The following is a 56,951-nucleotide window of genomic DNA, read 5'->3' as shown; positions in this document are numbered from 1 at the left end:
CAGCAGCCACAGCAGCCCGATGGCGGCGGCCTGGGACGGCTCGACCGAGCCGAGCAGGAGCGTCGCCGGCAACGTGCGGGAGTCGTCGGTGGGGCCGAGCGCCGCGCCCAGGACGGCGTCCTGTGCCGCGACCACCCACACGAGCGCCGCGACGACGAGCAGGTCGGGCGCGAGCACGGGCATCACGAAGGCGCGCAGCTCCTGGCGCCGGGTGGCGCCGTCGCTGCGGATCGAGTCGCGCAGCGACCACGGCGCGTCGCGCAGCACGGGGATGCTCAGCCAGACCGCCAGCGGCAGCGCCACGAGCAGCAGGACGGGCGCCACGCTCCAGCGCGAGCCGAGCACACCCAGGTCAGCGGCCGTCACGGACCACGGTCCGGCGAGGGCGACCAGCGGCGCAAGCAGCACGGCCACGAAGGAGACCACCACGACGCGACCTCCCCTCACCCGACGTCGGGTGAGGGCGTAGGCGGCCGGGACGGCGAGCAGCATGGCCACCGCGGTGGCGGCGGTGGCGGCGGCGACGCTGGTGAGCGCGGCGTCACGCAGGACCCCGGCCCCCAGCACGTCGCCGAACACCGACCACCGGGGGTCGGCCGGCAGGAGCGAGTCGGCCGTCGTGTCAGCGGGGGTGAGCGCGACGGCGAACGCCCACCACAGCGGCGCAAGCGTGGCCACGACGAACAGCTCGAAGCCGAGGACCGCCCACAGCGAGAGTCGCCGTCCGGTGTCGGCCACGAGCACGCCGACGGCGCCGGTGATCATCAGCACCACGGCGGTGGCGAGCCACAGCCAGCGGTCCGCCCCGGTGATGAGCAGGATCCCGACGTTGGCGATGACGAAGCCGGACACGAAGGCGGTGCCGGCGGCCCAGAGGCGCGAGCGGACGGTGGGTCTCATGCGTTCCTCCCGGGCCGGAGGACGGCGACCAGGGCACCGGCCAGGAGAGCGGCCAGCAGCAGGAGCAGGACGGCGACGGCCGACGCGAGGCCGACCTCGAACGCCCCGAACGTGGTGTCCCACAGCAGCACGGGCACGGTGCGCAGCCCGTCCCGCGGGTCGGCCAGCAGCGGCCCCTCGAGGGCGCGCAGGGCGTCGAGGGAGCGGTAGAGCACGGCGACGGCCACGGCAGGACCGGCCGCGGGCCAGGTGACCCGACGCAGCCGCTGCCACCACGTCGCTCCGTCGGCGATCGCGGAGTCGAGCAGCACACGGTCGACGCGCGAGAGGCCGACCAGCAGGATGAGCGCCGTGATGCCGGTCCCCCGCCACACCTCCGAGCCCACCACGGCCAGCGTCGACGCCGCGGTGGCGCCGCCGTCGTAGCCGAACCAGGCCGGTCCGACGCCGGTGGTCAGCGCGTCGCGCCAGATCGTCGCCGAGAGCACGGGCAGCAGCGCGAACGGGACGAGCAGGAGGACGGCCACGACCGCAGCCGGGACGGCGAGCCGTCGGACGGCGGCGGCGACGATCGAGCCGAGCAGCAGCTGCAGCAGGACGGCGGACGCCACGAGCAGCAGGGTGACCGAGACGGCGACCCACCACTGGCGGTCGCCGATGAGTCCGGTCAGGTTGTCGAGCCCCACGAACGTGTCGTCCTGGACCGTCAGCGAGGAGCGCCGCAACGACGACCAGACCGCGAGTCCCAGCGGCCAGAGCGTCAGGCCCAGCAGCACCACGAGCGACGGCGCGAGCATCGGCCAGCCCGAGCGTCGACGGCCGGGCGGCACGGCTCCCTGACGTCGACGACGGCGACGGCGGCTGGGCGGCGCTCCGATCGGCTCGAGGTCGTGGCCGTCGGGCTCGTCCGCGTCGTCCTGCACCACGTCACCGACCGCATCGTCGGCGGCGGTGCCGGTGTCGACGGGGTCGGTGTCGACGGTGTCGACGGTGTCGACGGGGTCGGTGTCGACGGGGTCGGTGTCGATTGGCTGCTCGGCGTCGGGCACGTCGGGGCCGGGACGGTCGGCGCTCACGGCAGACCCCCCGCGACGGCGGACCGCACGGCCTTCTGCGAGAGGTCCGGGGTGGAGGACCCGACCGCCGACAACGGGGTCCAGGTCTTCTCGAGCGCCGCCCTGACCCGCATCCAGTACGGCGTCTGGGGCAGCGCCAGCGCCGTCTCGAGGGCGGGGCGGGTGACGTCGGCCAGCGGGTAGCCGGCCACCACGTCCTGCGCGTCGTAGGTGGTGGCGCGCGCCGCGCTGTGCCCGGAGCCGGTCATGAGGGCCGCGAGCGAGTCGGCCGACGTCAGGCACGAGACGGCCTCGTACGAGAGCGACGTGCTCGGCGCGTAGAGCGGCACGGCGAGCGCCGCCCCCGTGGCGGGGGCCGCGGGCGTGTCGGCCACCTGCGGGTACGGCGCCCACTGCAGGTCGCCCGCCACGGTGGCGACGTCGGGGTCGGAGACGAACGAGCTGGGCGCCACGACGAACCCGCCGCGTCGGGCCAGGCCCGCACCGGCCTCGGCGGTCGGGTCTCCGCCGAGGCGGGCCTCCGCGAGGTACTCGACGATGCCGGCGGCCTCCTCGCCCGCGGCGGAGTCGAGTCCGACGTCGGGCGAGCGGCCCTCACCCTCCAGCAGCGTGCCGCCGGCGCCGACGACGAGGGCGTTGACCCACGCGGCGAGACCTTCGCCGTCGGGGTCGTCCACGAGCACCTGACGGCCGCTCAGCTCCGCGCCTGCGAGCAGGTCGTCCCACGTGATCGGCTTGGTCGTGTCGAGCCCGGCCCGCTCGGCGGCGTTGCCCCGCCACCACAGCAGCCACGGGTCGAAAGTCCACGGTGCGGCCACCAGCAGGCCGTCGACCGTGGTGGCCTCGAGCGCGGCGGGCACCACGTCCTGGGCGAAGGGCTGCTTGAGGTCCTCGGGCACCGGGGCGAGCACCTGCGCGGCGGCCAGCTCGGCGCTCCACGCCATGTCCATGCTGAACAGGTCGATCGAGTCGTCACGGGCCAGCAGCCGCCGCACCAGCTCGGCGTGCCGGTCCTCGACGTCGTCGGGAAGTCGCTCGACCTCGATGCGGTACCGCCCGCCCGAGGCGTCGGCGCACGACTCCGCGAGGGACTCGACGTCGGCGCGCTCGGGCCCGACGTACCAGCTCAGCGTCGTCGGGCCGGGCTCCTCCCCGGGGCCGGCGCAGGCGGCGACGAGCAGCATCACGGCAGCGACGAACGCCGCGGACACTCCCCTCCTCGTCACGGGGTCACTCTGCCACAGCAGGGGGCGTGCCGGACGGTGTTCCCGCGCGGCACGCCCCTCGCGACCGGGCCGTCGGACGACCCGGTCGGCGTCGCTCAGACGCCCACGTCCTCCAGCATCTCGGTGACGAGCGCCGCGACCGGCGACCGCTCCGAACGAGTGAGCGTGATGTGCGCGAACAGGGGGTGCCCCTTGAGCTTCTCGACGACGGCCACCACGCCGTCGTGCCGGCCGACCCGCAGGTTGTCGCGCTGGGCGACGTCGTGGGTGAGCACCACCTTGGAGTTGGCGCCGATGCGCGACAGCACCGTGAGCAGCACGTTGCGCTCGAGCGACTGCGCCTCGTCGACGATGACGAACGCGTCGTGCAGCGAGCGTCCGCGGATGTGGGTCAGGGGCAGCACCTCGAGCATGCCGCGATCGACGATCTCGTCGACGACGTGCGGCGACGCCACCGCGCCCAGGGTGTCGAAGACCGCCTGCGCCCAGGGGCCCATCTTCTCGTCCGAGCTGCCGGGCAGGTAGCCGAGCTCCTGGCCGCCGACGGCGTAGAGCGGACGGAAGACGACGACCTTCTTGTGCTGGCGACGCTCCATCGTGGCCTCGAGGCCCGCGCAGATCGCGAGGGCGGACTTGCCGGTGCCGGCGCGGCCGCCGAGCGAGACGATGCCGATGTCGGGGTCGAGGAGGAGGTCGAGCGCGATCCGCTGCTCGGCCGAGCGGCCGTGCAGGCCGAAGGCGTCGCGGTCGCCCCGGATCAGCTGCACGCGCTTGTCCGCCGTCACCCGGCCGAGTCCGCTGCCCTTCTCCGAGAGCAGGACCAGGCCGGTGTGGCAGGGCAGGTCGCGGACGGTCGCGTCGTCGAGGAGCGCCACGTCGAGGCTGCCGTCCTCGTAGAGCGTGTCGAGGTCGACGGCGTCGACCTCGACCTCGCGCATGCCGGTCCACCCGGACTCCAGCGCCAGCTCGGCGCGATACTCCTCGGCGGCCAGACCGACGGCCGACGCCTTGACCCGCATGGGCAGGTCCTTGGACACGAGGGTGACGTCACGCCCTTCGTCGGCCAGGTTCTTCGCCACGGCGAGGATGCGGGTGTCGTTGTCGCCGAGCCGGAAGCCGGCGGGCAGCGCCTCGGGGTTGGTGTGGTTGAGCTCCACCCGGATGCTGCCGCCCTCGTCGCCGATGGGCAGGGGGACGTCGAGCATGCCGTGCTTGACGCGCAGGTCGTCGAGGAAGCGCAGGGCCGTCCGGGCGAAGTAGCCGAGCTCGGGGTGGTGCCGCTTGCCCTCGAGCTCGGTGATCACCACGACGGGGATGACGACCTCGTGCTCGTGGAAGCGGGTGACCGCACCGGGGTCGGCCAGCAGGACGCTGGTGTCGAGGACGTAGGTGCGGACGTCGGCGTCGACCTCGGCCGACTCGTTCGCGGCGGACACGCTCTTCTGGACAGTCATGTCTGACTCCCTGCGAAGAACCCGCGCGCCCCTGCGCCGGCCCTTCCCTACTCGGTGGGGGTGGGGCGGCTGGGCTCCGGGGCGAGCATCAACACCCTCGCAACGTACGTCCGCCCCCACCCCCGGGCGTGGCGACACGCGGGTGTGCGTGTAACGCCCAGATGAACTCTGCACGGCCCTCGCGCCGCGGCGCTGCGCTGCGTCGGCTGGGCCTCGACCTGCGGCTGCGTTGCTCCGGCTGGGCCTCGACCTTCGGCTGCGCTGCTCCGGGTGGGCCTCGACCTTCGGCTGCGCTGCTCCGGGTGGGTCGTGCCTTGCGGCTGCGTCGCTGTGGCTACGAGTCGACCTGCTCTCCGAAAGGGCCTCGACCGGCGGTGGGGTCCGGGGTCGGGTTGGGCTCTCGGAGCGTGGCTCGGGGGACGCAGGATTCTGCGTTCGTGCGTGAAGGGTCGAAGGATGCTGCGTTCGCTACGGGATCCCGTCACCAACGCAACATCGTTGGGGTTTCTGCACGCGAAGGCAGAATGCTGCGTCCGCCGGGGCGACTCGTGCGGCGGGTGGGCAGGGATTCTTCCTTTGCGCGGACCGTTCCACGAGAAGGGAGAATCCCTGCCCGTCGGGAGCTCTTTGCGTCGCCATGATTCGTCCTTCGCGAGGCACGGTCCACGAGAAGGACGAATCGTGCGTGGATCCCGCGCAGATGGAGAATCGTGGCCGCGCCCCGCAGACCCACTCGAGCCCAGACCCCCTGTTGCGGTCGAGGCCCTTCCGGAGACCACCCCGACTCGCAGCCACAGCGACGCAGCAGCGAGCGCGAACCCGCCGCGCCCCGCAGACCCGAGCGAGCCGAGACCCGCCATTCCGGTCGAGGCCCTTTCGGAGACCGACCCAACGTGCAGCCACAGCGACGCAGCAGCAGGCGAGATCCCAGCCGCGCCCCGCAGACCCAGCCGGGCCGAGACCCACCGTCCGCCCCCGCAAGCGGGAGGTGCCCCCAGCAGCGCTCGGTCGGGTTCAGGCCCCGAAGCGACGCTCGCGCGCGGCGTAGGAGCGCATGGCACGCAGCAGGTCGACGCGGCGGAACGCGGGCCACAGCACGTCGGAGAAGTAGAACTCGCTGTGCACGCTCTGCCACAGCAGGAACCCCGAGAGGCGCTGCTCCCCCGAGGTGCGGATGACGAGGTCGGGGTCGGGCTGGCCCTTCGTGTACAGGTGGTCGGCGATGTGGTCGACCTCGAGCGTCGAGGCGACCTCCTCGAGGGAGCGACCCTTCGCGGCCTCGGCCAGCAGCAGGGCGCGCATCGCGTCGGTCAGCTCCTGGCGTCCGCCGTACCCCACGCACACGTTGACCTGCATGATCCCGGCCGTGTCGGGCGACGCGGCGGCCGCGCGCTCCAGGCGCGCCGACGAGTCGTCGGGCAGCAGCTGCAGGTTCCCGATGAGCCGGACGTGCCAGCGGCCGTCGTCGGCCAGACGACCCACGAGCGCCTCGACGGCGTCGAGGATGCTGGTCAGCTCGGCCTCGGGGCGCTGCAGGTTGTCGGTGGAGAGCACCCAGAAGGTGACGGTCCCGACGCCGAGCTCGTGGCACCAGTCGAGGAACTCGTCGACCTTCGCCGCACCCGCCCGATACCCCTGCTCGAGGTCCATCCGGGCGTCCTTGGCCCAGCGCCGGTTCCCGTCGACGATGGCGCCGACGTGCCTCGGCATCCGGGACGGATCCAGGTGCTTGAGCAGTCGGCGCTCGTAGACGCCGTAGGCGACGTGGCTGAGCCCCATGATCCTCATCCCACCACACCCGGCCGGTCAGGTCGGGAGGGCTACTCTGTCCCCCATGTCCCGGACCGATCACCACTCGTCGACCGACGAGGTCACCGACCGCATCCGCGACAACCTGGACGAGCTCAAGCCGAAGCTCCGGGGCTGGCTGCACGCCGCCACGGCGCCCCTCAGCTTCTTCTCGTTCCTCGTCATGCTGGTCATCGCCGACGACGTCGTCGTGCGCGCCGGCGTGGCGGTCTTCATGGTCTCGGCGCTGCTGCTCTTCGGCACCAGCGCGCTCTACCACACCCGCACGTGGTCGGACGAGGCTCGCGTGGTCTGGAAGCGGCTCGACCACGCCAACATCTTCCTGCTGATCGCCGGCTCGTACACCCCGTTCAGCCTGCTGCTGCTCGACGCCAAGGAAGCGACGATCATGCTGACGCTCGTGTGGGGCGGCGCCCTGGCCGGGGTGGCGTTCCGCGTGTTCTGGGTGGGTGCCCCGCGGTGGATCTACGTGCCGCTGTACATCCTGCTCGGCTGGGCGGCGGTCCTGTACTGGGGCGAGTTCGAGGAGAACGCCTCCACCGCGGTGCTCGCGCTCATGGTCGTCGGTGGCGGGCTCTACACGATCGGCGCGCTCGTCTACGGCTTCAAGTGGCCCGACCCGTTCCCCCGCTGGTACGGCTTCCACGAGGTGTTCCACACGCTGACGATCGCGGCGTTCATCGTCCACTACATCGGCGTCAGCCTGCTCGCCTACCAGCAGCGGTGAGCCCGGCAGGTCTCCCGGAACGCGGGCGGGCGACGCCGCCGGCGGGGGTCCCGGGCCACGGGCGGGAGAAGGCACTGTCGGTTCCCGACGGGGCCTCGCCGGACGACGTCTTCGACGCGTTCGGCACCTGGGTCGAGGGACGCGGCATCACGCTGTACCCGGCGCAGGAGGAGGCGGTGCTCGAGCTGCTCTCGGGCTCGAACGTGGTGCTCGCGACGCCCACCGGCTCGGGCAAGAGCCTGGTGGCCACCGCCGCCATCGCCGGCGCCCTGGCGCGCGACGAGTGCGCCGTGTACACCGCCCCCATCAAGGCGCTGGTGAGCGAGAAGTTCTTCGACCTGTGCGACGTCTTCGGCGCCGAGAACGTGGGCATGCTCACCGGCGACGCGTCGGTGAACCCCGACGCCCCGGTGGTCGTGGCCACGGCCGAGGTCCTGGCCAACCTCGCCCTGCGCGAGGGCAGCGCGGCCGACGTCGGCCTGGTCGTGATGGACGAGTTCCACTTCTACGCCGACCCCGACCGCGGCTGGGCGTGGCAGGTGCCGCTCGTGGAGCTCCCACGGGCGCAGGTGCTGCTCATGTCGGCCACGCTGGGCGACACCACGACGCTGCGCGAGGACCTGGTCCGGCGCACGGGCCGCGAGACGGCCCTCGTGGCGTCGACCGAGCGACCGGTGCCGCTGGTCACGGAGTACGTCACGTCGCCGGTGCAGGAGGTCGTGACCGAGCTGGTGGAGACCGGCCAGTCCCCCGTCTACATCGTGCACTTCACCCAGGCGTCGGCGCTGGAACGGGCGCAGGCGCTCAGCAGCGTCGCGCTCGCGTCGCGGGCCGAGCGCGACCTGATCGCCGAGGCCATCGGCGGCTTCCGGTTCACGTCGGCGTTCGGCAAGACGCTGTCGCGACTGGTCCGTATGGGCATCGGCATGCACCACGCGGGCATGCTGCCGCGCTACCGCCGTCTGGTGGAGCGGCTGGCCCAGCAGGGTCTGCTCAAGGTCGTGTGCGGCACCGACACGCTGGGCGTCGGCATCAACGTCCCCATCCGGACCGTGCTGTTCAGCGGGCTCACCAAGTACGACGGACGTCGCCAGCGCCAGCTGCAGGTGCGCGAGTTCGCGCAGATCGCCGGGCGCGCAGGTCGGGCCGGCTACGACACCGTCGGGCACGTGGTGGTCCTGGCGCCGGAGCACGACATCGAGAACGCGAAGGCGATCGCCAAGGCCGGCGACGACCCCAAGAAGCTCCGCAAGGTGCAGCGCAAGAAGGCGCCCGAGGGTCACGTCTCGTGGAACGAGGCCGTGTTCGACAAGCTCGTGAACGGCACGCCGGAGCCGCTCGTGCCGCGCATGCAGGTCACCCACGCGATGGTCCTCGACGTCGCGCAGCGTCCCGGCGACGCGATCGCCGCGCTCGACCGGCTGATCGAGGAGAGCGTGGTCCGTCCCGAGGACGTCGAGCGGCTGCAGACCCGGGTGCGCGACATCGTCGAGGCCCTCGTGGCGGGCGGGGTGGTCGAGCGGCTCGACCCGCCCGACGCGGAGGGTCGCACCCTGGTCCTGACCATCGACCTGCAGCGCGACTTCGCGCTCAACCAGCCGCTGTCGCCGTTCGCGATCGCCACGCTCGACCTGCTCGACGTGGAGTCACCGGAGTACCACCTCGACGTCGTGTCGGCCGTCGAGGCGACGTTGGAGGACCCGCGGCCGATCATCTCCGCCCAGGTGTTCCGCGCGCGGGGCGAGGCGGTGGCGCAGATGAAGGCCGACGGCATCGAGTACGACGAGCGGATGGAGCTGCTCGACGAGGTCGAGCACCCGAAGCCGTTGCGTGACCTTCTGGAGGCGGCCTACGAGACGTACACCCAGGGGCACCCGTGGGTGCGCGACCACGAGCTGCGCCCGAAGTCGGTGGTGCGCGAGATGGCCGAGCGGGCCATGACGTTCTCCGAGCTGGTCTCGGACTACGGGCTCGCGCGCTCGGAGGGCATGGTGCTGCGGTACCTGTCCGACGCGTACAAGGCGCTGGAGCGCACGGTGCCGGCGTCGGCGCGCACGGAGGAGCTGACCGACCTGACGGCGTGGCTGGGCGAGCTGGTCCGCCAGACCGACTCGAGCCTGCTCGACGAGTGGGAGTCGCTGGTGAACCCGGCCGATCCGGCGAGCCTGGACCGAGCACAGGCCGTGGCCGACGGCGAGGAGACGATCCGTCCGGTCACCACCAACGAGCGCGCCTTCCGGGTGCTGGTGCGCAACGCGATGTTCCGTCGGGTGGAGCTGGCGGCGCTGGGCCGGTGGGACGCGCTGGGCGAGATGGACGGCGAGGACGGCTGGGACGCCGAGGCGTGGCGCGAGGCCATGGCGGCCTACCGTGAGGAGTACGACCACCTCGGCACCGGCCCGTCGGCCCGCGGCCCGGCCTTCATCGACCTGCAGGTCCAGGGGAGGGCGTGGCACGTGCGCCAGACCTTCGAGGACCCGGAGAGCCACCGCGACTGGGGCATCTCCGCCACCGTCGACCTCGACGCCAGCGACGCCGCCGGCGAGGCCGTCCTGACCGTCACCTCCGTCGGCCCCGCCTGACCCCAGCCCCTCCCCCCATCGGTGGATCCTCAACATCTGGCCCCCCATCGGTGGATCGCCAACCTCAGCGACGCGGCTGCGGTTGAGAATCCACCGATGGGGGGTCGGTTCAGAGCAGGGCGTGGTCGGTGACCGGCAACGCGCAGACGTGGTCGCGGCAGACGTAGGCGGTGGCCCGACCGTCGACGGCCACCCGGTCGGCGAGCAGCGGCACGGCAGGATCGGCCGACGCGGACGCGACGACGACGGCCGGCGCCGTGCGCAGCAGGGCGGCACGATGCATCTTCCTGCGTGAGTCCGCGTCGGGGCCGACCACGGCGATCTCGTCGGGCCCGGCCACCAGGGCCTCGGCGGCGGCGAGGGTCCACCCGGCGAAGCGCGGCAGCTTCTCCCCCAGCTGCGCCGCCGAGCGCACCGCTCGCTCGGCGGCCTCGCGGTAGCGCGGGTCGCCGGTCACGGCCGCGGCGGCCACGAACGCGTGCGCGGCGGCCGACGTGCCCGACGGGTAGGCGTTGTCCGACGCGTCCTGCGGACGGACCACCAGGTCGGACGCGTCGTCCGCGGTGTCGAAGAAGTCGTCGCCGTCGGGTGCCGCGAAGTGGTCGAGCACGCGCTCGAGCACAGCCTGGGCACGCTCGAGCCACACCGCGTCGCCGGTCACGCCGAGCACCGCGACGAACGCCTCGGCCACCGTGGCGTGGTCCTCCAGCACACCGTCGTGGACCCCTGCCACGCCGTCGCGCGACGCTCGCAGCACGCGGCCACCGTCGCGCAGGTGCACCTCGGCAAGCAGCGTGGCAGCGCGCACGGCGGCGTCGGTGAAGCGCGGCTCCTCCAGCAGCACCCCCGCCTCGGCGAGGGCGATGACCGCCAGGGCGTTCCAGGCGGCCACGACCTTGTCGTCCCGTGCGGGTCGGGTGCGCTCGGAACGAGCCGCCAGGAGCGTCGCGCGCACCGACGCCCACCGCTCGGGGTCGTCGGGGTCCTCGCGCAGCTGCAACGTCGAGAACCCACGCTCGAACGTGCCCGGGCCGGTGACGCCCAGCAGCTGCGCCGCCCACGCCCCGTCGGAGACGCCGAGCAGCCGCATCAGCTGGTTGGGGTTCCACGCGTAGAAGGCGCCCTCGTGGACCTCGCCGCGCGGGTCGGCGCTGTCGGCGTCGAGGGCCGACGCGAACCCGCCCTCCGGCGTGGCCAGCTCGGCCAGCAGGAACTCCGCGGTCTCCGTGGCGACGCGCCGCGCGAAGGCCTGCCGCCCGACGTCTCCGGTCGCCAGCTCGGCCCGCCACCAGTGCAGGTAGACCCGCAGCAGCTGGGCGTTGTCGTAGAGCATCTTCTCGAAGTGCGGCACCTGCCAGTAGCGGTCGACGCCGTAGCGGGCGAAGCCACCGGACAGCTGGTCGTACATCCCGCCGCGCGCCATCGCGTCACAGGTGGTGCGGACCATCTCGAGGGAGCGTTCGGTGTCCGTGCGCGCCCAGTGCCGCAGGCACGCCTCGAGGACCATCGACGGCGGGAACTTGGGGCTTCCGGCGTAGCCGCCGGCCTCGTCGTCGTGCTGGCCCGACAGCACCGTCTGCGCCGCGTCCAGCGCCTCGGCGTCGAGCGCGGAGCCGCCCGCGTCCACCACGTCGCGCAGGTGCTCGAGGACGTCGGCACCGACCTTCGTCACCTCGTCGCGGCGGTTCTGCCAGGCGTCGGCGAGCGCCTGCAGGATCTGCGTGAACGCCGGCTGGCCCTGCCGCGGCTCGGGCGGGAAGTAGGTGCCGGCGAAGAACGGCTCGCCCGTCGGCGCCAGCACCACGGTCATCGGCCATCCGCCCTGGCCGGTCATCGCCTGCGTGGCGCGCATGTAGACGGCGTCGACGTCGGGCCGCTCCTCGCGGTCGACCTTGACGTTGACGAAGTGGTCGTTCATGAACTGCGCGGTGGCCGGGTCCTCGAACGACTCGTGCGCCATCACGTGGCACCAGTGGCACGCGGCGTACCCGACGCTCAGCAGGATCGGCCGGTCGAGCGACTGCGCGAGCGCGAGCGCCTCGTCACCCCACTCCCACCAGTCGACGGGGTTGTCGGCGTGCTGGAGCAGGTACGGGCTGGTCGCTGCGCTGAGTCGGTTCGGCACCCCTCCACCATGCCAGCCCGGCCGCGGGACGCTCGTCGGTCCGCCGTCCCGGCCGCTCATCGGCCACACTGGCGCCATGAACCTGGTGGCCATCGCGTTCTCGACGGGCTGGGCGAGCGGTGTGAACGCCTACCTCGTCGTCCTGACGCTCGGGCTGGCCGACCGGCTCGGCGGGTTCGAGCAGATCCCCGACCAGCTGGCCCGGCGCGACGTGCTCGTGGCGGCCGGTCTGCTCTTCGCGATCGAGCTCGTCGTCGACAAGATCCCGTATCTCGACTCCACCTGGGACGTCGTGTCCACCGTGCTGCGCCCCACCGTGGGCGCGGCCCTCGGCGTCCTCATGGCGGGCGACTCAGGCGCCAGCGAGGCCGTCTACGGCACGATCAGCGGCGGCAGCGCGCTGGCCAGCCACCTGGTGAAGGCCGGCACACGTCTCGCGGTCAACGCCTCGCCGGAGCCGTTCACCAACATCGGGGTCAGCGTCGGCGAGGACGTCACCGTCCTGGGCGTCGTGGCGCTGCTGCTCGCCAACCCGTGGCTCGCGTTCGCGCTCACCGCGGTGCTGCTGGTCGCCGGCATCGCGATGCTCGTGCTTCTGGCGCGCCTCGTCCGACGAGGCCGGGCCCGATGGCGACGTTCACGTGCCACTCCGGACGCAAGCGCGTGCTGACCCCCTGAAGTGCGGCTCAGTCGCGGTCGTCGTGCGCGCCGCGGGGGGTGGTCGACGTCGTGACGTCGTCGGCCTGGTCGCCTTCCCAGGGCTGGGCGGCCTTCTTGGTGTGCTTCGCGAAGGACTTGGCCAGGAAGAACACGGCCACCGCGAGGGCGGCGACGATGCCGAGCGCGAGCCAGCCGGGACGCACGATGTTCGGGTCGAGGCCACGCGGCCTCTCGGCCGTGACCAGGATCGTCAGGAGCTCACCCATGGCCCCAGCCTACGCCTGCGGTTCCGGGGTCCGCCGGTCGGCCGGGTCAGCGCAGACCGGCGAAGAGGTCGTCCTCGGGCAGCGACGTCTCGACCTTGGAGTCGACCAGCTGGTAGTCCTCGGTGGGCCACGCCTCGGCCTGGACCTCGTTGGGGATGGAGAAGAACCAGCCGTCGGGGTCGATCTGGGTGGCGTGGGCGAGCAACGCGGCGTCGCGGACGTCGAAGTACTCGGCGCACTCCACCCGGGTGGTGAGCCGGGCCTCGTCCTCGGGCTTGCGCTCCCACTTCTCCATGCGCTCGGCGTAGGGGTTCTCGAGGCCGTGCCGCTCGACGGCCGCGGAGATCGCCTCGAGCTTCTTGAAGTTCCAGCCGAGGTGGTAGTAGAGCTTGCTGACCTGCCAGGCCTCGCCCAGCTCGGGGTGCCAGTCGGGGTCGGCCGCCTTCTCGTAGGCGAAGACGCTGACCTGGTGGCACATGATGTGGTCGGGGTGCGGGTAGCCGCCGTTCTCGTCGTACGTGGTGAGGACCTGCGGCTTGAACGAGCGGATGAGGCGCACGAGCGGGATCGCGCCCTCCTCCACCGGGACCAGACCGAAGCACCCCTCGGGCAGCGGCGGCTTGGGGTCGCCCTCGGGCCAGCCGGAGTCGACGAAGCCGAGCCAGTCCTGGGTGACGCCGAGGATCTCGCGGGCGCGATCCATCTCCTCGCGACGGATCTCGGTGATCAGGTCGGGGTTGTCCTCGATGCCCGGGTGCTGGAACTGCGGGTTGAGGATGCTCCCGCGCTCACCTCCGGTGCACGTGACGACGTGCACGTCGACCCCTTCGGCAACGTACTTGGCGGTGGAGGCGGCACCCTTGCTCGACTCGTCGTCGGGGTGCGCGTGCACGTGCATGAGGCGCAGCTTCTCGGTCACCGCCCCAGTGTTCCACCGGCACGCACACCCGCACGGACGGGGTTCACCAGGCAGGACGGCACCGTCAGGACCGACCTGGGAGAATCGTGGTGTGAGCACCCTCGACGAGCGCTACGGCCGCCGCACCACGCGACGCTGGGTGTGGCCGACGGTCACCGCCGTCGGGGTGGCCCTGGGCATCGTGTGGGCCGCGTGGGTGGCGCTCGACACCGAGCCGGTCACGGCGGAGGTCCACGGCTACGCGGTGGAGTCGCCCGCGCGGACCGTCGCGACGATCGAGGTCCGACGTCCGGATCCGGTCCCCGTCCGCTGCACCGTCTACGCCCAGGCCCTCGACCACTCCGTCGTGGGCGAGCGGACCGTCGACGTGCCCGCAGGCACCCGCGAGCGGACGCGCGTCGAGGTGCCGATCAGCACCGAGCGCGAGGCCGTCACCGCCGTGCTGAGGACGTGCCAACTCACCGACTGACTGCTAGGCTGCACGTTCGACCCCAGGCTCGATGCCTGGGGTTCCGCTTGTTTTCCAGGAGGTTCGAACATGTCTCAGTCCAGCACCGAGACCATCTGGGTCACCCAGGAGGCGTACGACCGTCTGAAGGTGGAGCTGGCGAATCTCAAGGACGTCGTCATGCCCGACATCACCGAGAAGATCGCCGCCGCCCGCGACGAGGGTGACCTCAAGGAGAACGGTGGCTACCACGCCGCACGCGAGGAGCAGGGCAAGGCCAACGCCCGCATCCAGCAGCTCGAGGACATGCTGCGTCGCGCCGAGGTCGGCGAGAAGCCTGCCGACGACGGCATCGTCGAGGCCGGCATGGTCGTCGGCGTCACGTTCGCCGGCGACGACGACGTGGAGCGCTTCCTGCTCGGCTCGCGCGAGCTGCTGAGCCTCGACTCGGCCGTCGACCTCGACGTCTACTCCCCCACGTCGCCGCTCGGCGCGGCGATCCTGGGCAAGAAGGTTGGCGACGACGCCTCCTACGAGGCGCCCAACGGCAAGACGCTCACGGTCTCGATCGTGGAGGCCAAGCCCTTCTGATCGACCGTTCCTGACGCGGCCCTCGAGTCCGCGTCACGAGGCATGACGAGGCCCCGGGACCCGATGGTCCCGGGGCCTCGTCGCGTCTGTCGCTCAGACGAGCAGGTGGCCGAGCTCGCCCAGGCGCCGACGTGAGGCCTCGGCGTGGTCGGGTCCGCGGGTGGCCGCCTGGACCGCGACCTCGACCTCGCGCACGCCGAGCGACTCCGCGGAGCGGTCGTGGGCCACGTCGAGCACGTTGACCTGCAGGTCGGCGAGGTCGGTGAGCAGCCGCATCAGCTCACCCGGGCGGTCGGAGAACCGCACGCGCAGCTGCATGAAGCGGCCCGCGGCGGACAGGCCGTGGCGGATGACGTCGAGCAGGAGCAGCGCGTCGATGTTGCCGCCGGACAGCACGGGGACCACGGGGCCCTGGAACCGTCCGGGGTCGTCGAGCAGGGCCGCCACGCCCGCGGCACCCGACGGCTCGACGAGCATCTTGGCGCGCTCGAGCAGGCCGATGAGGGCCGCGCTCATGGCGTCCTCGCTGACGGTCACCACGTCGTCGAGCTGCTCGGCGATCACCTCGAAAGGGATGAGTCCCGGCTGGGCCACGGCGATGCCGTCGGCCATGGTCGGGCCCATGACGCCCGTGACCGGGTGGCCCTCGGCGAGCGAGGTCGGGTAGGCGGCGGCGTCGGCGGCCTGCACGCCGACCACGGAGACGTCGGGTCGGCGTTCGCGCAGCAGGGCGATGCCCGCGGCCAGCCCACCGCCGCCGAGAGGCACGAGCACGGTGCGCACGTCGGGCAGCTGCTCGATGATCTCGAGGCCGACGGTGCCCTGTCCGGCGAGGACGTCCTCGTGGTCGAAGGGGTGGATGAGCACGGCGCCGGTGCGCTCGGCGAACTCCTGGGCGTGCACGAGCGCCTCGGTGACGCCGGTGCCGGCGAACTCGATGTCGGCGCCGTAGCCGCGGGTGGCGGCGATCTTGGGCAGGGCGGCGCCGTCGGGCATGAAGATGGTCGCCTTCGCGCCGAGCAGCTGCGCGGCGAGGGCGACGCCCTGGGCGTGGTTGCCGGCGCTGGCGGCCACCACGCCACGCGCTCGCTCGGCGTCGCTCAGCCGCGCGATGCGCACGTAGGCGCCGCGGATCTTGAACGACCCGGTGCGCTGGAGGTTCTCGCACTTGAGGTGCACGTCAGTGCCGACCCGTTGGCTCAGCCACCGCGAGTGCGCCATGGGAGTGCGCTCGACCACCGGCGCGATCAGCTCACGCGCCGCCTCGACGTCTCGCAGGTCCACCACCCTGCTCACCCTAGACGGGCTCCCCCACGCTCCGCGCCCGCCGGTCGTGGCCGTGAGAGGTAGGTGGCGCGCGGAATGCCGTCGGGCGGTAGGACGCCCGCGGATTCGACCTGCGTATCCGCGTCTCACCTACCGCCGACGCGTGACGAAGCGCGGTGCACCTACCTCCGGTGCAGCGCGCCGACGGTCTCAGGCCGGCTCGGGCGTGGCGTCGGAGTCGGCGTCGGGAGGTATGTCCTCGGGTAGTCCGTCCTCCTGCAGCGGCGCACCGGCCTCGGCGGCGAGGTGACGCACGATCCCGTTGAGGCAGGCCACGAGCGGCACGGCCACGAGGGCGCCGACGATGCCGGAGACCGTGATGCCGGCGGCGATGGCGATGATGATCGCGAGCGGGTGCACGGCCACGAACCGGCCCATGAGGAACGGCTGCAGCACGTGCGACTCCAGCTGCTGGACGGCAACGACGGCCGCGAGCATGAACAGGGCCACGATCGGTCCCTGCGCCACGAGGGCCACGAGCACCGCCACGAGACCCGACAGCAGTGCGCCGATGATCGGGACGAACGCGCCGAGGAACACCAGCACGCCGATCGCGAGCGCCAGCGGAACACCGAGCAGCCAGGCGGCGACGGCGATGCCGATCGCGTCGGTGAGCGCCACGAGCACGGTGGCCCGGACGAAGCTGGTGAGGCTGTGCCAGGCAGTCTCGCCCGACGTGTGCACCTTCTCGCGCGCCGCTTGGGGGAACAGCGCCACGAAGAATGCCCAGATCCGGTTGCCCTCGTAGAGGAAGAAGAACGAGGCGAACAGCGCGATGAAGAAGCCGGTGACGAAGTGCGTCAGCGTGGTGCCGACGGCGGCCAGCTGGTCGACGGCGGCGGTCTCGCCGAACGTCCGGATCGCGTCCTGCACCTGGTCGCCGTAGCGGGTGAGCTGGCTGTCGCTCAGGCCGAGCGGGCCGTTCTGCGCCCAGTCCTGGATCTGGGCGATGCCTTCGATGACCTGCGCCTTGAGGTCGTAGAACTGGGTCGACAGCTGCTGGCCCACGATGGTGAGCAGGCCGAAGAAGAGCGCGACCATGGTGACGACGACCAGGGCCGTGGCCAGCAGCCGCGGCAGTCCCCTGCGTTCGAGGAGGTCCACGGCGCCGACGGTGAGCGCGGTACCGAGCAGCGCCACGGCGATCGGCACGGTGACCTCGGAGAAGTACCCGAGCAGCCAGAACAACCCGTAGCCGGCGGCACCGATGACGAGGAGTCGCCACGCCCACGCCGTCGCGATCTCGACGCCGACCGGGATCTCTGGACGCGTGCTCACCTGCGGGGTCCCCTCACGCGGACGACACTATCGGGAACAGCGCACCGCGCACGGTCGTTGACACGCGTGGACCCAAGGAGTGTGACCCGATGATCTTCGGAACCCGCAAGACCGAGCTCCCCGACGCGCAGAGCGCCCTGCCCGGCCGCGCCGATCGACCCTTCGCCGTGGGCACCACGCACCGCGTGCTCGGCACCCCCATCGAGACCCCGCTCGACGCGGGCGTCGTCCCCGACGGTTTCGAGGCGACCGTGGTTGGCCTCGGCTGCTTCTGGGGCGAGGAGAAGACCTTCTGGGAGGTGCCCGGCGTCTGGTCGACGTCGGTGGGCTACGCCGGTGGCATCACCCCGAACCCGACCTACGAGGAGGTGTGCACCGGCCGCACCGGCCACGCCGAGGTCGTACGCATCGTCTTCGACCCGTCGAAGGTCACGTACGCCGACCTGCTCAAGGTGTTCTGGGAGAACCACGACCCGACGCAGGGCATGCGCCAGGGCAACGACCGCGGCACCCAGTACCGCTCGGTCCTGCTCACCACGACCGACGAGCAGCAGCGCCAGGCCGAGGAGTCGCGCGACCGCTACCAGGAGCAGATGACCAAGGCCGGCTACGGCCGCATCACCACGGCCATCTCTCCCCTGGGCGAGTACTACTACGCCGAGGAGCCGCACCAGCAGTACCTGGCGAAGAACCCCTTCGGCTACTGCCCGCTGCACGCGACGGGCGTCAGCTACGCCTGAGCCTCCCGCGAGCCGCAACCCATCGCGTATCGAAGGGATACCGACGTTCGTGCACCGGCTCGATCGTCGGTATCCCTTCAATACGCCGTCCTATCCGCTGCGCGTCGACCCGGACGCGGTGTAGAACGGCGGTGTGGCACGCGAGGACTCCGAGCTCCCGGGCGACGGAACGTCTTACGCCTCGTCCTACGAGCCCGTCCCGTTCGACCTCGAGGCCGAGACGCGTGACGCGACGAGTGCGACGTGCCACGTCTGCGAAGCACCGGCGACGGTGTTGGTCGAGGTGCTCCGGCGCACGGACAGGATCGGGGGCGCTGCGGTCCTGTGCGACGAGGATCATCGCCTGGCCTCGGGCGGAGAGCTCGAGGTGCTGGCCCTGCGCATGGCGCAGGACGGGATGGGTGACGTCGACGACCATCGCAGAGTCGCCCGGATCCTCGTCACCGACCTGGGTCGATCCGCCCCGATCCCCCGCGGCGACTGGAGCTGACCACGCGGCCCGACCGGGCATGGCGTTCTGACGCATTCGCGTCGATCCATGCGCGAGAAACCGACGCCAACGCGTCAGAACGCGGACGGGGGCGGCGCGGTTCGCGAGGATGGGGAATGCAGACGCCACCCAAGGCGTTCGAAGCAGTGGTGCCGATGGACCCGTCCGCGCGCCGCGACCACACGCCCGAGAGCCGCGGAGGACACCGTGACCACCACCAAGCCGACCCAGCGCTGGGCGTTCGGCATGCTGCTCGCCCTCGTGGCCGTCGCGCTCGGCGTCTCGGGTGCGCCCGCACCGCTCTACGCCCTGTACGCGCAGGAGTGGGGCTTCGAGCCCATCACCACCACCGTCGTCTTCGCCGTCTACGCCGTCGCCGCGCTCGGTTCCGTGCTGGTGACGGGGTCGATCTCCGACCGCTACGGACGTCGGCCCGTGCTCATCGCCGCGGTCCTGCTCATCCTGGTGGGCCTCGGGCTCTTCATCGCTGCCGACTCCGTGGCCTGGCTGCTCGCGGCGCGGGTGGCGCACGGGCTCGGCGTCGGTGCCGTCGTGGTGGTCGCGTCGGCTGCACTGCTCGACCTGCGACCCGACGACGGTGAGCGCACCGGTCGCTTGACGGGCGTGGTGTTCAACGGCGGCATCGCCGTCACCCTCGTGGGCGTGGCCTTGATCGTCGACATGGGCCCTGCGCCGACCGTGCTGCCCTACGCCGTGCTCGTCGCCATCATGGTCGCGCTGCTGGTGGCCGTGCTGTGCATGCGCGAGCCGCACACCGACGACCGCGCCATCACCCTCAACATCGCCCGACCGCGCGTGCCGGCCTCGATCGCCGGGCACTTCCGGTTCTCCGCCCTCGGCGTCATGGCCGCGTGGTCGGTGCTCGGCGTGCTGCTGTCGCTGTACCCGCGGATCGCGTCGGAGGCCATCGGGGCGACGTCGGTGCTGTTCGGCGGTGCGGTGGTCGGTGCGTCGGCGGCAGCGTCGGCGCTCAGCCAGGCGGTCGGTGGCCGCTGGCCCGCCCGACCGACCGCCATCGTCGGCGACCTGGGCACCGCGGTGTCGCTCGTGCTGTGCGTGCCCGCGGTGGCCTGGGGTCACGCCTGGGCGATCGCGGCGGCCTCGACGCTGGTGGGCCTGTTCTTCGGCCTCGCGTTCGGCGGGTCCCTGCGCCACCTGAGCCAGCACGTGCCCGCCGCCCACCGCGGCGAGGTGATGTCGGCGTTCTACGTGCTCGCCTACGGTGCCATGGCGGTGCCGACCGTGCTGGCCGGCTGGGCCGCCACCGTGTGGAGCCCCCAGACCATCTTCGCCCCGTTCATGGTGGCGGTGGCCGTGGCCTGCACCCTCGCGGCGCTCCTGGGCATGCGCGCCCAGGCGGAGACCGTCGACGAGCCCGTCGCCGCCGCGTCGTGACCGGGCCGCTCGACGACCTGCCGGAGGTGCCCGACCTCGCAGGCGCCGACATGCGGCTGCTCCTCGTCGGGATCAACCCCAGCCCCATGACGGCGCGCACCGGGTTGCACTTCGCGCACCCCGGCAACCGCTTCTACCCCGCGCTGCGCCTCGCCGGGATCCTGCCGGCCGACGCGATCACGCCCGAGCTCGCCGCGCCGGTGCTCGTGCAGCGCGGGGTGGGCATCACCAACCTGGTGCCCCGACCCACCGTCCGCGCCGACGAGCTGACCGACGACGAGGTGCGCGCCGGGCGCGACCGTGTGGCGGCCGTGGTGCGTGCCCACCGTCCGCGCGTGGTGGCGGTCGCAGGGATCACCAGCTTCCGCACGGCCTTCGGCGACCGCCGTGCCCGGGTCGGCCGCCAGCCGGCCGATCTGGAAGGGGCGCAGCTGTGGGTCGTGCCCAACCCCAGCGGACTCAACGCGCACGCCACCGTCGAGACCCTCGCCCGCGACTACCGCGAGGTGGCCCTGACGGCCGGCGTGACCGTGGACGACCCAGCGTGATCCCTTGTTCGCCGACGGCGAACTGACATACACTCACTCATGGGAATTGAGTCGACTAGACTCAGGTTTAACTGGATGTCCCGGTCGCGGTGGCCGGGCCGAACGATCCCCCCAGGAGGACACCATGAGCAACGTTTCCGTCTTCACCCGTCGCGATCCCTTCGCCGAGTTCGACTCGCTCGTCCGGAACGCGTTCTCACCCAGCGGCAGCACCTCGCGCCTCGACTTCACCCCCGCCGTCGAGACCGTCCGCGACGGCGACGACGTGGTCGTGCGTCTCGAGCTGCCCGGCATCGACGTCTCGAACGACGTGACGGTCGAGGTGACCAACGGCCGCCTCGTCGTCAAGGGCGAGCGGCGCGACGAGCGCGCGGAGAGCAAGGCCGGCGAGTCCGGCGAGCAGCCCACGCGTCGCATCAGCGAGATCCGCTACGGCTCCTTCGAGCGCAGCTTCGGGCTGCCGGGCCACGTGACCGCCGACGCCGTCAGCGCCTCCTACGACGCCGGCATCCTCGCGGTCCGCGTCGCGGGCGTGTACGCGGGCACCGAGCCCACGCGCATCGAGATCAGCCAGGGCTGACCCCGACGACCACAGGGCCCCGTCACCCAGCGGTGACGGGGCCCTGTCGCGTCTCGGTCAGAGGCCGAACCGGCGCCCGGCGGCGGCGAACACGCCCTGGTAGCGCGAGCCCAGGAGGCGCACGGCCGCGTCGAGCACACGGGCGTCGTTGCCGATGAGCACGCGCGCGCGGCCCTTCTCGACGCCACCCAGGATCACCTGCGCCGCCTTCTCGGGCGACGTGCGGGCGAGCTTGTCGAACGAGCGGGCCAGCTCGTCGTGGTCGCGCCCCTCGGCCTGGTCGGCGTTGCGGGCGATGTTCGTGGCAATGCCGCCGGGGTGCACGCACGTGACCTTGACCGGGTGCTCGGCCAGGACCATCTCCTGACGCAGCGACTCGGTGAAGCCGCGGACCGCGAACTTGGCCGCGTTGTAGGCGCTCTGCGACGGCATCGAGAAGATGCCGAAGATGCTCGAGACGTTGACGACGTGGCCGTCGCCCGACGCGATGAGGTGCGGCAGGAACGCCTTGGTGCCGTGCACGACGCCCCAGAAGTCGACGTCCATGACCTTCTCGACGTCCTTGTACGACATCTCCTCGACGTTGCCGGTGAAGGCGATGCCGGCGTTGTTGAACACCAGGTTCACGCGGCCCAGGTCGGTGGCCACCAGCTGCGCGTACTCCTCGACCCGCTCGCGCTCCGCGACGTCGATGACGTCGCCGCGCACCCGGGCGCCCGCGGCCTCCACGAGGCGCTGGGTCTCGGCCAGACCCGCGGTGTCGACGTCGCTGATGGCCAGGACGGCGCCCCGGCGGGCGAGCTCGACGGCGAGCGCGCGACCGATGCCCGAGCCGGCGCCGGTGACGACGGCGACCTTGTCGGTGAAGTGGGTCATGGGGATCCTCTCGACGACTCAGATACCGACGGTATCTGAGTCGAGCGTAGGGCACGACGCTCGCCGGGACAAGACAATGCCTGCATTCCCCGCCGTCCCGGGACTTTCGCCCGTACGCTCGAGAGCATGAAGACCCTCGTGCTGCCCTCCGGTGTGCGTGACGCGCGCCCCGAGGACGTGAGCGCGATCGCCACGATGGTGCGCGAGCTGGCCGAGTACGAGCAGGCCGCCGAGCAGGCCACGATGACCGACGTGCAGCTGTACGAGGCGCTGTTCGGCACGGACCCGCCGGCCTCAGCACTGGTGGTGGAGAACGGCCACGGATCAGTGGTCGGCTTCGCGCTCTGGTACCGCACGTTCTCCACGTGGGACGGCGTGCCCGGCATCCACCTCGAGGACCTCTACGTGCGCCCGTCGCGCCGCGGCGCGGGCTTCGGCCGCCGCCTGCTCATCGGACTGGCACGCATCGCGACCGAGCGCGGGTACAGCCGCATCGAGTGGGACGTGCTGCGCTGGAACTCCCCCGCGATCCGGTTCTACGAGTCGCTCGACGCGACCCCGCAGGACGAGTGGCTTGCGTACCGGCTCACCGACAAGGCGATCGAGCTGCTCGCCGAACCCTGATCGACACCGCTCGGAGCGTGCCCTGCCTTCAGGTGCCCCGCTCTTGGTTGCCCGCCCTCAGGACAGCATGGCGGTGCGCAGACGGTCGAGGGTGCCTGCGTCGCCGCCGACCGAGGAGTACCAGCCCTCGACGCCACCGGGGTGGGCGTCCCACCGGTCGATGACGTGCTCGATCGCGTCGCGCGGGACCATGAGGAACGCGGCCGGCACCGGCGGGTGGTCGGAGCCGGGATGGCGCAGCCGGGCGTCGATCTCGGCGGTGGCCCGCTCGGTGAGCATGTAGTCGGCCACGACGTCGGGGCGCTGCACCCCGAGCAGGCTGAGCACGAGCGCCACGGAGATGCCGGTGCGGTCCTTGCCCGCCGCGCAGTGCACGAGGGTGGCCCCTCCCGTGGCGGCTGCCTGGGCGACCTCGTCGACCAGCTGCGCCAGCATCTCGCCGGCGGTGTCGAGCACCTCGCCGTACAGGTGCTTGAGGGTCGGGGTGTCCTCGTGCCAGCCGGGCCGCAGCGCCTGCAGCAGCGAGAGCGTGACGACTCTCGGACCCAGCGGGGTGAGCGGGTGCGGGCCGCCGTGCTCGACGGCGGACCGAAGGTCGAGCACCAGGGAGGGCGGCCACGGGGTGCCGTCGGGCACGACGTCGGTGGGCTCGGGCACGCCGCTGCGCAGCAGCAGACCAGGTCGGACGGCGGCACCGTCGAGGCCGGCGACACCGCCGACGTCACGGAAGTTGGGGATGACGACGCTCACGCCGTTCATCGTAGGTGTGAGGACCCACACTCCCTCTGGGCCGGCTCTGGGGCGGCCCTCTCAGGCGGGTGGATCTAGCATGGCGTCGTGAGAATCCCCCGCAAGATCGCGTCCCAGGCCGCGATCGGAGGGGCAGCCGCCGTCACCGGCTACTACGGCGTCATCTTCAGCGAGCTGATGGTCGCGAAGCGGGCGATCGGCATCACCGAGGCGCGTCCCCCGCGCGCCGACGGCCTGTACGGCGAAGAGCTGCCCCGTGAACCCGTGCGCTGCCTGGTGCTCGGTGACTCCGCAGCCGTCGGCTACGGCATGGCCCGTGCCGACGCGACTCCTCCTGCCATGCTCGGCATCGGACTGGCGCACGTGCTCGACGCCCAGGTCGAGATCCGCTCCGAGGCCGTCGTGGGAGCACAGACCCACGACCTGCGCGACCAGATCGAGGCGGCCGGCGACTTCGACCCCGACCTCGTCGTCATCGTCATCGGCACCAACGACGTGACCCACCGCGTGCCCGCCTACCAGTCCACCCGGCTGCTCGGCTCGGCCGTGAAGAAGCTCGTCGACGGCGGCGCCCAGGTGGTGGTGGGCACGTGCCCCGACCTCGGGACCGTCCGCCCCCTCCCCCAGCCGCTGCGCTGGATCGCCCGACGCAAGAGCCGTTCGCTCGCCCGCAAGCAGACCGTGGCCACGGTCCGCGCCGGCGGCCGCGCCGTCTCGCTGGGCAGCCTGCTCGGCGTGCTGTTCACCGAGAAGTACGACGTGATGTTCGGCGAGGACCGCTTCCACCCGTCCGAGACCGGCTACGCCAACATGGTCTCGGTGCTCGTCCCGTCGCTGGCGGCCGCGTGGCGCGAGCGCGACCGCGACTTCGCCGTGGCCCACTTCGGCGGCTCCCCCGGCACGATGTCCCTCACCGACGCCGCCGAGAAGGCCGCGCTGCGCGAGGGCACCGAGGTCACCCGCGACGGCCGCTGGGCCCGCATCCTGCGCCGCCGCTGACCCACGATTTTCCCTTCGCGCGTCCGAGGCCGAACGCTTCTTCCTTCTCGTGGACCGGTCCACGAGAAGGAAGAATCTCTGCCCCTCAGGGCCGGAGTTGAGGTCCAGGAACGACGACGGCCGGCCACCCCGTGAGGGGTGACCGGCCGTCGCGTGGATGCTGAGATCAGTCGAGTCCGCGCACGATCCGAGGGACCTGCGCCACCTCAGTCGCCCTTCTTCACCGTGAACGCGTAGCAGTCGCTGCTCGGAGCGACCGAGGTGCTCCTGGAGTAGCAGATCTTCACGTCCGCCTTGGTGATGTCGTTGTACGCCGACGTGTACCCCACGGCCAAGTCATCGGCACCGCTGTACGTCTTGTAGCCCTTGCCGTCACTCTGGCAGTACGTGTAGTACCCGTAGTTCGTCGAGGAGCTTGCGGGGAAGCGCTTGGACGTCGCGTAGCTCGCACCGGTCGTCTTGTAGGTGATCACGCGCAGCCGAGCGCATGAGTTCTTGGCGCCGTCCAGGTTCAGCCGCACCGAGAACGTGGCTCGCGCATCGCCGACCTCACCGCTCGGGTGGTCCAGGTCCTCGTCGTACCACTTGAAGGACCCCGACGTCGTGTACACGTTCTGCGACGGCGTGCTGCGATTGAGGCTGTCGGTGTCCTTGAGCTTCCACGACTGGGCGTATGCCGCCGCGCCCGTCGCCAGCACAAGGGCCGCCGCGACGACCAGCGCACACGTGGTTGAGAACTTTCTGCTCATCCGATCCCCCGATCGATGTGGCACCACCATGCGCGGCGCCGTCCAGCCACAAGGTAGAGCGCCTCCCGGAGCGGTGTCTACAGACGACGACGGCCGGCCACCCCGTGAAGGGTGCCCGGCCGCCGTGTGGAGCTGGTGTCAGTCCTGGCTGAGGATCGCGAAGATCCGCAGGAGCTGGAAGTACAGCAGCGTCAGCGTGACCGTGAGGCCGAAGGCCGCGCGCCACGACTCGCTCTCGGGAAGCCCCGCCTCGACGCCACGCTCGACCATGTCGAAGTCGAGGACCAGCGCGTAGACCGCGAAGGCCGCGATGGCGACGGAGACGATCAGACCGAGCGTGTCGAAGCCGGCGAGTCCGCCACCCTCGACGACGCCCGTGAGGCTCAGGACGAGGTTGACGACCAGGACGCCCAGGATCGAGACGGCCATGATGGCGCCGATCTTGCGCATGCGGTCGGTGACCTGGATGTCGAAGAACTTGTAGGCGGCCAGGGTGGCGCCGGCAGCCACGAAGGTGGCGACGACGGCCTGCACGACGACGATCGACGTGCCGGCGATGGCGTAGGAGATCAGCTTCGAGGCCGCTCCGAGGAACACGCCCTCGAGCACCGCGTACGCGAGGACGAGCGGCGGGCTGACGACCTTCTTGAACGAGTTGACCAGCGACAGCGCGAGGCCGCCGAGCATGCCGACCATCATCAGGGCGCTGAGGAGGCCCAGGTTCGACGACGCCTCGGCCGAGCCGGACGCGACGTCACCGGTGACGAACCAGGTGGCGGCGGCCGCGACGACGACGAGGGCCAGCGAGATGGCGGTCTTCTCGATGACGGTCTCGAGGGTCATGAGGCCCGTGCCACGTCCGGTGGACGTGTGCGTGGGGCCAGGCTGCGAGGTCGAGCCGTCGAGGTCGAGCTTCCACTGCGACGGATCGGTGGCGCGGGCCGTGCTGGTGCCACGGCCGTTGAACCCCTCGGATCGGTTGAAGACGGGGTTGTTGCTCTGCATGGTTCCCTCCGGGAATCAGTACTCAGCACTACTGAGGAAGTCGATGTGACCTCACCCTACATAACGTCCGGGACGCGCGATTGTTTCCCGACACGGACTGGTTTCCCAGGGAAACCAGTCCGCGTCGGGTGGATCAGTCCGGCGCGTCGGTCGAGGCGGTCGACGGCGCGGCGGACGGGCTCGCCGACGCCTCTGGAGCGGGGGCCAGCGCGGGCACCTTGAGGAACGGGGCCTCGGGCACCTTCGCCTCCCCGACGACGGCCGACGAGGCCGAGCCGATCTCGTCGACCAAGTGCTGCACGACGGACAGCGGGTAGACGTTCATGACGTCCTGGCCGGTCTCCAGCGTTGCCGGCGCCCACGCCGTCCCGTCGGCCGCGATGCCGTCGACACAGTCGTTCGCGCACTCGTCGCGCTCGGCGTTGAGCGCAGGGGCCAGCGCCCGACCGTCCTGGTCGAACAGCTGCACGCCGCTGAGCGGGCGTCCCTGCGCGTCGTAGGGGTAGATGTTGGTGACGCTGGATCCGTCGAGTGAGATCCCGGCTGGGTCGCCGGACCCGATGTAGGCCATCTCGTAGGTGCTGGTCTCCCAGGACTGGGCGGTGGCCACCACCGGCAGGAGCGCGACGGCGGCGACGACGTTGCCGAGCACCAGCAGGGGGCCGATGCGCGGGGCGCCCCAGAGGCCACGACCCCACTGGACGCTCACCGTCACGAAGGCGGCGAGGAGGATCCACGTGCCCAGCGTCGTGGGCGCGAAGCCGGACTCCCAGCCGAAGAACGCCGAGACCAGCCAAGTGGCCAGCCAGGCCCGGGTGACCCACCAGACCGGCTGGAGCACGGACAGGAAGTCGAGGACGCCCCGACCGACCGGGCTCCGACGCAGGGCCAGGGTCACGTCGCGCCACGTCTCGCTCGCCCCCTGGCGCAGCGAGTCGAGGCCGCCGGCCAGGCCGGAGCGCTGGTCCTCCTTGAGAGGCAGGCCGGCCGCGGCGCGCAGCTCGGCGGCGTAGGCCACGGGGTCGGGGAGCTCGCGGGCGAGGTCCTCGGCGTAGGCCTCGGCCAGGTCGGCCTCCAGGCCCTCGGTGAGCTCCTCCGGCTCGTCGGCGGGCAGGTCGGCCAGCTGGGCGCGCACGCGGGCGGCGAAGGCGCTGATCTCGGTCGGGATGGTGGTGCTCATGCGGCGTCCCCCGTCAGGAGTCGGTTCATGGTGTCGGCGAAGTCGGCCCAGACCTTGCGCTGGGCCGCGAGCATCGAGCGCCCCTCGGGCGTGACGCCGTAGTACTTGCGGTGCGGCCCCTCCTCGGAGGGCACCACGTACGACGTGAGCGCCCCGGCCGCGTAGAGGCGCCGGAGCGTCCCGTACACGGAGGCGTCGCCGACGTCCTCGAGCCCTCCGGCGCGCAGGCGGCGCACGACGTCGTAGCCGTAGCCGTCCTCGGACTCGACGACGGCCAGCACGGCCACGTCGAGTACGCCCTTCAGCAGTTGCGTTGCATCCATGCGGTGGACAGTACCACGCACTGCGCAGTACCTCGCAGAGCACGACACCGAGCCCGCGTGTCGCGCTCCCGCTAGCCGTCGACGTCGGCCAGGTGGTGCGCCACGTCGTGCCAGAAGTACTGGGCGAAGGTCTCGACGGTGAAGACCGAGCCGTCGCTGCGCAGGCCGACGCGGCCCCACGCGTCGGACGGGACGGCGTCGAAGGCGTCGGCCAGCTGCTCCCCCGCCGCGGTCAGCTCGCGGGCGACGACGGCCGGGCCCTGCTCGGCGTAGCGCTGCTCCACAGCCGTCGCGTCCTGGTCCCAGTTGGCGAAGCGGGCCTCGCCCTCGTCGGCGGTGAGCATGAGCCTGAGCCGCTCGGCGAAGAGCACGAGGACGTCGCGCACGTGGCACGCGTACTCGAGGTCGGACCAGACGTCGGGGCGGTGACGGACCGCCGCGTCGGGACGGGCGAGCACCTGCCGCCAACGGGACAGACAGGCGCGCACCAGGTCGGCCACCCCGCGCGGGTCGACGTCGTCGGCGCGGAACCCGCACTCGGCGCACGGCTCCTGCAGGACCCACGTCCAGTCCTTGTCGTCGGGGACGATGCTCTCGTCGACGGTGCTCATGCATCCGATCGTGGCCGACGATCTAGGGTTCGAGCCATGCCCGACGCTGCCGACCAGCCGCGAGATCCCGCCACCGCCGAGGACCCGCCCCGCTTCCGCCGCGAGCCGGTCTCGTTCACCCGTCGCGGAGGACGCCTGACCGAGAAGCAGCAGGACGCCTGGGACGCGATGGCCGAGACGTACGTGCTCGACGTCCCGCGAGAGGGGACCGACACGTCGGTGACCCCCGACTGGCGGGTGGAGCCGGAGCGCGTGTTCGGGCGCACTGCGCCACTGGTGGTGGAGATCGGCAGCGGACGCGGCGAGAACGTGGTGGCCGCGGCCCAGCAGCACCCGGGGTGGGACTTCCTGGCGATCGAGGTGTGGGTGCCGGGCGTGGCGACGACGCTCCTGCAGGCACGTGCGGCAGGCGTCACCAACATCCGGCTCGCGGTGGCCAACGCCACCGAGATGCTGGGCACGGCGCTCGAGCCGACGTCGGTGCACGAGCTGTGGACGTGGTTCCCCGACCCCTGGCACAAGAAGCGTCACACCAAGCGGCGCCTGGTCACGGTGCCGTTCACCGAGCTCGTCTCGCGGGTTCTCGAGCCCGGCGGGACGTGGCGCCTGGCCACCGACTGGGCCGACTACGGCGAGCAGATGGCCGAGGTCATCGAGGCCAGCCCCCACGTGAGCGGCGGCCCCGTGGAACGGTTCGAGGGGCGCGTGCTCACCAAGTTCGAGCGCAAGGGCCTGGACAAGGGGCGCGTGATCCACGACTTCGCTGCGCAAGTTCTGCAGCACTGACGTCCTACACTGACCGGATGGACGGCACCGCCACGGCAGACCTGCTCGGCATCACGGACGGCTTCCGCGTGTGGGTCGTCGGCGAGACCGTGGAGGAGCGCTCGCTGCTCGATCCGCTGCCCGAGGGCGTGGAGACGTTCGACGAGTACGTGCACTCCCTCGACGCCACCGTGGTGATCACCGACGACGTGACCACGTTCGCCGAGCAGGTCGACGAGGTTTTCCCGCAGCTCGGCTCCGTGCCGCTCGTGTGGGTGTGCTTCCCGCCGCACGAGCTGTCGGCGGACGAGGTCGCCGAGGTGGTCCACGAGTTCGGCTGGGGCGCCACGCCGCCGGTGCTGCTCGACGACGCGTGGATGGCCATGCGGCTCGCGCAGGACTAGCGCTCGCGCACGACGGCCGACACGGCTCGGCGCAACGTCGCGTCCTCGGCGAGGGCAGCAGCGGCGTCCATGGGGAGCGCTCGTTCGACGGCGATCCCGTCGAGGACGGTCGCCAGGTAGCGGGCCTGGCCCTCGACGTCGTCGTCGAGGAGCGCCCCTTCGTCCCGAAGGATGCTCAGCCACCGCTCGACCCGACGGCGCCCCGCCTGCTCGAGCGCCTGGAAGCTCTCGGTGGCGTCCGGGCGGGGGTGCTCGTCGAGGAAGACGCCGAAGGTACGGCGCCAGCCCTCTCGGGCGGCTGCTCCCGTCCCGACGTGGTCGAGGACCTGACGCAGGCAGGTCAGCAGTCGTTCCGTGGCGCTCACGGTCGTGTCGGCCAGGACGTCGCCGGCCGGGTCTCCGGTGCCGTCGATGCGGCGGATCCCTGCGAGCACCTCGTCGAGCAGGGAGCGCTGGTCCGGGAAGAAGTGCCGCAGTGAACCGACACTCACGCCGGCCCGCGAGGCCACGGCTCGGACGCTGAGCCGGACGGTCGGGTCCTCGCCCAGCATGGTCGCCGCAGTGACGAGGATCTTGTCGCGCGTGCCCAGCTCCTCCGTCACGTGCCGTCTCCCTCGCGTCGACTAGTACGGCGTGCTAGCGTCGTCCTCCTGGACTAGTACACCGTACTACGCATTATCGGGAGGGGTCGCCATCAGTACCCGCAAGCAACGCCGCAACGCTCGTCGCGCGGAGGTCGGCGACGGCAGCCGCCTGCCGCGCTACCGCTGGTGGCAGCTGCTGAACCGGTCGCTGTTCGAGCTGGAGCTGCCCGTGGTGGGAGGTGGCCGTCGCTATGCCGTCGACGTGCGTCTGTGGGGTGACGGCAGCGACGGCGAGGTGCGCGCCCGCCTCTACCGCGACGGCTTCCTCGCTGCGGTCTCGAAGGTGCCCACCGTCTTCCCCGTCGAGGGCGGTGAGATCGATGTGGCTGCGACCACCGTCGGCATGAAGCGGTGCCACTTCGTCCCCGACCACGGACCCGAACAGGTACTGGTGCCCCATCCGTCGTCGGCCGAAGGGCGCCGCGCACGCTTCGACCGTGAGCACCCCGGCGCCAGTCGGGTCGTCGGCGCGGTCGCCCTCGTGGCCGTGCTCGTGGGCGCCGCACTGGCTCTCGCGCAGGTCGTCGCCCAGCTGACGGGCATCCCGCCCGTGGCGGAGTCCATCGGCGCCGTCGAGTGGCCGCTGCGCATCCCCGTGGCGGTCAACGTCGGCGTGGGCGTCATCGCGGTGCTCGGCGTGCTCGACCGTGCGATGCGGCTGCGGACGTCGTGGATCGACAGCCTCGCGACCTGACGCCGCAGCGTGCCGGGCTCCGCGCTCAGGCCGAGCCGGCGGCCTCGCGTCGCTCGAGGCGACGACGGTCGGCGTCGTGGGCCTCACGCGCCAGCTCGAGCGCCCGCTCGACGGTCTTCTCCCCCGGGTTCACGACGGACACCCATCCGTACGCGCCGTAGATCGGGTGCGGGACGAACGTGTCGGTGGCGGCGTGGTCGACGTCGGCCACGCTGAGCTGGCCCGGCGGGTGGCCGAAGAGGTCGGCGTAGGCGTCGGCACCGACGTTGAGGTTCAGGCGCCAGCGGCCGGGCTCGTCGAGGTTCGAGACGGTGTCGTCGGGGTAGTTCTTCGTGACGATCGTCGTGTGCGGCTGCCGGTTGGTCGGCACCTCGCCGTCGGGGGCGTAGTAGAAGAAGTGGTCACCCCACGAGATCTCGGGGTGGTTGCTGCCCTCCTCGGGCGCGAGCTCGAGCGCGCCGGGCAGGCTCCGCAGCGCGGTCAGGACGTCGTCGATGGCCATGGGCTCCAGTGTCGTCCGGCGCCGCGCGTCTGGCCAGAGTCCATCGTGCAGCGAGATCCGAGTTCCCTCGATACCCTCTGGACCATGTTCAAGGACGGACCGAGGCACTACCGGACGTTCTTCCTCTCCTGCGTGTGGGCACTCTCGATGGTGCTGGTGATGATGGCGCTGTCCTTCACGCAGTTGACCACCCTCACGTACGTCGTGTTCTGCATCGGAGCCGCGGGCTCGGCCCTCGGCCTGGTGATGACGGTGATGCACTACCGACTGTCCAAGCGGGAGCCGGACATCAGATGAGCGCGCTGCTGCCCGAAGCCGTCACGACCCGCGAGTCCGGCGAGCCTTGGGAGGTCGCGGTCATCGCCGTGATCGCAGCGCTGATCGGTGGGATCACGTACTGGCGGAAGAAGAACAAGCGACGCTAGGGAGCACGAGAAGGCACGGGCGACGAAGGATCCCGGCGGTAGGGGCCGCTGTGGAGTCACCACCCAGCACCACCAGCAGGTTCGGGTATCGATCGGACGGCAAGAGCGGCCGGCGTCCTGGTCAGTCAGGACGCTGGGACGCGATGACCGACCGGTAGGCCTCGAAGGAGTCCTTCGGCGTGCGCACGAGGGTGTCGTAGTCGACGTGCACGAGCCCGAAGCGCTGGGAGTAGCCGGCGGCCCACTCGAAGTTGTCGAGCAGCGACCAGTGGAAGTAGCCGCGCACGTCGACGCCGGCGTCACGGGCGTCGAGCACAGCGGCCAGGTGGTCGAACAGGTAGCGGGTGCGGCGCTCGTCGCGCACGTGGCCGTCACTGCCGGGTGCGTCGGCGTAGGAGGCGCCGTTCTCGGTGACGTACACCGGCGGGAGGGCTTCGCCGTAGCGCTCCTTCAGGCCCACGAGAACCTCGTTGAGACCCTCGGGCACCACGGGCCAGCCGAAGTCGGTGCGCTCACGCCCCTCGAGCTCGTGCAGGGAGAAGGGCAGGTCGGCGGGGAGCGGGAGCCCGTCGCTCGCGGCTTCACTACTGGCACCAGGAGGACCGACGAGCTGCGGGTTGTAGTAGTTGACGCCGTAGAAGTCGAGCGGGGTGGAGATGACGGCGAGGTCGTCGTCGCGGTAGCCGTCGAACCCGGCCTCCATGCCCTCCCAGGGCCAACGGCCGAGGAGCACGGGGTCGGCGAAGAGCCGGTTGTAGAGGTCGTCGAAGAAGGTGGCGGCCTGCTCGGTCTCGTCGGTGTCGTCGAGGCGCCACACGGGCACGTGGTTGTTGACGATGCCGACAGGTCCGGTGCCGGCGGCGCGCAGGGCCTGCACGGCACGGCCGTGTGCGAGCAGCTGGTGGTAGGCGACGGGGAGGGCGTCGAAGCCGAGGGTCTTGCCGGGGGCGTGCACGCCGGCGCCGTGGCCGAGCAGGGTGACCACGACGGGCTCGTTGATCGTCATCCAACGGGTCACGCGGTCGCCGAGGCGGGCCGCGACGACGGACGTGTAGTCGGCGAAGCGCTCCGCGACGTCGCGGTTCTCCCAGCCGCCGATGTCCTCGAGCCACTGCGGGGTGTCCCAGTGGAAGAGGGTCGCCGACGGCTCGACGCCCGCGGTGAGCAGCGCGTCGACGAGCCGGTCGTAGAAGTCGAGACCTTCGGGGTTCACGGCGCCGCTGGGGTCGGGCTGGATGCGCGACCACGAGAGCGAGAAGCGGTAGGCGTCGACGCCGAGGGAACGCAGCAGGCCGACGTCCTCGAGGTAGCGGTGGTAGTGGTCGCAGGCCACCTCGCCGGTGTCGCCGTTCTCGACGCGACCGGGCCGCGCGGTGAACACGTCCCACGTGGACGGGGTGCGTCCGCCGACGTCGACAGCGCCCTCCACCTGGTACGACGCGGTGGCGGTGCCCCACGTGAAGTCGGGGCCGAAGGCGCCGGCAAGGCGCCCGAGGGACAGGTCGCTGGGGTCGGTGTCGCTCACCCGTCCAGTCTGCCCCTGGACCGGGTCGGTCGTCAGGTGCGGCGACGTCGGCTGAACGCCTCGGCGAGGTCGATCGCACCGACGATGGCCAGCACCACGCCGAACGGTCGACCCTGGAACCAGAAGAACTCGGTGTCGGGGAAGGCCAGCGCCAGCACCGCGCCGGCGACGACGAGCACGACGCCGAGAGCCAGCTGGAAAGTCGGGTTCATGCCCTCACGCTAGGCAGGCCCGCTCCCCCGCGACATCGGCCGAAGGGATGAGCCGCGGGGTCCTTTCGACGCCGGCTCAGGCCGTCTGGCGCTGCTTCTCGATGAACGTCATGACGTGGAAGACCACGAGCGCGGCGATGGTGCCGAGCGCGATGCCGTTGAACACCATGTCGCCGACCTTCAGCTCGGGGTTGCCGATGCCGATCACCAGGGCGATGCCGGCGGTGAGCTGGTTGACCGGGAGGGCGAAGTCGACGTTGTTGTCGATCCAGATCTTGATGCCGACGATGCCGATGAGGCCGTAGAGGGCGATGGTGACGCCGCCGAGCACTCCGGTGGGGATGGTGTTGATGAGGGCGCCGATCTTCGGCGAGAACGACAGCAGGATCGCGATGGCGCCGGCCACCCAGTAGGCGGCGGTGGAGTAGACGCGGGTGGCGGCCATGACGCCGATGTTCTCGCCGTAGGTGGTGGTGCCGGAGCCTCCGCCGGCGCCGGCAATCGTCGTCGCGAGACCGTCGGCGAACAGGGCCCGGCCGGTGCGCTCGTTGATGGAGTCGTCGTCGGTCAGCTGCGCGACGCTGCGCACGTGGCCGACGTTCTCGGCGATGAGCACGAGCACGACGGGCAGGAAGGCGGGGATGAACACCCAGCTGATCTCGGGGGTGCTGAAGGCGGGCAGGCCGAGCAGGTCGGCCTTGCCAACGGGGTCGAAGTCGAGCGCACCGGTGATGGCGGCGTAGACGTACCCGGCGACGACGCCGACGATGATCGACAGCCGGCCGATGAGGCCTTTGAACACGACGATGGTGAGCACGAGGACGACGAGCGTGATGACCGCCATCCACGGCCCGGCCTTCGCGTTGTTGACCGCCGTGGGCGCGAGGTTGAAGCCGATGAGCGCGACGATGGAGCCGGCCACCACCGGCGGCATGAGGGCGTTGATCCACCCGATGCCGGTCTTCATGACGATCGCGCCGACCGCCGCGAGGATCACGCCCGTGACGACGATGCCGAACATCGCCACCTCGATCGACGCCCCCGACGCCGCGACCGCTCCGATGGGCGCGAGGAACGCGAACGAGGACCCGAGGTAGCTGGGCAGCCGGTTCTGCGTGAGGACGAGGAACAGGATCGTGCCCACGCCGGAGAAGAAGAGCGTGGCCGTGACCGGGAATCCGGTGATCGTCGGCACCAGGAACGTGGCCCCGAACATCGCCACCACGTGCTGCGCGCCCAGCCCGATGGTCCGCGGCCACGTCAGCCGCTCCCCCGGGCGGACGATCTCGCCGTCCCGGATCGTCTTGCCGTCGTGGTGCAGGTTCCAGTTCAGGGGCATGGGGGGATTGTGTCGGATGGCTTGACCGGATCTTCCAGCACGTCGAACAAGCATCTCAAGACTGGGTCGTTGATAAGGAACCTGACGCATCTCTAGCGAGCTAGTCTCCGGACATGGCTGAGGCAAACGACTTGATGCCCCCGTCGATCCGCCGAGCGAATGGGTCAGTCTTCCACTACACCTCGGCGGCAGGTCTCCTCGGATTAGTAGAAGGGGGGAGTCTCTGGGCGTCTGAGGCGACAAGCTTGAACGACCTCGCGGAAGTCAGGCACGGTTGGGAGGTCGTGAAGAGCTGGTTGCTTCAGCAGCCGCCGTCAGAATCCGCTGAACTACTGAGCGAGATGGCCGAAAACCCTCTCGAACAGGAGCACGAAGTTTTTGTTCTGAGCGGCTCCACTGCTCCGGACGACGCCAATCAATGGCGCCTATACGCCCAGGGCGGCAACGGATACTCCGTTGAGATTGATCCAGCCGTGCGGCTCGCCGCGTTCAGCGACGCACCCGAAGCAGAGCGAGTCATCGACGACGGCTCGGGCGGGACGACGATCAACATCGCCTGGTTCTTCAGTGAAAACGCTTCAGTGAGTCCCTGGTACCACGTGATGTATACCGTCGACGAGACCGAGACTGCCCTCCGGGAACTTCTAGCCTCGACTGCCAAAGCGATCTCCAGCATGAAAGCGCCTGGTCGCGAACTGGACGACGCTGATCGTTCGGAGGAACGTGACGTACTCCACGGCAAAGCACTCGAAGCCCTCGGCACAATTGCTCATCTCACGAAAGAGCCCGGGTTCTCCGGTGAGAACGAGGTGCGAACAGTAGCCACATTCCTCGCGGCCGATGAGCACATCAGATACCGACCGGGAACTCACGGCATCATCGGGTACGGACTTCTGTGTCCGTGCCCCGACGGCCATCCCTTCGGAAGGGTCTTTCACCGGCCTGGAGGCATTGAAGGCAGCAGGCCCGCGGGACCGTTGCCGATTCGCTCAGTCCGTCTTGGTCCGCTACTGCATGACGAGCACGTGAGCACGGTGCGACGACTCCTTTCGCGTAACGATCTCGGGGATACAGACGTCGAATTCTCCGCGGTCAGGCTGCGCTAGGTGTGGTCCCAGACGTCCTGCCTAGTCTGAAGCTATCGTTTGAGCCTTCGTTCCTACGACTAGTCACTCGGGCACACTGCACTCGTGCCCGACCCGCTGCAGCGCCTGCTCGCCGCACCGCCCGACCTCCCGGTCGTCGCGGGGCTGCCGGCACTCGATGAGGTGCTGCGCAGCCATGGGGTAGCGGTGGTCCAGGCGCCGCCGGGCACCGGCAAGACGACGCTGGTCCCGCCCGCGGTCGCCGTGGCCGTCGAGGGGCGGGTGGTCGTCACGCAGCCGAGCCGCATCGCCGCTCGCGCCGCTGCTCGACGGCTGGCGCATCTGCTGGGCGAACCGATCGGGGAGACCGTCGGGTACTCCGTGCGCGGGGACCGGAAGACCAGCCGTCGGACGCGCGTCGAGGTCGTCACGACCGGTCTCCTGCTGCGGCGGATCCAGCACGATCCCGAGCTGGCCGGGGTCGGTGCCGTCGTGCTCGACGAGGTGCACGAGCGGCACCTCGACGCCGACCTGACCCTGGCTCTCCTCATCGACGTCCGGGCCAACCTGCGCGACGACCTGACGCTCGTCGCGATGTCGGCGACCATCGAGGCCGGACGGACGGCAGCGCTGCTCGGTGACGGCGACGCGGCAGCCGCCCCGGTGATCGACGTCCCGGGCGCGCTGCACCCGGTCGAGTCCGTCTGGTGCCCGGTGCCGGCGGGGTCCCGTCGCACCGACGACCGGGGCATCACGCCGGCCTTCCACGACCACGTCGCCGCGACCGTCCGCCGTGCGCTCGCGGAGCACGAGGGCGACGTGCTGGTGTTCGTGCCGGGCGTCGGGGAGGTCGACGCGACCATCCGACGTCTCCGCGACGTGCCGGCCGACGTGCACCCGCTCCACGGACGGCTCTCCGGCGCCGAGCAGGACCGTGCACTCAGCGAAGGTCCGCGGCGCCGTGTCATCGTCTCGACCGCGGTAGCCGAGTCGTCACTGACGGTGCCCGGGGTACGCGTCGTCGTCGATGCCGGGTTCTCACGCGAGCCGCGCACCGACTACCGACGCGGGCTGTCGTCGCTGGTCACCGTCGCGGTGAGCAAGGCGGCGGCCGAGCAGCGGGCAGGACGCGCCGGACGTCTGGGACCGGGCGCCGTACTGCGCTGCTGGTCGAAGGAGGAGCACGCGCACCTGGCCGACCACCCGGAGCCCGAGATCGCCACCGCGGACCTGACCGCCTTCACCCTCGAGCTGGCGTGCTGGGGCAGCGACGACGTGCGCGACCTGGCACTGCTCGACCGACCACCGGCCCACGCACTGGAGACAGCCGGGCGGGTGCTCCTGGACTTGGGAGCAATCGACGACGACGGCCGGGCGACCAACCGCGGCCGGGTGATGGCCGGCGTGCCCGTCGATCCACGGCTGGCGCGGGCACTCATCGACGGGGCCGGTCTCGTCGGGGCGAGGCGCGCGGCCGAAGTGGTCGCCATGCTCAGCGAGGACGTCCGCGCTCCCGGCGGAGACCTCGTCGCGGCACTCCGCTCGCTGCGCAACGGAGACCGGTCCGGCTCGTGGCGCACCCAGGTCAAGCGCCTCGAGGCCATCACGAAGGAGCAGCGCGACGATCAGCGCGGTCCGGACGACGCCCGAGCGCTCACGGACGACGTGGCCGTGGGCCTGGTGGTGGCCCTGGCCCACCCCGACCGCATCGCGCGCAAGCGCCCCGGCGGATCGAGCTACCTGATGACGGGAGGCACGGGCGCCGCCTTCGACCGTCGCGACTCCAGCCCTCTCGCCGGGCTCGAGTGGCTCGCCGTCGGCGACGCCGACCGACGATCCGGCGAGCGCGAGGCACGCATCCGGGCGGCGGCCCCGCTCACCGAGGACCTGGCGCTCGAAGCGGCCGGTTCGCTGTGGACCGAGGTGGACGACGTCACCTGGTCCGACGGGAGGGTGCTGGCCCGACGACGCACGATGCTCGGCGCGATCGAGCTCGCGTCCGTCCCCATCAAGAACCCGCCGACCGAAGCGTTGACCGCGGCCATCCGCGAGGCCCTGGAGAGCGAGGGGATCGATCTCCTCACGTGGTCGGAGGCGGCCACAGCACTTCGCGCCCGCCTCGACTTCCTGCATCGTGCTCTCGGCGACCCCTGGCCTGACGTGAGCGACGAAGCCCTGACGACGAACATCGACGCGTGGCTCGGTCCGCAGCTCGCGCGGGTCCGCTCGGCGCAGGACCTCCGACGCATCGACGTCGGCGCGGCCCTCCGCGCTCTCCTGCCGTGGCTCGAAGCAGCCAGGCTCGACGAGCTGGCGCCCGAGCGGGTGGAGGTCCCCAGCGGCTCGACCGTGCGGATCGACTACTCCCAGGAGCAGCCCGTGCTCGCGGTCAGGCTGCAGGAGGTCTTCGGCTGGACCGCGGCACCGACGCTCGCGGACGGCAGGGTCCCGCTCCTGCTGCACCTGCTCTCCCCCGCCCGTCGGCCGGCCGCCGTCACGGCAGACCTCGACTCCTTCTGGGACAACGGCTACCCGGGGGTCAGGGCCGACCTGCGCGGTCGCTACCCGAAGCACGCGTGGCCCGACGACCCGCGCACGGCGCAAGCCACCCGACGGACCAACGCGTCCCGCGACCGACGACGATGAGACGTGAAGACATTCGTCCCAGTTTCACCCCCGGCGACCGCCGGGCTCGACTAGCCTGACCACGTCGACGCGCTCCATCGGGGACCGTGATTCGTCACGTCCCCTGCACGACACGTCGACCTCCGCACGCACGATCGTGGGCCGAGGGCCGGTACCAACGATCGGAACCATGCATGGAGCAGCGCCGGGCAGTCTCCAGGACGGCCGCGCTCGCGGTCGCCGTCGTCGCCTCGACCATGACGTGGATGGCGCCCGCCCAGGCCGCCCCAGCGCCACGACCGATCGCAGCAGCCGTGGCCCCAATGGCGGCCGTCCCGACCGCCAACCCCTGCGGCGCCACGGGCACTGACATGAACGGCACCGGCTGCCGCTACGCCACGGTCGGCACCGACACGTTCCGGGCGCCGTACTACCAGCCGAACGTCACCTTCACCGTCTACGGAGCCCGGTCGTCAGGCACGTTCCGCCCCTCGCGTGACTGGGGAGGCATGTCCAAGGGCACGCTCAAGCTGACGCCCGGCGCCGACTACCAGATCAACGTCGGCGGCCCCGCCCGTGGTGACCGCGACCAGTTCGGCGGCTTCAACGGCGGCGGCGACAGCGGTCGCACCTCCATCGAGAACGGCTCCGTCGTCACCGGAGGAGACGGCGGCGGAGGCGCGTCCGACGTCCGGGAGGGCACCTACGGCCTGCTCGACCGCCTCCTCGTGGCCGGCGGTGGCGGCGGATTCGGCGGCATCAACGCAGACCGGACGAACGCGGGCGGAGCCGGCGGTGGCGCCAACGGCCTCGATGGGGACAACGGGATCGGCTCCTCGGGCGGCGGGGGCGGCAGCCAGACGCAGGCAGGACGTTCGCCCGGCAACGCCGGCAGCGCCGGGCGCGGCTTCGGCGGTTCAGGTGGCTCGGGCCCGATCGCACTGGCGCAGTCCGGAGCCGGCGGTGGGGGCGGATACTTCGGCGGGGGCGGCAGCGGTGCCGTCGTCGGGGCCTTCGATCCGTCGGGGGGCGGCGGCGGAAGCGGCTACATCACGCCGCGAGCCACCGACACCTCGTCGAAGACCGGCGGGCAGGAGGACGCCTACCCCCTGCCCGAGGACCGTCTCGACATCCAGGGTGAGAAGGACGGACGCGGTCTCGTGACCGCCACGTGGCCCGGCGGGCCGGTCTCGGCCAACGTCACCGTGACCGCGAGCCCCAGCGGCAAGGTCGACCCCGACACGATGGTGACGCTGACGACCAAGGTGACGACGTCGACCGGCGTCGCCCCGGTCGGCCAGATCCGCTTCGTCGACTACACCAAGGCCAACGGATCGACGAGTCCCAGCGCGCCCGATGCCTGCCCGTGCTCCAACATCACCGGCGACTTCGTCACCAGCTCGCAGGACGGCACCTACGTCAAGCGCGTCCGGGCCGGCTCGCTCCCCTACGGCTCCGACCACGCGATCGTGGCCATCTTCGACGACCTGTACGGCGAGATCCCGCTCACCAGGTCGGCTCCGGCCACCTACTCGGTCAACGTCCCGCCTCCGCCGGGCGTCGACCTGGGCCTGTCGTTGACGGCGACTCCCGAACCGGTGAAGGTCGGTTCCGACCTCACGTACACCTTCGGCGTCACCAACTTCTCGAGCACCACCGCGACGGCAGTGAAGCCCTCCCTGTTCGTGCGGAACGTGACGGGCAACGAGGTCGTCCTCGACCCCAGCAAGACGTCGTCGTTCTGCCGTGTCCTGCTGCCCGGAGAACCATCGGTGGAGTGTGACTTCGGCGAGGTCGCCGCCGGCGCGACGGAGACGGCGACCGTCGTGGTGAGGCCCCTCAGGATCAGGCCCCAGGTGGCCTCCGGGAGCCTGTTCAAGGGTCCCCAGCCCGATCCCAATCCGGACAACGACTACATCGAGATCTCCACCGAGGTCGAGTCGGCCGACCCGCCCCCGCCGACCGACCCCTCGGCCGACCTGTCGGTCTCCGTGCAGGCCCCCACCCGGGTGGACGACGGCGACGGCTTCCTCTACAAGATCGGCAGCTACAACGCCGGCCCCGACACCGCGAGCGACGTCACGATCACCGACGTGCTGCCCGACGGAGTCACCTTCGACCCCGACACGACCTCTCCGGAGTGCACGAACGACGCGGGCACCGTCACCTGCGACGCCGGTGACTACGAGCCCGGACGGATCAAGAACGTGACCATCGGCGTCACGGCCGACCAGGTCGGCACGGTGTCCAACACCGCGACGATCCAGGGCGACCTTGACGACCCGAGCTCGGCCAACAACTCCTCCACCGCGACCACGGTGGTCCGGACCCCGCCGCCGCCGACGGACCTGTCGATCGTCAAGACCGCACCCGACCGGGTGGTGTATCGCGCCGACCTCGTCTACAAGATCGCCGTCACCAACAACGGGGCGGATGCTGCGGCCGAGGTCAAGGCGACCGACGTGCTGCCCGACGGCACGCGCTTCAAGTCCGCCGGGACGTCGTCGGCCTGCCAGCCGGACTTCCTGCAGCGGGTGGTGACGTGCGACTTCGGCACCGTCGCCGGCGACGCGACCGAGACGGCCGAGATCGTCATCATCTCCGACGTGGTGCGTCGGGTCTCCAACACCGCGACGGTCGCTGGCGATACGGCCGACCCGGACCCGACGAACAACTCCTCCACGGCGTCCACGCTCGTGCAGGACCCGTTCTCCCCGGCCGACCTGTCCATCAGGAAGTCCGCAGGGGTGCTGCAGGCTGAGGTCGGCGACGACATCACCTACGAGCTCGAGGTGATGAACAACAACACCGACAACACCTCGGCCTTCCGGGTCGCAGCGATCGACGAGCTGCCCGATGGGGTGACCTTCAAGAGCGAGGGCACCTCCGACGCCTGCACGGAGGTCTCGGGCACCGTGACCTGCGACCTGGGTCAGATCTTCGGCGCGACGTCGAAGACCGTCGAGATCGTCGTCACCGCCACCCGGGCGGGCACGGTGTCGAACACCGCCACCGTCGAGGGCGGGGGCGTCGACCCCGACCCGACGAACGACGCGGCGACGGCGGTCGTCCAGGTGGCCGCACCGCCGGAGCCGGGTGCTCTCGGCTTCGCGACCTCGGACGTCGACGTCGACGAGGGCGGCACAGCGACCGTCACCGTCGACCGCACCGGCGGGACCGACGGCTCCGTGAGCGTCGACTACGCAACCAGCAACGGGACCGCCGGATCGAGCGACTACACCCCCGCCACTGGCACGCTCGCGTTCGCGGACGGTGAGACGACCAAGACCTTCACGGTCGAGACCACGCAGGACACGGCGGTCGAGTCCGACGAGACCGTCGACCTGACCCTCTCGGACCCGACGGGCGGAGCCACCCTCGGCGACGCCGGCGCGACGCTGACGATCATCGACGACGACGAGGAGCCCGAGCCCCCCGTGGAACCGGGCACCGTCGGCTTCGCGGTCACCAACACCGACGTCGACGAGGGCGGCACCGCCACCGTCACCGTCAAGCGCACCGGCGGATCCGACGGCAACGTCACGGTCGGCTACGCCACCAGCGATGGGACGGCAGGGTCCGGCGACTACACGTCGGCCTCGGGCACCCTGACCTTCGCCGACGGTGACACGACCAAGACCTTCACGGTCGCGACCACCCAGGACAGCTCCGTCGAGTCCGACGAGACCGTTGAGCTGGAGCTGTCGAACCCCGGCGGTGGCGCCACGCTCGGCGACGCCGATGCGACCGTCACGATCATCGACGACGACGACGAGGAGCCCGAGCCCCCCGTGGAACCGGGCGCCGTCGGCTTCGCGGTCACCAACACCGACGTCGACGAGGGCGGCACCGCCACCGTCACCGTCGAGCGCATCGGTGGCACGGACGGCGACGTGACCGTCGACTACGCGACCAGCAACGGGACCGCCGACTCCGACGACTACGCGTCGGCGTCCGACACGCTCGCCTTCGCGGACGGTGAGACGTCGAAGACCTTCGAGGTCGACACCACGCAGGACACCCGGGTGGAGGCCGACGAGACCGTCGACCTGACCCTGTCGAACCCCACCGGCGGCGCCACCATCGGCGACGGCGACGCGACCCTCACGATCACCGATGACGACGACGAGGAGGAGCCCGAGCCGCCGGTCGAGCCGGGAACCCTCGGCTTCTCCGCCCAGGACTACCCGGTCCAGGAGGGTGAGGCAGCCACGATCACCGTGACCCGTACCGGCGGCAGCGACGGCAGCGTCTCGCTCACCTACGCGACCGACGACCCGACTGCCCGGGCAGCTCGAGCCGCCGCGGCTGACGGGTACACCCCCACCACCGGCACCCTGACCTTCGCCGACGGCGTCACCTCACGGACCTTCACGGTCCAGACCACCGACGACGACGTCGACGAGCCGGACGAGACCATCGCGCTCAGCCTGGCCGACGCCACGGGTGGCGCCACCCTCGACGACGCCGGCGCGACGGTGACGATCCTCGACGACGACCCCGCCGTCACCGATCCCGGCGACGGCACAGATCCAGTTGACGGTGGCGACGGCACAGATCCGATCGACGGTGGCGACGGGACCGATGGTGGAGCCGGCGGTGCGGGCAGCGGCAACGGCAACGGCACTCCCGCCAACCCCGCCGCCTCGGCCCTCCCCGACACCGGCGGTCCGAATCTCGGGCTACCGGTCCTCGGCACCCTGCTCCTCCTCGCTGGAGCTGCCTTGACCGTCGGCCGACGCCGGCGGGACGCGTAGCCGACGAGCCCCACGCCCGCCTGCGGCCCCTGCGAGGACCAGAGCTCGCTGAGCAGGGGCCGGGCGCCCGGCCGTTCGTCCCACCGTCGGCAGATCGTTGCCGGAAAGCACTTGCGCTCCGATGAAACATGTCCGTACCATCGAATGGAACGGTACCGTTCCGTTTCATCCATGTTTCGTCGCGCACCAGGAGCACCATGACCCCGGCAGAAGCCGCAGCCGCCGCCCGTCCTCGCGTGGAGGGCGAGCGTGAGCGCGAGATCCTCGAGGCGGCGCTCGACGTACTCGCCGACGTCGGCTACGACCGGCTGACGATGGACGCCGTGGCCACGGCCGCTCGGGCGTCCAAGGCCACGCTGTACCGCCGGTGGGACACCAAGGCGAGCCTCGTCCTGGAGGCCGTCCTCGCCCAGAAGGGCCCCCTCCCCGTCCTCCCCGACACCGGCAGCCTGCGCGGCGATCTCATCGCCTCGCACTGCGGCCGCGGAGGCCTGACCGACGCACGCCAGATCGCCATCTTCAGCGCCGTGCTCACGGCGCTCGGCCGTGACGCCGAGTTCGCCGACGGCTTCCGTTCCCGCTTCCTGGGCCCCAAGGTCGAGCTGACGCGAGAGATGTTCGTCCGCGCGCGTGAGCGCGGCGAGATCCGCGACGACGTCGATCTCGACATCGTCGGGTCGGCCCTGGCCGGCATCGTCCTGCACCGCGAGTTCGTCATGGGCGAAGTGCCCACGCCCGAGAGGATCACCTCCGTCATCGACCAGGTGATCCTCCCCGCCGTCCTGCGCCACTCCCCCGACCAGACCCCCAAGGACCCCTCATGACCGACACCACCCCCGACACCGGGAGCCACCCCGTCCAACCCGAGGACCTCCCTCCCGAGACCAACCGCAAGCTGGGCTGGGCGCTGGTCATCATCTGCATCGCGCAGCTGATGGTCGTGCTCGACGCGACGATCGCCAACATCGCCCTGCCCTACATCGCGGCCGACCTGCGGATCGGCGAGGCGAACCTGCAGTGGATCGTGACGGGCTACGCCCTCGCGTTCGGTGGCCTGCTGCTCCTCGGCGGTCGCCTGGCCGACCTGTACGGACGGCGTCGGATCTTCATCACCGGCCTCATCGTCTTCGCCGTCGCGTCGGCGCTCGGTGGCCTCGCCCAGAACGAGCCGATGCTGCTCGCGTCGCGTGGGCTGCAGGGCGTCGGTGCGGCCATGGCCGCGCCCGCCGCCCTGGCGCTGATCACCACCACCTTCCCCGCCGGCCCCCTGCGCAACCGCGCCTTCAGCGTGTACGCCGCCCTGTCGGGTGTGGGCGCCGCGATCGGCCTGATCCTCGGCGGCTGGCTGACCGGGCTGGAGCTGGGCAGCCTCGAGGGCTGGCGGCTGACGTTCCTCATCAACGTGCCGATCGGCCTCGTGGCCGCGTTCCTCGCACCGCGGTTCCTGCCCGAGAGCAAGCCGCAGCGTCTCGCTCTCGACATCCCGGGCGCGCTCAGCGGCACCCTCGGCCTGGCCGCGCTGGTCTTCGGCCTCTCCCGGGCCGGCGACGAGCGCTACGGCTGGGGTGACACCTCGACCATCGTGTCGCTGGTCGTCTCGGCGGTGCTGCTCGTCGGCTTCATCGTGATCGAGCGGTCCGTCAAGAGCCCGCTGCTGCCCCTGAGCATCTTCGCCAGCCGTGCCCGCTCGGTGGCGTTCGCGTCCATGATGATCACGCCGGCGGCCATGTTCGCGATGTTCTTCTTCCTGTCGCTGTTCGTGCAGAACGTGCTCGGCTACAGCCCGCTTCACACCGGCTTCGCGTTCCTGCCGTTCACGGTCGGCATCGTCTTCGGTGCCACCCTGTCGTCGAAGCTGATCGCCCGCATCGACCCCCGGTTCATCGCCGGGGTCGGCACCATCCTGGCCGGCATCGCCCTGTTCGGCTTCTCGCGGATCAGCGTGGACGACAGCCCCGCCAACCTGCTGCGCATCGCCGGCGGGAGCGGGTCCCTGAGCGACGACGTGAACTACTGGACCGCCATCGCACCGTTCATCGTCCTGATGGCCTTCGGCATGGGCCTGGTCTTCGTGACCATGACCCTGGTGGCCGTGCACGGCATCCCGTCGGAGGAGTCCGGCATCGGCTCGGGCGTGCTCAACACCATGCAGCAGGTCGGTGGAGCCATCGGCCTGGCCGCCCTGTCGACCGTGGCCCTGCACTTCTCCACCAACCGTGGCGAGGAGATCGGCGGTGCCATCCAGGCGGCGTCAGGTTCAGGGGGCGCACCCGCGCCCGACGTCGCGGAGCGCCTCAACCAGCTCATCGGCCAGGCCGCCTTCACCGAGGGCGCGACGAACGCGTTCCTCGTCGGCGCCTTCATGATCTGGACCGCCTCGGCCATCATCTGGCTCCTGCTCAACGTCAAGCACGACGAGCTCGCTACGGATGGGCCGGAGGGCGTCGCAGTTTGATCCACGAACGCGGGGGCGCCCGGCGATAGGGTCGCCCCTGCCGCTGATGGCAGGTCCAACGATCAGCTTCCTGATCTCGTGAGGGTTCAAAACTGTCGCCTTCTGCGCGCCGGTGTGACCAGCCCCACCGGACACGTCTCGTAGTGACAGTCCAGGCTCGGGAACGATCCCTCTGAGCAGCCTATTGCCGAGGATTTTGCTCCTCAGCCGCCTTCCGCCCGGGCAGACCCGCGTCACTCCTTCCAAGATGACGAAGCGCAGCCACCGCGACGCCGTAACGTCGTCGGTGCGAACCCGGCGTGGAACGGCCCTAAGCGGCCGACTGGCATGGGGTGCGCCACCCTCGCTGGCGAGTGCGGAAGCAACACCTACGACGTCTCGGGGTCGCGGGATCGGCCTCTAACAGGCCTACAGCCACTGCCAGTTGTTCAGGTACGGCGGCGGCTCCCAGGCTGCGGAGCGGACAGCGGGATGGGTTTGAGCGAAGAGACGGATCGCGTCCAGCGAAAAGGCGACGTCTCGGAGCAGGTCGCGTTGCCTGTTGACTACGTTGCCATCGGCGACCGTGTCCGCGAGCTTGTGCGCTGGGACTTGCCGCTCCTTTCGCACCTGACGAAGGGGGTCGAGTACGCCTCGGACGCCTTCTACGGTGGCGGTACTGCTCGCGGCGAGGATCAGCTCCTGCAGCCGTCCGAGCGTCCCCAGGAGGTTGCCTTTCGCGTCCTCCCTCGGCGCGCCGGCGGCGTCGAGTCCGCTCGACCGGAGGTTGTCCGATAGCAGCTTGTCGGTGAGAAGGATGAAGTCGTTCCAGGATCCGGTCGTAGGCCGCAGAACCCAACCCCAGGCTCGCGGACGATCTACGGTTGCGAAGAGGTCGGCGTCGAAAGCGAGGTTCCACAACTCGTTGATCGCTTTCAGTTCACACAGGATCTTGGTGAATGGACCGATGTGGTCGAGCCAGCGACCGCCGATGTGGCGTTGCCACCAGTCTGGGTGGGGCGACAGATCCTTATCACCGCGTTCGAACGTCGACAGCCGGGTCTGGTGTCGCGCCGGAAGGTCGACGAGGTCGCAGAGGAACGCGGTCCAGTACCGGCGGATCGCTTCGTCGCCGCGGTAGTCGACGGTGTGGTCGTACGCGTACCCGGCCTCGAGACTGAGCAGGTCGTCGGCCTCGTAGTCGGAGGCCGGCGCCGTCGAAAACGTGAACCCGTCATCGCCGAACTCGAATGTGAAATCCGGGTCGTTGACGTACCCCTCAAGAGCGGCCAAGTCGAAGAATGCGAGTTCGAGGGTGCCGCTTCCCATCGTCATTCGGTCGCGGTATGGATGCGTGTGGGTGAGGGCAGGGGCGTGTGCCTCCATAGCCTTCGGGGTCGGGTAAAGGCATCCGGCCAGGCCACCCGCTGCCACGCGAATCAGTTCGGTGACCTGGCGCTCGACGTCGTCTTTCACCCACGGCCGGATGTGCGTATTAAGGTAGTCAGTTGACGTGACGACCTGGATTAACCCATCGTGAACGAGTTGCTCTGCGTTCTTGTGCGGCCCAGCGGATTCGCCGAAAGGGAGGCCGTTGTACTTGCTGGAGTTCAAGTAGTGGTCGATGACTTTGGCGAGAAGGGCGTCAGCGTTCGGGTAAGTCGCATCGTCCACGGCGGGCGCTGGGGAAATGTTCGGCAACGCGTCAATCCATTCGTTGAGACTGAACGGCTCCTGCCCGGTCCGGCGGCGCCGCTCTCGTCGCTTCCTTGCGTCCTTCCCCACGTAACGTCCTCCCCCTGGGCGACGTGCCCGATGTCATGTGCTCCCCACGGTGAGAAATGCAGCCGACACTCGGATCTTCGATCCAAATGCTTGCCGGTGAGTGCTGCCACCGGCGAGGGTCAAAACAGTACGGCCACGAACTTGCCGATTCCGCTGATACGACGGACCTAGTCCGACCCCTATTCCGGGGCGGCTGGCTCGCGCGCTTCGGCCGCCTCTGGATCGTGCAGCGCGTTCCAGTAGGGCATGAATACGAGCTTGAGTGTGAACCACCAGAGGTAGACGCTGACCCCTGAGGAAAACACTCTGTCGCCCAGCAGTCCATGCGCGACTTCGTTGCGAAGGTTCGGGCCGATGGGTCCGCACATCAGTGCACGAAGTTCAAACACAACGTCCTCTCCGAATATGTCGACGCTCTGGTTGTTCTCCATGAGCGCAGAGAGGCCGATCTCGTTCTCATTGCCGTCGGCACCGATTGCGCTGGTGCGCTCGCCGGCATTCGCGAGGTGGAGTCGCACTAGTGCTTCGATTGCGGGCACTAGTAAGTGCACCGCGGCTCCGAAGTCTCCGCTATACCCATAGTGCAGTCCCTGTGCGAAGACCCTCTCGTGCGAGCTCGGCACGATGGAGCTGCCCGCAGCAAGGGCCTGAAAGTCACCGATGTGAAGTCGATGATCGGAGGACACCTGTCTCCACGCCCTCGGCAGCACGATTCCGCCGAGAAGGTTGACCCGCAACTGGTAGTGCTCGATCATCCCTTCCCAGGTGGCCGCCTTCTCACCATAGATCCTGGCGTCATCGCTCTCAGGCGAGCGATACACGGTGCGCCCGTCAGAGGTGAGAGTCCGCCGCCCTATGAATGACAAGAGCGAGGATCGCTGCTCCGCTTCTGTCCGCGCCGCCGACAGGCTCGCGAAAGCCTGAATGCCTGCGAAGCGGCGGACCGACTCGACTGCATCATCGCTACGAATTACGTCTAGCAACTCAGTGACGTGGTCGCCGATGTCGCCGCTCTCCGTGCTAATCACTTCCATCTGGCCAATCGCCGCAGCACCGCTCTCCCTGATTCGGCGGGCGAGGTCAGTCGCCAAGTCCACGGCGCCAAGGCGCTCGCGGGCGGTGCGGGGCAGCGTGCGGAGAATCTTGAGCGCCAGCTCCAGGTGGATAGACGCGCGGAAAGCCTCAGATGCATCAGCTGCAGCAATGAGTCGCTGAACGATTGCGAATGTCGCGTCCTCGGCCGCCTCCGGATCACCAGCACGCCGATACCACTCGGCCGCGACCTCTAAGGTGGGCTGAGCGGCGATTGACTCGACGCCGTTAGCATCCTCAGCAAGGTGCGCTGCAATCGCCGCCGCTTGCTGTCGTCCAAGCCGATGGTCGCCGAGCATCCGCGCCGCGCGCACCGCGAGTGCGCCGTCAGTGGATGTGGTTGCGGCTTCGACGAGTTGGCGCTCGATCTCGTTGAGCTGCAACGACGCGACGCCACGGAAGCGAACGGCGACCGCAAGTCCGCGGTCCCACTGTTCGGCGGCGTGTGTCATCGCCTCACTCGTCACTCCGTGGTCGGCCAGCGCTCGGAGCTGTGCGGCATGTCGCGTCGAGCGAAGCGCAGGGTCTCCAGTAATAGCGAGGACGTCAAGGACGCGACTTCGAAGGATGAGGCTGGGGATGAGGTCGGCAATCTCAGCCAGCACCGCGAGGTCTGCCTCCGCGAAGTCTGCGGGAATGGGGCTTTGCCGGTCGCCGACCGTCGCGAAAGGGCCGTAGGGGTTGGTCCAGTCGTCCCCGTTCGGCATGAACCAAGCGACCTTCGCAAGGAGACCTGAAACGTAACGGACATCCTCGTCAGCATCGTGGTCATCTGCGATAGCCCTGAGAGGACTGCCCATGAGGAGAGTCCCAGCGTCATCGTCGGCTAGCGCTGCCTGCAAGTCAGGGTGGCACGCAGCGGCCTGCCAGCGGGAATCGTCGGTCATAGGTCTAGGTTATGGGTGCTCGGTGACAGGGCTCGGCAATCTGTGCCGAACCTAGAAGCGTCTACCCAGTTGGAGTCTTGGGCCAGCCGGGACTGCCGTGGGAGCTTGCTGATGTCGACCCATCGGATTCGAACGCCGGTCTTCTGACGTCAAGATTGGAGGAGGATCGCGTCCCACGCGTACGTCGGGTGTTTAGCGTTTCGCCCAAGCGGTCCGGGGACATCCGGATCTGTCACCATCCGCGCGCCTTTACCGTGCGACGAACCACCGCAACTGCTCGTCTGTCACGGAGCGCGCCTTGTGCTCCCGGTTTCCTACCTTTCAGCGGGCGGGGCGGGCAGGCAGGTGAGGCACCGGGCAACTCGAACACAGGTTGAGTCCGGTCTTACGTCGGACAAGCACGAGGACTGATAGAAGTGCTCAATGAGCATGGGCAAAACTCGGCTTCTTAATTGGCGCGCAGAGTTCCGGCGGGCTGAGGCCCTGCCGTCGGACGCGGGGGGAGTTCATAAGCGGGCGCGTGGGCGACAGTTCGAGAGGATCCTTTCGGCAGCTTTCGAGGAGGCCGGTCTCCAACCTCGGCTTTCTTACCGGCCCCGCGGTGAAGAGATCGATGGATCCATCTGGTTCGAGGGGCGAACCATCCTCATCGAGGCGAAATGGACTCGAGACCCTCACCCAGCTTCGAGCGTCTACCAGTTCCGCGGGAAGGTTGACGGAAAATTGGTCGGAACCCTAGGTCTGTTCATCAGCATGGCCGGCTTCAGTGAGGACACAGTTGACGCTCTGGTGGCGGGCAAGGACTTGAACATCGTGCTCGCCGACGGCGAGGACGTCCGGGCGATCGTCGAAGGACCCACAACCTTCCGCGATGCCTTGGCCTACAAGCTGCGGGCGGCTGGCGATTCGGGCACACCCTTTGCCCCTCTGAACGGAAGGCAATCGATTCCAAACGGCGCAGATGTCATCTTCGTTCAAAGCCAGTTCGACGCTCGAGTACTGCGGATCGGACGTGAGGCGTTTCAAGCACATTCGAGTGGTCCAATTGTTCCTACAGCAGGGAAGCTGAACATGGTCCCACTCATGAGCGCCGTCCTTCCAACACTAGGAGGACCCGCGCGAGTGACGATGGTTCTCGACGACACGTCTCTGGCAACCAACCTGCGGGGGGACGTGGACGACGCGCTTGAAGCCCTCGAGGGCGAATCGCCTGTCGTGGAAATAGTCTCAGTGGGGGTGCCACTTGAAGTTGCATTTGGGCTAGTGAAGCCTGGCGCATCTCGAGCAGAGCGTCGTGCGTTGTGGGCTTTGTCCAACGCACAGATCAAGGAGAAACTTCGAGCAGTTGATCTCAGCAAGCAGATATTCGGCTTTCCGAATCTGGGAGCAATCTTGAAGGCCTCAGGGGTAGACGTAGAGGAATAGCGAGTCTCCTCCCGGGTTGACAGCTGATGGCGGCGTCATTTCGCCGCGAGTGACGCCTGTGCTCCCGGTGGGGGTCGAACCCACACTGGGGCGGGTTTAAGCCGCCTGCCTCTGCCATTGGGCTACGGGAGCGCGGGGCCAGCCTAGGCGGGGACGCGTCAGTCGACGCCGACCCAGGCGAAGAACTCGTCGGCCGAGATCACCGGCTTGCCGTACTCGCGGGCCTTGCGCGCCTTGCCCGACTGCGTGCCGACCTCGGCGACGACAAGCAGGTCGCACTTCGTCTTCGTCACGTTGGTGGCGGGGACGAGGCCGGCGTCGCGGGCGAGGCGCTCCATCTCGTCGCGCTCGTACATCCGCCCCGACGGCGAGGTGGCCGTGCCGGTGAAGCACACCCGCACTCCCGCCTGCAGCACGTCGGACGCGGCCGGGTTCGCCTCGTTGACCGCAGCGACCAGGTCGTCGACGAAGCGCTCGCCGAGCAGCGTCTCCACCGTCCGCAGGCGCTCGACCAGCTGGTCGGAGAGCCGCGACGCCTTGGTGGCGACGTTGGCCAGCCGCGCCGACACGGACTCGGCCACCACGGCGGGCGGCGTGGACGCCCCGGCGGGGGCAGAGCCGTCGAGCAGGGCCGAGCTGATGATCGTGCTCGCCTCCACCAGTGCCGAGAGCGTCGGGAGTCGGTCGGTCGACGGCGGGGCGAGGTCGGGGTCGCGGGTGAGCAGGTAACTGGGGTCGGGCAGGCTCTCGGCCGGCTCGAAGGGTGTGCCCGAGGGAGTCGTGGCCCCGGCCTCGTTGAGGGACCTGAACGCCTCCAGCGCGGCGCGGGCGCGATCGGCCGCCCGCCCCGACGACTCCGCCACGCGCCCATCGGACGACAGCGCGCCGTACGGCACCTCCACGCCGAACGGCATCGGCACCACGTGCTTCAGCCGCTTGAGCTCGAAGTCGATCTTGGCCAGCGCGTCGTCGACCCGCACCCCCACCGGCGTCACGCCCTCGAGCAACGGAGCGAGCACCGCCCAGGCCTCCGGCAGCGTGGGCGCGAGCAGCACGTCGTCGGCAGTGATGGCGAACCGCGCGCGGGCGTCGGCCAGGTCGCGCTCGGGGTTCACGAGCGTGCTCACCGCCGTGCCGTCGTCGAACGCGACGGCCAGCTCGATCGGACGCGGTCGGGAGAACGTCCCCTCGTCGCCGACGAAGCAGACGCCCAGGGCGGCGAATCGGTCGGGCGCGGTGCGAGCGACGGAACCGGACAGGAACCGCGTGACCCGACGGTCGGTGCGCAGGTGCCGCGGCTCGATCGGCTTGCGCAGCACCAGACCCGCCATCGACGTCGCGCGGCTCAGCGCCACGTACACCTGGCCGGTGGCGAACACGCCGCCCGTGAGGTCGACGACGAGCCGGTCGAGCGTCTGGCCCTGGCTCTTGTGGATCGTGATCGCCCACGCCAGCCGGCACGGCAGCTGCGTGTAGGTGCCCACCACCTCGCGGCTCAGCGAGCCGCCGTCGACGACCGGCCGCGTGACCTCCCACGTGTACGCGCCGACCGTGACGACGGACCCGTCGGCCAGCTCCACGTCCAGCTCTCGCTCACCGTCGACCATGGCCATGTCGACGATGCGGCCGAGCGACCCGTTGACCCACCGGTCGCTCGGGTCGTTGGTCAGCATCATGATCTGCGCGCCGACCTTGAGGTGCAGCACCGAGTCCGTCGGCGGGTCGAAGCCGCCGACGTCGCCGCTCTCCCGCGCGACGTGCGTGACGGCCTCGCCGGGCAGCCGCTCCAGACGTTGGCGGTTGCGGGATGTGACGATCGAGTTCGACGGCGCCAGCGTCAGCCACAGCTCGTCCTCGGGCGGCTCGAAGTCGGCGTCGACGCGCGTGTTCAGCTCGGCCCGCGCGGCCTCCAGCAGCACGCCCTCGCGCACGGCGTTCAGCAGCGACGTCAGGCGGTCGTCGCCGAGCTGGCGGAACACCGTGGTGAGCGCGACGGTCGGGAACGCCTCGCGCTCGAAGGAGTGCGCGGAGTAGAAGTACTCGGTCTCATAGTGCGTGCGGAAGAACTCCGTCTCGCGGTCGCCGACGATCGGCGGCAGCTGCAGCAGGTCGCCCACGAGCACGACCTGCACGCCACCGAACGGCTCGCCCTCGCGGGGACCGAACCGTCGGAGCGCCGCCTCCACCATGTCGAAGACGTCGGCGCGCACCATCGACGCCTCGTCGACCACCAGCGTCTGCAGACCCCGGATGGCCTTCGTGAACCGACCGGGTCGGTAGGTGCCGGAGCGCACGTCGTCCAGCGTCGTCGTCGGACGGAAGCCGAACAACCGGTGGATCGTGTAACCCTCGACGTTCAGCGCCGCGATGCCCGTGGGCGCGGCCACCACCACCCGACGCTCGGTGGTGGCGAGGAAGTGCCGCACCAGCGTCGACTTGCCCGTCCCCGCCTTGCCGGTGAGGAACAGGTGGCTGCCCGACTCGAGCAGCTCGAGCGCGCGCTCGATCTCCGGCGTGATGGTCAGGTCGGGCACGGGGTCAGCGTGTCATGCGCAGGCCAAAGCCCCACGGAGATCGAATCGCAAGAGCACGACAACGCGCCTGACTTCTCTTCGCCGGCCTCGACGAACGACTCGATTACTACTCTCGTCCCATGGATGCGGCGAGCCTGATGAACTTGGGGACTCTTCTGGTAGCGGTACTAGGAGTTGGACTCGTCGTTTGGCAACTAAAGGAGCAGAGGCGAACTCTGCGAGCGGAGTTCGGACATCTCTACGTTCAACGCTTCTGGCAGATCGATGACGACCGGATTCTTGCCGAGGACGGTGACCCCCTCCGGCATCTGCACGACCGTCGATACCTGCGGCTGTTCGAGGACGAGTTCGAGGTGGCGGCACTCGGGCTTCTCGATCTTCCCCAGTGGGCTGTTTGGCACGGGGTCCTCGACGACGAGCGCGCGCGACACGGAGTAATCCAAGCTCTCGAGAACTGCGACCCGGACTCTACCGAGTTCGCGCTGCTGCGGCGCTGCATCAATCAACGGGAGCGCGACGGGGCCCGTCACGATATCTCCCGCTGCAAGGCGGGTTGAACGCGACGCGGCCCCCGACCTGCGTGAGGTCGAGGGCCGCATCGGGCTGTGCTTCGGGTCAGGCGCTGAGGCCGGACTCGATCGTCTGGAGCTCGTCGTCGGTGAGCTCGAGGTCAGCCGCCTCGGCGGAGTTCTTCGCCGACTCCGGGCGCGAGGCGCCGGGGATCGGGACGACGACGGGGGCCTGGGCGAGGTGCCAGGCGAGCGCGACCTGGTGGGGGCTCACGCCGCGGGCGTCGGCCACCTGCTGGAAGGCGGAGTGGTCCGAGCCGAAGTCGCCGGCCTTCTTGATGCCACCGAACGGGCTCCACGGCAGGAACGCGACGCCGATCTCGGCGCAGTGCTTCAGCTCGTCACGGCTCGACAGGAACGCCGGGCTGAACTGGTTCTGCACCGACGCCAGCTTGCCGCCGAGCACCTGGTTGGCCTCGTCGATCTGCGCGACCGTCGCGTTCGAGATGCCCGCGTGCTGGATGACACCCTCGTCGAGCAGCTCCTTCAGCGCGCCCACGGACTCCGCGTACGGGACGTCCGGGTCGGGGCGGTGGAACTGGTAGAGGCCGATCGACTCGACGCCGAGCCGCTGCGCCGACGCCTTCGCCGCCTCCTTGAGGTACTCGGGGCGTCCGTTCTGCGTCCACGAGCCGTCGCCGGGGCGCAGGTGGCCGCCCTTCGTCGCGACGAGCACGTCCTGGCCGCCCGAGTGGCTCTTGAGCGCCTCCGCGATGAGCGACTCGTTGTGGCCGACCTCGCCGGCGTCGCGGTGGTAGGCATCGGCGGTGTCGATGAAGTTCACGCCGGCGTCGAGCGAGGCGTGGATCGTGGCGATGGAGCGCTCGCGATCGGGCCGCCCCTCGATGGACATCGGCATGCCGCCGAGGCCGATCGCGCTGACGGTCACGGGTCCGATGGTGCGCTGCTGCACAGGTCCTCCTGAAGTGGGTGGGAAGTGGTCAAACCTTCAATTTCCACCGTACGTCGGGATCCCAGGGACGCCAGCCGAGACCGATGCTGGACCGAACATCGACCGAGGTGCCTTGACCGATGCCGAGTGGTTTCGATACGTCCGTCTCGCAAGCTCGCCGGACTACTCAACCAGCGATGCGGCGGCGACGGTCGAACTGCGGGTCAGGACACATCCACCTGGTTCATGAGCGGCTCCCCCGCGACGAGCCGACGCACCTGCTCGCGCACGAGGGGCTCGATGCGCCCGAGGCGCGTGGCCACCGCGCCGCCCACGTGGGGGGCGATGAAGACGCCGGGGGTGGTCCACAGCAGGTGGTCGTCGGGCAGCGGCTCGGGGTCCACCACGTCGAGCGCCAGCCGCACGTGGCCTGACGCGGCGTGCTGCACGAGAGCGTCGGTGTCGGCCACCTTGCCGCGCGCGACGTTCACCAGCAGGGCGCCGTCGCGCATGGCCGAGAGGAACGCGTCGTCGACGAGGTGGTGGGTGGCGTCGCCGTACGGCACGGCGACGATCACGACGTCCACGTCGGCCAGCAGCCCGTGCACCTCGTCGATGCCGTGCACGTGGCCACGGTCGTCGTCACGCGCGCTCGACGCCACGCGCACCATCTCCACGCCGAAGCCGTCGAGCCGCGCCGCCACCTGCTCGCCGATCCCGCCGACGCCCAGCAGCATCACGCGCTTGCCGAGCACGCCGGGGCGCGCCTCGTCCTTGCTCCACCGACCCTCGGCGCGCGTGGCGTTGCGCGCGAAGTCGTCGAGGCCGCGCAGCGACGCCAGCGTCATGGCCACCGCCAGCTCGGCCGTCGGCGCCTCGTGCACGTCGACCGCGTTGCACCAGGTGATGCCGTCGGGCACGTTCCCGATCGCGTCGTCGTAGCCGAGTGACTGCGCCTGCACCGCCTTCACCCGCTCGGCGTCGAGCACCGACAGGTCGCCCGTGAGCTGGTACGGACGGACCGCGAGGTCGAGCACGACGTCGGCCGGAGGCTTCCCCGCGAAGTCCCACACGTGCAGGGTGGCGGTGCCGTCGGACTCCAGGTCGGCGAAGAGGTCGCGGGTCGTCTCGTCGGGAAGGCTCAGCTGCAGCGTCATGCCTCCGATCATGCCCGCCGTCCGCCCCGCGCCCTACCGTGGGTTCGTGAGCACCTGGGGCATCGTCGCGGCCGTCGTCGGAGGCCTCGTGCTGCTCTGGCTGGGGCTCGTCGTCGTGCTGTGGCTCGCCGCGCGCCGCGACTCCCGCGACGTCGACCTGCGCGACCTCGTCCGCCTCGTCCCCGACCTGGTGCGCCTCGTCCACCGCCTCGCCCGCGACCCCGCACTCCCCCGCGGCGTCCGCATCAGGCTCGGCGCACTGCTCGTCTACCTGGCCCTGCCCATCGACCTCGTGCCCGACGTCATCCCCGTGGTCGGGTACGCCGACGACGTGGTCGTCGTCGCGCTCGTCCTTCGGTCCGTCGTGCGGCACGCGGGGGCCGACGCCATCGAGCAGCACTGGCCCGGCACCGACGCGGGGCTCGCCGCGGTACTGCGCCTGGCCGGCGTCCGGCGCGAGGTGGCCTGACGTGGACCACCGCACCCGCCTCGACGACGAGCGCCGGTCGCTCCTGCGCGCCATCGCCGTCCGCGACGCCGACGTGGCCGGCATCGTCGCCGCGCGCGAGGGCTCCAACGTCGACGACGAGCACGACCCCGAGGGTTCCACCATCGCCTTCGAGCGGACCCAGGCCGACCACGCCGCCGCCAACGCCCGACGTCGGCTCGAAGCGGTGGAGGCGGCGCTGGGTCGGCTCGACGACGGCACCTACGGCGTGTGCAGTGTCTGCGGTGAGCCGATCGCGGAGGGTCGATTGGAGGCATTGCCGGCCACCACGCGGTGTGTGCGGTGCGCGTCGAGCCAGAAGTCCTGACCGCCCGCGGACCTTGGTCACGTATTCGAACATGTGCTTGTTTCTTGTCTGATCCTGCCTCTAGAATGGGGGTAGTCCAGCAGGAGGAAGCATGAGCGTCGCCGCA

53 protein-coding genes and 1 tRNA gene (1 of these 54 running past the window's edge) are annotated in these 56,951 nt (G+C 70.4%); 25 read left to right on the top strand and 29 right to left on the bottom strand.

The features are described 5' to 3' along the window. The 5 genes from RQG84_RS17430 to RQG84_RS17410 all read right to left on the bottom strand — a co-directional run. Positions 1-900: the 5' portion of a hypothetical protein gene (locus tag RQG84_RS17430; RefSeq protein ID WP_311211075.1), read on the bottom strand. 69 nt of this gene lie to the left of the window's left edge; the window shows 900 of its 969 coding nt (coding positions 1-900); its start codon is at positions 898-900; the stop codon falls past the left edge of the window. Beyond that, positions 897-1,976, bottom strand: coding sequence for a sugar ABC transporter permease (locus RQG84_RS17425; protein WP_311211074.1), 1,080 nt, complete (start codon positions 1,974-1,976; stop codon positions 897-899). The genes RQG84_RS17430 and RQG84_RS17425 overlap by 4 nt, the downstream gene beginning before the upstream one ends. Next, positions 1,973-3,202, bottom strand: a complete 1,230-nt coding sequence (locus RQG84_RS17420; protein WP_311211073.1) for an extracellular solute-binding protein — start codon at positions 3,200-3,202, stop codon at positions 1,973-1,975. Before RQG84_RS17420 ends, RQG84_RS17425 begins: the two co-directional genes overlap by 4 nt. 95 nt (positions 3,203-3,297) lie before the next feature. Continuing rightward, the gene (locus RQG84_RS17415; protein ID WP_311211072.1) at positions 3,298-4,656 is read right to left on the bottom strand and encodes a PhoH family protein; all 1,359 of its coding nucleotides are present in this window, start codon (positions 4,654-4,656) and stop codon (positions 3,298-3,300) included. Positions 4,657-5,670: 1,014 nt separating this feature from the next. Continuing rightward, the gene (locus RQG84_RS17410) at positions 5,671-6,435 is read right to left on the bottom strand and encodes an isoprenyl transferase (protein ID WP_311211071.1); all 765 of its coding nucleotides are present in this window, start codon (positions 6,433-6,435) and stop codon (positions 5,671-5,673) included. Between the two features lie 55 nt (positions 6,436-6,490). On the opposite strand from RQG84_RS17410, the gene RQG84_RS17405 reads away from it, so the two are divergent. Beyond that, positions 6,491-7,192: a hemolysin III family protein gene (locus RQG84_RS17405; RefSeq protein ID WP_311211070.1), complete on the top strand. Its 702-nt coding sequence runs from the start codon at positions 6,491-6,493 to the stop codon at positions 7,190-7,192. 74 nt (positions 7,193-7,266) lie between these two features. Then, positions 7,267-9,774, top strand: coding sequence for a DUF3516 domain-containing protein (locus tag RQG84_RS17400; RefSeq protein WP_311211078.1), 2,508 nt, complete (start codon positions 7,267-7,269; stop codon positions 9,772-9,774). Between the two features lie 109 nt (positions 9,775-9,883). Here the strand turns inward: RQG84_RS17400 and RQG84_RS17395 are convergent, their stop codons facing one another. After that, a complete protein-coding gene (locus RQG84_RS17395; protein ID WP_311211069.1) occupies positions 9,884-11,899 on the bottom strand; it encodes a thioredoxin domain-containing protein in 2,016 nt (671 codons plus the stop codon). Between the two features lie 76 nt (positions 11,900-11,975). Here RQG84_RS17395 and RQG84_RS17390 point away from each other — a divergent pair, with 76 nt between their 5' ends. Further along, positions 11,976-12,569 carry a DUF4126 domain-containing protein gene (locus RQG84_RS17390; protein ID WP_311211068.1) on the top strand — a complete coding sequence of 198 codons (594 nt, stop codon included), beginning with the start codon at positions 11,976-11,978 and terminating at the stop codon, positions 12,567-12,569. Between the two features lie 16 nt (positions 12,570-12,585). Here the strand turns inward: RQG84_RS17390 and RQG84_RS17385 are convergent, their stop codons facing one another. Together RQG84_RS17385 and mca are read right to left on the bottom strand one after the other, a co-directional pair. Further along, positions 12,586-12,825 (bottom strand): hypothetical protein, encoded by a 240-nt coding sequence (locus RQG84_RS17385; protein WP_311211067.1) that lies wholly within the window; start codon positions 12,823-12,825, stop codon positions 12,586-12,588. Positions 12,826-12,871: 46 nt separating this feature from the next. Then, the gene (gene mca / locus RQG84_RS17380) at positions 12,872-13,744 is read right to left on the bottom strand and encodes a mycothiol conjugate amidase Mca (RefSeq protein ID WP_311211066.1); all 873 of its coding nucleotides are present in this window, start codon (positions 13,742-13,744) and stop codon (positions 12,872-12,874) included. A gap of 91 nt (positions 13,745-13,835) precedes the next feature. On the opposite strand from mca, the gene RQG84_RS17375 reads away from it, so the two are divergent. Together RQG84_RS17375 and greA are read left to right on the top strand one after the other, a co-directional pair. Then, positions 13,836-14,213, top strand: coding sequence for a DUF4307 domain-containing protein (locus RQG84_RS17375; RefSeq protein ID WP_257728282.1), 378 nt, complete (start codon positions 13,836-13,838; stop codon positions 14,211-14,213). 69 nt (positions 14,214-14,282) lie between these two features. Beyond that, positions 14,283-14,783 (top strand): transcription elongation factor GreA, encoded by a 501-nt coding sequence (gene greA, locus RQG84_RS17370; RefSeq protein WP_055964662.1) that lies wholly within the window; start codon positions 14,283-14,285, stop codon positions 14,781-14,783. Between the two features lie 93 nt (positions 14,784-14,876). On the opposite strand, the gene ilvA is transcribed toward greA, so the two are convergent. Next, positions 14,877-16,070 carry a threonine ammonia-lyase gene (gene ilvA / locus RQG84_RS17365; protein ID WP_055966294.1) on the bottom strand — a complete coding sequence of 398 codons (1,194 nt, stop codon included), beginning with the start codon at positions 16,068-16,070 and terminating at the stop codon, positions 14,877-14,879. Positions 16,071-16,259: 189 nt separating this feature from the next. After that, a complete protein-coding gene (locus RQG84_RS17360) occupies positions 16,260-17,387 on the bottom strand; it encodes an AI-2E family transporter (protein WP_311211065.1) in 1,128 nt (375 codons plus the stop codon). Between the two features lie 89 nt (positions 17,388-17,476). On the opposite strand from RQG84_RS17360, the gene msrA reads away from it, so the two are divergent. The 5 genes from msrA (at position 17,477) to RQG84_RS17335 (ending at position 21,161) form a co-directional block, all read left to right on the top strand. Further along, the gene (gene msrA / locus RQG84_RS17355) at positions 17,477-18,127 is read left to right on the top strand and encodes a peptide-methionine (S)-S-oxide reductase MsrA (protein WP_311211064.1); all 651 of its coding nucleotides are present in this window, start codon (positions 17,477-17,479) and stop codon (positions 18,125-18,127) included. Positions 18,128-18,260: 133 nt separating this feature from the next. Then, on the top strand, positions 18,261-18,617 hold the full coding sequence (locus RQG84_RS17350) for a hypothetical protein (protein ID WP_311211063.1): 357 nt from the start codon (positions 18,261-18,263) through the stop codon (positions 18,615-18,617). A 207-nt stretch (positions 18,618-18,824) separates the two neighbouring features. Then, a complete protein-coding gene (locus RQG84_RS17345; protein ID WP_311211062.1) occupies positions 18,825-20,033 on the top strand; it encodes an MFS transporter in 1,209 nt (402 codons plus the stop codon). Continuing rightward, positions 20,030-20,581, top strand: coding sequence for a mismatch-specific DNA-glycosylase (locus RQG84_RS17340; RefSeq protein WP_311211061.1), 552 nt, complete (start codon positions 20,030-20,032; stop codon positions 20,579-20,581). The genes RQG84_RS17345 and RQG84_RS17340 overlap by 4 nt, the downstream gene beginning before the upstream one ends. A 124-nt stretch (positions 20,582-20,705) precedes the next feature. Next, on the top strand, positions 20,706-21,161 hold the full coding sequence (locus RQG84_RS17335; RefSeq protein ID WP_311211060.1) for an Hsp20/alpha crystallin family protein: 456 nt from the start codon (positions 20,706-20,708) through the stop codon (positions 21,159-21,161). A 57-nt stretch (positions 21,162-21,218) separates the two neighbouring features. On the opposite strand, the gene RQG84_RS17330 is transcribed toward RQG84_RS17335, so the two are convergent. Further along, positions 21,219-22,037, bottom strand: coding sequence for an SDR family NAD(P)-dependent oxidoreductase (locus RQG84_RS17330; protein WP_311211059.1), 819 nt, complete (start codon positions 22,035-22,037; stop codon positions 21,219-21,221). Between the two features lie 126 nt (positions 22,038-22,163). On the opposite strand from RQG84_RS17330, the gene RQG84_RS17325 reads away from it, so the two are divergent. Next, complete coding sequence (locus tag RQG84_RS17325; protein WP_311211058.1) at positions 22,164-22,661, top strand: GNAT family N-acetyltransferase; 498 nt, start codon at positions 22,164-22,166, stop codon at positions 22,659-22,661. 57 nt (positions 22,662-22,718) lie between these two features. On the opposite strand, the gene RQG84_RS17320 is transcribed toward RQG84_RS17325, so the two are convergent. After that, positions 22,719-23,411, bottom strand: a complete 693-nt coding sequence (locus RQG84_RS17320) for a tyrosine-protein phosphatase (RefSeq protein ID WP_311211057.1) — start codon at positions 23,409-23,411, stop codon at positions 22,719-22,721. A gap of 87 nt (positions 23,412-23,498) precedes the next feature. On the opposite strand from RQG84_RS17320, the gene RQG84_RS17315 reads away from it, so the two are divergent. Further along, positions 23,499-24,410 (top strand): SGNH/GDSL hydrolase family protein, encoded by a 912-nt coding sequence (locus RQG84_RS17315; RefSeq protein ID WP_311211056.1) that lies wholly within the window; start codon positions 23,499-23,501, stop codon positions 24,408-24,410. 206 nt (positions 24,411-24,616) lie between these two features. On the opposite strand, the gene RQG84_RS17310 is transcribed toward RQG84_RS17315, so the two are convergent. The 5 genes from RQG84_RS17310 to RQG84_RS17290 all read right to left on the bottom strand — a co-directional run bounded on the left by RQG84_RS17310 (position 24,617) and on the right by RQG84_RS17290 (position 28,278). Then, positions 24,617-25,159 carry a hypothetical protein gene (locus tag RQG84_RS17310; RefSeq protein ID WP_311211055.1) on the bottom strand — a complete coding sequence of 181 codons (543 nt, stop codon included), beginning with the start codon at positions 25,157-25,159 and terminating at the stop codon, positions 24,617-24,619. A 138-nt stretch (positions 25,160-25,297) separates the two neighbouring features. After that, a complete protein-coding gene (locus RQG84_RS17305; RefSeq protein WP_311211054.1) occupies positions 25,298-26,164 on the bottom strand; it encodes a Bax inhibitor-1/YccA family protein in 867 nt (288 codons plus the stop codon). A 133-nt stretch (positions 26,165-26,297) separates the two neighbouring features. Further along, positions 26,298-27,344, bottom strand: a complete 1,047-nt coding sequence (locus tag RQG84_RS17300; RefSeq protein WP_311211053.1) for a hypothetical protein — start codon at positions 27,342-27,344, stop codon at positions 26,298-26,300. Next, positions 27,341-27,667 carry a PadR family transcriptional regulator gene (locus RQG84_RS17295; protein WP_055964618.1) on the bottom strand — a complete coding sequence of 109 codons (327 nt, stop codon included), beginning with the start codon at positions 27,665-27,667 and terminating at the stop codon, positions 27,341-27,343. Before RQG84_RS17295 ends, RQG84_RS17300 begins: the two co-directional genes overlap by 4 nt. Positions 27,668-27,738: 71 nt before the next feature. Further along, positions 27,739-28,278, bottom strand: coding sequence for a DinB family protein (locus RQG84_RS17290; RefSeq protein ID WP_311211052.1), 540 nt, complete (start codon positions 28,276-28,278; stop codon positions 27,739-27,741). A 36-nt stretch (positions 28,279-28,314) separates the two neighbouring features. Here RQG84_RS17290 and trmB point away from each other — a divergent pair, with 36 nt between their 5' ends. Together trmB and RQG84_RS17280 are read left to right on the top strand one after the other, a co-directional pair. Then, complete coding sequence (trmB, locus tag RQG84_RS17285; protein WP_311211051.1) at positions 28,315-29,064, top strand: tRNA (guanosine(46)-N7)-methyltransferase TrmB; 750 nt, start codon at positions 28,315-28,317, stop codon at positions 29,062-29,064. A 17-nt stretch (positions 29,065-29,081) separates the two neighbouring features. Continuing rightward, positions 29,082-29,447, top strand: a complete 366-nt coding sequence (locus RQG84_RS17280; RefSeq protein ID WP_311211050.1) for a hypothetical protein — start codon at positions 29,082-29,084, stop codon at positions 29,445-29,447. Here the strand turns inward: RQG84_RS17280 and RQG84_RS17275 are convergent. Further along, positions 29,444-30,049, bottom strand: a complete 606-nt coding sequence (locus RQG84_RS17275) for a TetR/AcrR family transcriptional regulator (protein WP_311211049.1) — start codon at positions 30,047-30,049, stop codon at positions 29,444-29,446. The genes RQG84_RS17280 and RQG84_RS17275 overlap by 4 nt on opposite strands. Before the next feature lie 31 nt (positions 30,050-30,080). Between RQG84_RS17275 and RQG84_RS17270 the strand changes: the two genes are divergently transcribed. Continuing rightward, positions 30,081-30,785 carry a hypothetical protein gene (locus tag RQG84_RS17270; protein ID WP_311211048.1) on the top strand — a complete coding sequence of 235 codons (705 nt, stop codon included), beginning with the start codon at positions 30,081-30,083 and terminating at the stop codon, positions 30,783-30,785. Between the two features lie 25 nt (positions 30,786-30,810). On the opposite strand, the gene RQG84_RS17265 is transcribed toward RQG84_RS17270, so the two are convergent. Beyond that, complete coding sequence (locus RQG84_RS17265; protein WP_311211047.1) at positions 30,811-31,287, bottom strand: DUF6194 family protein; 477 nt, start codon at positions 31,285-31,287, stop codon at positions 30,811-30,813. Positions 31,288-31,371: 84 nt separating this feature from the next. Here RQG84_RS17265 and RQG84_RS17260 point away from each other — a divergent pair, with 84 nt between their 5' ends. Together RQG84_RS17260 and RQG84_RS17255 are read left to right on the top strand one after the other, a co-directional pair. Next, positions 31,372-31,584 carry a hypothetical protein gene (locus RQG84_RS17260; protein WP_311211046.1) on the top strand — a complete coding sequence of 71 codons (213 nt, stop codon included), beginning with the start codon at positions 31,372-31,374 and terminating at the stop codon, positions 31,582-31,584. Next, positions 31,581-31,712 (top strand): hypothetical protein, encoded by a 132-nt coding sequence (locus RQG84_RS17255; RefSeq protein ID WP_311211045.1) that lies wholly within the window; start codon positions 31,581-31,583, stop codon positions 31,710-31,712. The genes RQG84_RS17260 and RQG84_RS17255 overlap by 4 nt, the downstream gene beginning before the upstream one ends. Before the next feature lie 121 nt (positions 31,713-31,833). Here the strand turns inward: RQG84_RS17255 and RQG84_RS17250 are convergent, their stop codons facing one another. The 3 genes from RQG84_RS17250 to RQG84_RS17240 all read right to left on the bottom strand — a co-directional run bounded on the left by RQG84_RS17250 (position 31,834) and on the right by RQG84_RS17240 (position 34,788). Next, positions 31,834-33,237 carry a GH1 family beta-glucosidase gene (locus tag RQG84_RS17250; protein WP_311211044.1) on the bottom strand — a complete coding sequence of 468 codons (1,404 nt, stop codon included), beginning with the start codon at positions 33,235-33,237 and terminating at the stop codon, positions 31,834-31,836. A gap of 32 nt (positions 33,238-33,269) precedes the next feature. Next, the gene (locus RQG84_RS17245) at positions 33,270-33,449 is read right to left on the bottom strand and encodes a hypothetical protein (RefSeq protein ID WP_311211043.1); all 180 of its coding nucleotides are present in this window, start codon (positions 33,447-33,449) and stop codon (positions 33,270-33,272) included. Between the two features lie 76 nt (positions 33,450-33,525). Beyond that, a complete protein-coding gene (locus tag RQG84_RS17240) occupies positions 33,526-34,788 on the bottom strand; it encodes a solute carrier family 23 protein (protein WP_311211042.1) in 1,263 nt (420 codons plus the stop codon). 113 nt (positions 34,789-34,901) lie between these two features. Here RQG84_RS17240 and RQG84_RS17235 point away from each other — a divergent pair, with 113 nt between their 5' ends. The 5 genes from RQG84_RS17235 (at position 34,902) to RQG84_RS17215 (ending at position 45,710) form a co-directional block, all read left to right on the top strand. Next, entirely contained in the window at positions 34,902-35,894 is a 993-nt protein-coding gene (locus RQG84_RS17235; RefSeq protein WP_311211041.1) for a DUF2971 domain-containing protein, read from the top strand. Between the two features lie 84 nt (positions 35,895-35,978). After that, entirely contained in the window at positions 35,979-38,519 is a 2,541-nt protein-coding gene (gene hrpB, locus RQG84_RS17230; protein WP_311211040.1) for an ATP-dependent helicase HrpB, read from the top strand. A 173-nt stretch (positions 38,520-38,692) separates the two neighbouring features. Continuing rightward, on the top strand, positions 38,693-43,255 hold the full coding sequence (locus RQG84_RS17225; RefSeq protein ID WP_311211039.1) for a Calx-beta domain-containing protein: 4,563 nt from the start codon (positions 38,693-38,695) through the stop codon (positions 43,253-43,255). A gap of 197 nt (positions 43,256-43,452) precedes the next feature. Next, positions 43,453-44,079, top strand: a complete 627-nt coding sequence (locus RQG84_RS17220) for a TetR/AcrR family transcriptional regulator (protein WP_311211038.1) — start codon at positions 43,453-43,455, stop codon at positions 44,077-44,079. Continuing rightward, on the top strand, positions 44,076-45,710 hold the full coding sequence (locus tag RQG84_RS17215) for an MFS transporter (RefSeq protein WP_311211037.1): 1,635 nt from the start codon (positions 44,076-44,078) through the stop codon (positions 45,708-45,710). Before RQG84_RS17220 ends, RQG84_RS17215 begins: the two co-directional genes overlap by 4 nt. A 408-nt stretch (positions 45,711-46,118) precedes the next feature. Here RQG84_RS17215 and RQG84_RS17210 read toward each other — a convergent pair whose 3' ends face one another. Together RQG84_RS17210 and RQG84_RS17205 are read right to left on the bottom strand one after the other, a co-directional pair. Continuing rightward, positions 46,119-47,474 (bottom strand): hypothetical protein, encoded by a 1,356-nt coding sequence (locus RQG84_RS17210; RefSeq protein ID WP_311211036.1) that lies wholly within the window; start codon positions 47,472-47,474, stop codon positions 46,119-46,121. A gap of 179 nt (positions 47,475-47,653) precedes the next feature. After that, positions 47,654-49,453, bottom strand: coding sequence for a DUF4209 domain-containing protein (locus RQG84_RS17205; protein ID WP_311211035.1), 1,800 nt, complete (start codon positions 49,451-49,453; stop codon positions 47,654-47,656). Positions 49,454-49,876: 423 nt separating this feature from the next. Between RQG84_RS17205 and RQG84_RS17200 the strand changes: the two genes are divergently transcribed. Further along, positions 49,877-50,878, top strand: coding sequence for a restriction endonuclease (locus RQG84_RS17200; protein WP_311211034.1), 1,002 nt, complete (start codon positions 49,877-49,879; stop codon positions 50,876-50,878). Positions 50,879-50,937: 59 nt separating this feature from the next. Here RQG84_RS17200 and RQG84_RS17195 read toward each other — a convergent pair. From RQG84_RS17195 to RQG84_RS17175, 5 genes are all read right to left on the bottom strand, one after another. Continuing rightward, positions 50,938-51,010, bottom strand: a tRNA-Leu gene (locus RQG84_RS17195). Between the two features lie 26 nt (positions 51,011-51,036). Beyond that, positions 51,037-53,412 carry an AAA family ATPase gene (locus tag RQG84_RS17190; RefSeq protein WP_311211033.1) on the bottom strand — a complete coding sequence of 792 codons (2,376 nt, stop codon included), beginning with the start codon at positions 53,410-53,412 and terminating at the stop codon, positions 51,037-51,039. Between the two features lie 194 nt (positions 53,413-53,606). Beyond that, positions 53,607-53,942 (bottom strand): hypothetical protein, encoded by a 336-nt coding sequence (locus RQG84_RS17185; protein WP_311211032.1) that lies wholly within the window; start codon positions 53,940-53,942, stop codon positions 53,607-53,609. An 85-nt stretch (positions 53,943-54,027) separates the two neighbouring features. Next, the gene (locus tag RQG84_RS17180; protein ID WP_056553345.1) at positions 54,028-54,894 is read right to left on the bottom strand and encodes an aldo/keto reductase; all 867 of its coding nucleotides are present in this window, start codon (positions 54,892-54,894) and stop codon (positions 54,028-54,030) included. 203 nt (positions 54,895-55,097) lie between these two features. Continuing rightward, the gene (locus tag RQG84_RS17175; RefSeq protein ID WP_311211031.1) at positions 55,098-56,030 is read right to left on the bottom strand and encodes an NAD(P)-dependent oxidoreductase; all 933 of its coding nucleotides are present in this window, start codon (positions 56,028-56,030) and stop codon (positions 55,098-55,100) included. A gap of 46 nt (positions 56,031-56,076) precedes the next feature. Here RQG84_RS17175 and RQG84_RS17170 point away from each other — a divergent pair, with 46 nt between their 5' ends. Together RQG84_RS17170 and RQG84_RS17165 are read left to right on the top strand one after the other, a co-directional pair. Then, positions 56,077-56,499 (top strand): DUF1232 domain-containing protein, encoded by a 423-nt coding sequence (locus RQG84_RS17170; protein WP_311211030.1) that lies wholly within the window; start codon positions 56,077-56,079, stop codon positions 56,497-56,499. Position 56,500: 1 nt separating this feature from the next. Then, positions 56,501-56,845 (top strand): TraR/DksA C4-type zinc finger protein, encoded by a 345-nt coding sequence (locus RQG84_RS17165; RefSeq protein WP_311211029.1) that lies wholly within the window; start codon positions 56,501-56,503, stop codon positions 56,843-56,845. Positions 56,846-56,951 lie beyond the last annotated feature (106 nt).

Origin of the sequence: Aeromicrobium sp. WCS2018Hpa-31 (assembly GCF_031843905.1) — a bacterium.
GTDB lineage: Bacteria > Actinomycetota > Actinomycetes > Propionibacteriales > Nocardioidaceae > Aeromicrobium.
This window is presented reverse-complemented; position numbering and strand designations above follow the sequence as displayed.

What these genes read in the sequence shown, in the direction of transcription:
- RQG84_RS17415 (WP_311211072.1), bottom strand. Translation starts at nt 4,656, where the DNA reads ATGACTGTCCAGAAGAGCGTGTCCGCCGCGAACGAGTCGGCCGAGGTC.
- RQG84_RS17410 (WP_311211071.1), bottom strand. Translation starts at nt 6,435, where the DNA reads ATGGGGCTCAGCCACGTCGCCTACGGCGTCTACGAGCGCCGACTGCTC.
- RQG84_RS17405 (WP_311211070.1), top strand. Translation starts at nt 6,491, where the DNA reads ATGTCCCGGACCGATCACCACTCGTCGACCGACGAGGTCACCGACCGC.
- RQG84_RS17390 (WP_311211068.1), top strand. Translation starts at nt 11,976, where the DNA reads ATGAACCTGGTGGCCATCGCGTTCTCGACGGGCTGGGCGAGCGGTGTG.
- RQG84_RS17385 (WP_311211067.1), bottom strand. Translation starts at nt 12,825, where the DNA reads ATGGGTGAGCTCCTGACGATCCTGGTCACGGCCGAGAGGCCGCGTGGC.
- greA (WP_055964662.1), top strand. Translation starts at nt 14,283, where the DNA reads ATGTCTCAGTCCAGCACCGAGACCATCTGGGTCACCCAGGAGGCGTAC.
- msrA (WP_311211064.1), top strand. Translation starts at nt 17,477, where the DNA reads ATGATCTTCGGAACCCGCAAGACCGAGCTCCCCGACGCGCAGAGCGCC.
- RQG84_RS17335 (WP_311211060.1), top strand. Translation starts at nt 20,706, where the DNA reads ATGAGCAACGTTTCCGTCTTCACCCGTCGCGATCCCTTCGCCGAGTTC.
- RQG84_RS17330 (WP_311211059.1), bottom strand. Translation starts at nt 22,037, where the DNA reads ATGACCCACTTCACCGACAAGGTCGCCGTCGTCACCGGCGCCGGCTCG.
- RQG84_RS17325 (WP_311211058.1), top strand. Translation starts at nt 22,164, where the DNA reads ATGAAGACCCTCGTGCTGCCCTCCGGTGTGCGTGACGCGCGCCCCGAG.
- RQG84_RS17310 (WP_311211055.1), bottom strand. Translation starts at nt 25,159, where the DNA reads ATGAGCAGAAAGTTCTCAACCACGTGTGCGCTGGTCGTCGCGGCGGCC.
- RQG84_RS17305 (WP_311211054.1), bottom strand. Translation starts at nt 26,164, where the DNA reads ATGCAGAGCAACAACCCCGTCTTCAACCGATCCGAGGGGTTCAACGGC.
- RQG84_RS17300 (WP_311211053.1), bottom strand. Translation starts at nt 27,344, where the DNA reads ATGAGCACCACCATCCCGACCGAGATCAGCGCCTTCGCCGCCCGCGTG.
- RQG84_RS17295 (WP_055964618.1), bottom strand. Translation starts at nt 27,667, where the DNA reads ATGGATGCAACGCAACTGCTGAAGGGCGTACTCGACGTGGCCGTGCTG.
- RQG84_RS17290 (WP_311211052.1), bottom strand. Translation starts at nt 28,278, where the DNA reads ATGAGCACCGTCGACGAGAGCATCGTCCCCGACGACAAGGACTGGACG.
- trmB (WP_311211051.1), top strand. Translation starts at nt 28,315, where the DNA reads ATGCCCGACGCTGCCGACCAGCCGCGAGATCCCGCCACCGCCGAGGAC.
- RQG84_RS17280 (WP_311211050.1), top strand. Translation starts at nt 29,082, where the DNA reads ATGGACGGCACCGCCACGGCAGACCTGCTCGGCATCACGGACGGCTTC.
- RQG84_RS17265 (WP_311211047.1), bottom strand. Translation starts at nt 31,287, where the DNA reads ATGGCCATCGACGACGTCCTGACCGCGCTGCGGAGCCTGCCCGGCGCG.
- RQG84_RS17260 (WP_311211046.1), top strand. Translation starts at nt 31,372, where the DNA reads ATGTTCAAGGACGGACCGAGGCACTACCGGACGTTCTTCCTCTCCTGC.
- RQG84_RS17255 (WP_311211045.1), top strand. Translation starts at nt 31,581, where the DNA reads ATGAGCGCGCTGCTGCCCGAAGCCGTCACGACCCGCGAGTCCGGCGAG.
- RQG84_RS17245 (WP_311211043.1), bottom strand. Translation starts at nt 33,449, where the DNA reads ATGAACCCGACTTTCCAGCTGGCTCTCGGCGTCGTGCTCGTCGTCGCC.
- RQG84_RS17240 (WP_311211042.1), bottom strand. Translation starts at nt 34,788, where the DNA reads ATGCCCCTGAACTGGAACCTGCACCACGACGGCAAGACGATCCGGGAC.
- RQG84_RS17235 (WP_311211041.1), top strand. Translation starts at nt 34,902, where the DNA reads ATGGCTGAGGCAAACGACTTGATGCCCCCGTCGATCCGCCGAGCGAAT.
- RQG84_RS17225 (WP_311211039.1), top strand. Translation starts at nt 38,693, where the DNA reads ATGGAGCAGCGCCGGGCAGTCTCCAGGACGGCCGCGCTCGCGGTCGCC.
- RQG84_RS17220 (WP_311211038.1), top strand. Translation starts at nt 43,453, where the DNA reads ATGACCCCGGCAGAAGCCGCAGCCGCCGCCCGTCCTCGCGTGGAGGGC.
- RQG84_RS17215 (WP_311211037.1), top strand. Translation starts at nt 44,076, where the DNA reads ATGACCGACACCACCCCCGACACCGGGAGCCACCCCGTCCAACCCGAG.
- RQG84_RS17205 (WP_311211035.1), bottom strand. Translation starts at nt 49,453, where the DNA reads ATGACCGACGATTCCCGCTGGCAGGCCGCTGCGTGCCACCCTGACTTG.
- RQG84_RS17200 (WP_311211034.1), top strand. Translation starts at nt 49,877, where the DNA reads ATGAGCATGGGCAAAACTCGGCTTCTTAATTGGCGCGCAGAGTTCCGG.
- RQG84_RS17175 (WP_311211031.1), bottom strand. Translation starts at nt 56,030, where the DNA reads ATGACGCTGCAGCTGAGCCTTCCCGACGAGACGACCCGCGACCTCTTC.